Origin of the sequence: Xanthobacter agilis, assembly GCF_021730435.1 — a bacterium.
Taxonomy (GTDB): Bacteria; Pseudomonadota; Alphaproteobacteria; order Rhizobiales; family Xanthobacteraceae; genus Xanthobacter; species Xanthobacter agilis.
Genome location: NZ_JABWGX010000012.1, coordinates 1 through 57671, shown reverse-complemented (window position 1 = coordinate 57671; position 57671 = coordinate 1). Strand labels below are relative to the sequence as shown.

Annotated in this window: 47 protein-coding genes and 1 riboswitch (1 of these 48 running past the window's edge); of the genes, 29 read left to right on the top strand and 18 right to left on the bottom strand. The window is 68.9% G+C overall.

From position 1 onward, the window contains the following. The 6 genes from HUW53_RS10495 to HUW53_RS10470 form a co-directional block, all read left to right on the top strand. On the top strand, positions 1 to 287 hold the end of the coding sequence (locus tag HUW53_RS10495; RefSeq protein WP_237345710.1) for an MFS transporter. Its footprint begins 1699 nt before the window's first position; the window shows 287 of its 1986 coding nt (coding positions 1700-1986); its start codon lies beyond the left edge, outside the window; its stop codon occupies positions 285 to 287. Then, positions 287 to 1297 (top strand): ABC transporter substrate-binding protein, encoded by a 1011-nt coding sequence (locus tag HUW53_RS10490; RefSeq protein ID WP_237345709.1) that lies wholly within the window; start codon positions 287 to 289, stop codon positions 1295 to 1297. Before HUW53_RS10495 ends, HUW53_RS10490 begins: the two co-directional genes overlap by 1 nt. A 2-nt stretch (positions 1298 to 1299) precedes the next feature. Further along, complete coding sequence (locus HUW53_RS10485; RefSeq protein ID WP_237345708.1) at positions 1300 to 1977, top strand: GNAT family N-acetyltransferase; 678 nt, start codon at positions 1300 to 1302, stop codon at positions 1975 to 1977. Positions 1978 to 2243: 266 nt separating this feature from the next. Then, positions 2244 to 2693 (top strand): ATP-binding protein, encoded by a 450-nt coding sequence (locus HUW53_RS10480; RefSeq protein WP_237345707.1) that lies wholly within the window; start codon positions 2244 to 2246, stop codon positions 2691 to 2693. A gap of 353 nt (positions 2694 to 3046) precedes the next feature. Then, positions 3047 to 4675: a Na/Pi symporter gene (locus tag HUW53_RS10475; RefSeq protein WP_237345706.1), complete on the top strand. Its 1629-nt coding sequence runs from the start codon at positions 3047 to 3049 to the stop codon at positions 4673 to 4675. Beyond that, entirely contained in the window at positions 4665 to 4967 is a 303-nt protein-coding gene (locus HUW53_RS10470) for an STAS domain-containing protein (protein ID WP_237345705.1), read from the top strand. Before HUW53_RS10475 ends, HUW53_RS10470 begins: the two co-directional genes overlap by 11 nt. Before the next feature lie 15 nt (positions 4968 to 4982). Here HUW53_RS10470 and epmA read toward each other — a convergent pair whose 3' ends face one another. Beyond that, the gene (gene epmA, locus HUW53_RS10465) at positions 4983 to 6047 is read right to left on the bottom strand and encodes an EF-P lysine aminoacylase EpmA (RefSeq protein WP_237345704.1); all 1065 of its coding nucleotides are present in this window, start codon (positions 6045 to 6047) and stop codon (positions 4983 to 4985) included. 137 nt (positions 6048 to 6184) lie between these two features. Here epmA and efp point away from each other — a divergent pair, with 137 nt between their 5' ends. Both efp and HUW53_RS10455 read left to right on the top strand, forming a co-directional pair. Then, the gene (gene efp, locus HUW53_RS10460) at positions 6185 to 6754 is read left to right on the top strand and encodes an elongation factor P (protein WP_237345703.1); all 570 of its coding nucleotides are present in this window, start codon (positions 6185 to 6187) and stop codon (positions 6752 to 6754) included. Positions 6755 to 7059: 305 nt separating this feature from the next. Beyond that, positions 7060 to 7506: a response regulator gene (locus HUW53_RS10455; protein WP_237345702.1), complete on the top strand. Its 447-nt coding sequence runs from the start codon at positions 7060 to 7062 to the stop codon at positions 7504 to 7506. Positions 7507 to 7589: 83 nt separating this feature from the next. Here HUW53_RS10455 and grpE read toward each other — a convergent pair whose 3' ends face one another. After that, positions 7590 to 8204, bottom strand: coding sequence for a nucleotide exchange factor GrpE (gene grpE, locus HUW53_RS10450; RefSeq protein ID WP_237345701.1), 615 nt, complete (start codon positions 8202 to 8204; stop codon positions 7590 to 7592). Positions 8205 to 8319: 115 nt separating this feature from the next. Further along, positions 8320 to 9450, bottom strand: a complete 1131-nt coding sequence (hrcA, locus tag HUW53_RS10445; protein ID WP_370877831.1) for a heat-inducible transcriptional repressor HrcA — start codon at positions 9448 to 9450, stop codon at positions 8320 to 8322. A gap of 161 nt (positions 9451 to 9611) precedes the next feature. Here hrcA and rph point away from each other — a divergent pair, with 161 nt between their 5' ends. The 3 genes from rph to hemW are packed head-to-tail and all read left to right on the top strand — an operon-like array spanning position 9612 to position 12153. Further along, positions 9612 to 10325, top strand: a complete 714-nt coding sequence (gene rph, locus HUW53_RS10440; protein WP_237345700.1) for a ribonuclease PH — start codon at positions 9612 to 9614, stop codon at positions 10323 to 10325. Beyond that, positions 10325 to 10960 (top strand): RdgB/HAM1 family non-canonical purine NTP pyrophosphatase, encoded by a 636-nt coding sequence (rdgB, locus tag HUW53_RS10435; RefSeq protein ID WP_237345699.1) that lies wholly within the window; start codon positions 10325 to 10327, stop codon positions 10958 to 10960. The genes rph and rdgB overlap by 1 nt, the downstream gene beginning before the upstream one ends. 8 nt (positions 10961 to 10968) lie before the next feature. Continuing rightward, complete coding sequence (gene hemW / locus HUW53_RS10430) at positions 10969 to 12153, top strand: radical SAM family heme chaperone HemW (protein ID WP_237345698.1); 1185 nt, start codon at positions 10969 to 10971, stop codon at positions 12151 to 12153. A gap of 45 nt (positions 12154 to 12198) precedes the next feature. Here hemW and HUW53_RS10425 read toward each other — a convergent pair whose 3' ends face one another. Beyond that, a complete protein-coding gene (locus tag HUW53_RS10425; protein WP_237345697.1) occupies positions 12199 to 15009 on the bottom strand; it encodes a heavy metal translocating P-type ATPase in 2811 nt (936 codons plus the stop codon). 221 nt (positions 15010 to 15230) lie between these two features. Between HUW53_RS10425 and HUW53_RS10420 the strand changes: the two genes are divergently transcribed. Further along, complete coding sequence (locus HUW53_RS10420; RefSeq protein ID WP_237345696.1) at positions 15231 to 15506, top strand: metal-sensitive transcriptional regulator; 276 nt, start codon at positions 15231 to 15233, stop codon at positions 15504 to 15506. Positions 15507 to 15550: 44 nt separating this feature from the next. Here HUW53_RS10420 and HUW53_RS10415 read toward each other — a convergent pair whose 3' ends face one another. The 3 genes from HUW53_RS10415 to HUW53_RS10405 form a co-directional block, all read right to left on the bottom strand. Next, a complete protein-coding gene (locus tag HUW53_RS10415) occupies positions 15551 to 16177 on the bottom strand; it encodes a LysE/ArgO family amino acid transporter (protein WP_237345695.1) in 627 nt (208 codons plus the stop codon). 248 nt (positions 16178 to 16425) lie between these two features. After that, on the bottom strand, positions 16426 to 17004 hold the full coding sequence (gene rsmD, locus HUW53_RS10410) for a 16S rRNA (guanine(966)-N(2))-methyltransferase RsmD (RefSeq protein WP_237345694.1): 579 nt from the start codon (positions 17002 to 17004) through the stop codon (positions 16426 to 16428). Positions 17005 to 17019: 15 nt separating this feature from the next. Continuing rightward, the gene (locus HUW53_RS10405) at positions 17020 to 19212 is read right to left on the bottom strand and encodes a pseudouridine synthase (protein WP_237345693.1); all 2193 of its coding nucleotides are present in this window, start codon (positions 19210 to 19212) and stop codon (positions 17020 to 17022) included. A gap of 294 nt (positions 19213 to 19506) precedes the next feature. Here HUW53_RS10405 and HUW53_RS10400 point away from each other — a divergent pair, with 294 nt between their 5' ends. Beyond that, positions 19507 to 19950, top strand: a complete 444-nt coding sequence (locus HUW53_RS10400; protein WP_237345692.1) for a nucleoside deaminase — start codon at positions 19507 to 19509, stop codon at positions 19948 to 19950. Positions 19951 to 20014: 64 nt separating this feature from the next. Here HUW53_RS10400 and HUW53_RS10395 read toward each other — a convergent pair whose 3' ends face one another. After that, complete coding sequence (locus tag HUW53_RS10395; protein ID WP_237345691.1) at positions 20015 to 21010, bottom strand: NAD(P)H-dependent flavin oxidoreductase; 996 nt, start codon at positions 21008 to 21010, stop codon at positions 20015 to 20017. Positions 21011 to 21402: 392 nt separating this feature from the next. On the opposite strand from HUW53_RS10395, the gene HUW53_RS10390 reads away from it, so the two are divergent. From HUW53_RS10390 to HUW53_RS10370, 5 genes are all read left to right on the top strand, one after another. Further along, positions 21403 to 23139 carry a mechanosensitive ion channel family protein gene (locus HUW53_RS10390; RefSeq protein ID WP_237345690.1) on the top strand — a complete coding sequence of 579 codons (1737 nt, stop codon included), beginning with the start codon at positions 21403 to 21405 and terminating at the stop codon, positions 23137 to 23139. 91 nt (positions 23140 to 23230) lie between these two features. Beyond that, positions 23231 to 24346, top strand: a complete 1116-nt coding sequence (locus tag HUW53_RS10385; RefSeq protein ID WP_237345689.1) for an ImuA family protein — start codon at positions 23231 to 23233, stop codon at positions 24344 to 24346. Then, complete coding sequence (locus HUW53_RS10380; protein ID WP_237345688.1) at positions 24258 to 26252, top strand: Y-family DNA polymerase; 1995 nt, start codon at positions 24258 to 24260, stop codon at positions 26250 to 26252. Before HUW53_RS10385 ends, HUW53_RS10380 begins: the two co-directional genes overlap by 89 nt. Positions 26253 to 26257: 5 nt before the next feature. Next, positions 26258 to 29656: an error-prone DNA polymerase gene (locus tag HUW53_RS10375; protein WP_237345687.1), complete on the top strand. Its 3399-nt coding sequence runs from the start codon at positions 26258 to 26260 to the stop codon at positions 29654 to 29656. A gap of 194 nt (positions 29657 to 29850) precedes the next feature. Further along, positions 29851 to 30180 (top strand): DMT family transporter, encoded by a 330-nt coding sequence (locus HUW53_RS10370; protein ID WP_237345686.1) that lies wholly within the window; start codon positions 29851 to 29853, stop codon positions 30178 to 30180. A 183-nt stretch (positions 30181 to 30363) separates the two neighbouring features. Here the strand turns inward: HUW53_RS10370 and HUW53_RS10365 are convergent, their stop codons facing one another. Both HUW53_RS10365 and HUW53_RS10360 read right to left on the bottom strand, forming a co-directional pair. After that, on the bottom strand, positions 30364 to 30990 hold the full coding sequence (locus tag HUW53_RS10365) for a GNAT family N-acetyltransferase (protein WP_237345685.1): 627 nt from the start codon (positions 30988 to 30990) through the stop codon (positions 30364 to 30366). 235 nt (positions 30991 to 31225) lie between these two features. Continuing rightward, a complete protein-coding gene (locus HUW53_RS10360) occupies positions 31226 to 32503 on the bottom strand; it encodes a glycerate kinase type-2 family protein (protein WP_237345684.1) in 1278 nt (425 codons plus the stop codon). Positions 32504 to 32659: 156 nt separating this feature from the next. Here HUW53_RS10360 and HUW53_RS10355 point away from each other — a divergent pair, with 156 nt between their 5' ends. The 4 genes from HUW53_RS10355 to clcA all read left to right on the top strand — a co-directional run bounded on the left by HUW53_RS10355 (position 32660) and on the right by clcA (position 37865). After that, positions 32660 to 33601, top strand: a complete 942-nt coding sequence (locus HUW53_RS10355; protein ID WP_237345683.1) for a TAXI family TRAP transporter solute-binding subunit — start codon at positions 32660 to 32662, stop codon at positions 33599 to 33601. Between the two features lie 251 nt (positions 33602 to 33852). After that, the gene (locus tag HUW53_RS10350; protein WP_237345682.1) at positions 33853 to 35982 is read left to right on the top strand and encodes a TRAP transporter permease; all 2130 of its coding nucleotides are present in this window, start codon (positions 33853 to 33855) and stop codon (positions 35980 to 35982) included. A 14-nt stretch (positions 35983 to 35996) separates the two neighbouring features. Then, complete coding sequence (locus HUW53_RS10345; protein ID WP_237345681.1) at positions 35997 to 36380, top strand: DUF1850 domain-containing protein; 384 nt, start codon at positions 35997 to 35999, stop codon at positions 36378 to 36380. 108 nt (positions 36381 to 36488) lie between these two features. After that, the gene (gene clcA, locus HUW53_RS10340) at positions 36489 to 37865 is read left to right on the top strand and encodes a H(+)/Cl(-) exchange transporter ClcA (protein ID WP_237345680.1); all 1377 of its coding nucleotides are present in this window, start codon (positions 36489 to 36491) and stop codon (positions 37863 to 37865) included. A gap of 60 nt (positions 37866 to 37925) precedes the next feature. Here the strand turns inward: clcA and HUW53_RS10335 are convergent, their stop codons facing one another. Both HUW53_RS10335 and HUW53_RS10330 read right to left on the bottom strand, forming a co-directional pair. Beyond that, complete coding sequence (locus HUW53_RS10335) at positions 37926 to 38735, bottom strand: ChbG/HpnK family deacetylase (RefSeq protein ID WP_237345679.1); 810 nt, start codon at positions 38733 to 38735, stop codon at positions 37926 to 37928. Further along, positions 38732 to 39754 (bottom strand): glycosyltransferase family 2 protein, encoded by a 1023-nt coding sequence (locus HUW53_RS10330; protein ID WP_237345678.1) that lies wholly within the window; start codon positions 39752 to 39754, stop codon positions 38732 to 38734. The genes HUW53_RS10335 and HUW53_RS10330 overlap by 4 nt, the downstream gene beginning before the upstream one ends. Before the next feature lie 371 nt (positions 39755 to 40125). Here HUW53_RS10330 and HUW53_RS10325 point away from each other — a divergent pair, with 371 nt between their 5' ends. Then, on the top strand, positions 40126 to 40959 hold the full coding sequence (locus tag HUW53_RS10325; protein ID WP_237345677.1) for a universal stress protein: 834 nt from the start codon (positions 40126 to 40128) through the stop codon (positions 40957 to 40959). Between the two features lie 291 nt (positions 40960 to 41250). Here HUW53_RS10325 and HUW53_RS10320 read toward each other — a convergent pair whose 3' ends face one another. From HUW53_RS10320 to tyrS, 5 genes are all read right to left on the bottom strand, one after another. Then, positions 41251 to 42036, bottom strand: coding sequence for an ABC transporter ATP-binding protein (locus HUW53_RS10320; protein ID WP_237345676.1), 786 nt, complete (start codon positions 42034 to 42036; stop codon positions 41251 to 41253). 10 nt (positions 42037 to 42046) lie between these two features. Continuing rightward, a complete protein-coding gene (locus tag HUW53_RS10315; RefSeq protein WP_370877830.1) occupies positions 42047 to 43093 on the bottom strand; it encodes a FecCD family ABC transporter permease in 1047 nt (348 codons plus the stop codon). Beyond that, on the bottom strand, positions 43090 to 44022 hold the full coding sequence (locus HUW53_RS10310; RefSeq protein ID WP_237345675.1) for an ABC transporter substrate-binding protein: 933 nt from the start codon (positions 44020 to 44022) through the stop codon (positions 43090 to 43092). The genes HUW53_RS10315 and HUW53_RS10310 overlap by 4 nt, the downstream gene beginning before the upstream one ends. Before the next feature lie 13 nt (positions 44023 to 44035). Then, a complete protein-coding gene (locus HUW53_RS10305; RefSeq protein ID WP_237345674.1) occupies positions 44036 to 46087 on the bottom strand; it encodes a TonB-dependent receptor plug domain-containing protein in 2052 nt (683 codons plus the stop codon). 123 nt (positions 46088 to 46210) lie between these two features. Then, a riboswitch (cobalamin riboswitch) is annotated at positions 46211 to 46416 on the bottom strand. Positions 46417 to 46535: 119 nt separating this feature from the next. After that, complete coding sequence (gene tyrS / locus HUW53_RS10300) at positions 46536 to 47780, bottom strand: tyrosine--tRNA ligase (RefSeq protein WP_237345673.1); 1245 nt, start codon at positions 47778 to 47780, stop codon at positions 46536 to 46538. A gap of 137 nt (positions 47781 to 47917) precedes the next feature. Between tyrS and HUW53_RS10295 the strand changes: the two genes are divergently transcribed. The 6 genes from HUW53_RS10295 (at position 47918) to HUW53_RS10270 (ending at position 57060) form a co-directional block, all read left to right on the top strand. Continuing rightward, entirely contained in the window at positions 47918 to 49042 is a 1125-nt protein-coding gene (locus HUW53_RS10295) for an anhydro-N-acetylmuramic acid kinase (RefSeq protein ID WP_237345672.1), read from the top strand. 166 nt (positions 49043 to 49208) lie between these two features. Next, on the top strand, positions 49209 to 49925 hold the full coding sequence (locus HUW53_RS10290) for a phosphatidylserine decarboxylase (protein WP_237345671.1): 717 nt from the start codon (positions 49209 to 49211) through the stop codon (positions 49923 to 49925). After that, positions 49925 to 50782 (top strand): CDP-diacylglycerol--serine O-phosphatidyltransferase, encoded by an 858-nt coding sequence (pssA, locus tag HUW53_RS10285; RefSeq protein WP_237345670.1) that lies wholly within the window; start codon positions 49925 to 49927, stop codon positions 50780 to 50782. The genes HUW53_RS10290 and pssA overlap by 1 nt, the downstream gene beginning before the upstream one ends. 76 nt (positions 50783 to 50858) lie before the next feature. Next, a complete protein-coding gene (locus tag HUW53_RS10280) occupies positions 50859 to 51611 on the top strand; it encodes a GntR family transcriptional regulator (RefSeq protein WP_272904192.1) in 753 nt (250 codons plus the stop codon). A 697-nt stretch (positions 51612 to 52308) separates the two neighbouring features. Further along, on the top strand, positions 52309 to 56049 hold the full coding sequence (locus tag HUW53_RS10275) for a vitamin B12-dependent ribonucleotide reductase (protein WP_237345668.1): 3741 nt from the start codon (positions 52309 to 52311) through the stop codon (positions 56047 to 56049). A gap of 420 nt (positions 56050 to 56469) precedes the next feature. Then, positions 56470 to 57060: an ImmA/IrrE family metallo-endopeptidase gene (locus HUW53_RS10270; protein ID WP_237345667.1), complete on the top strand. Its 591-nt coding sequence runs from the start codon at positions 56470 to 56472 to the stop codon at positions 57058 to 57060. A gap of 368 nt (positions 57061 to 57428) precedes the next feature. Here the strand turns inward: HUW53_RS10270 and HUW53_RS10265 are convergent, their stop codons facing one another. Continuing rightward, positions 57429 to 57572, bottom strand: coding sequence for a hypothetical protein (locus tag HUW53_RS10265; protein ID WP_237345666.1), 144 nt, complete (start codon positions 57570 to 57572; stop codon positions 57429 to 57431). Between the last annotated feature and the right edge of the window lie 99 nt (positions 57573 to 57671).

Here is a 57671-nt window from a genome sequence, read left to right as displayed (position 1 = left end):
TCGCCTCGCAATCGGCGCTGGTGGCGGACATGGCGGCGCTTCCGGGCTTCAGCTCCGCCGGGGTGCTCGGCCTGTTCCGGCTGGTGGAGCGGTCCGGCAATGCCGCCGGGCCGGCGGCGGCGGGCATTCTGCTGGCGGCGGTGGGTTTTTCGGTTACAACCGCGGCCATGGGCGTGGTGGTTGTGGCGGGAGCGGTGGCTTTTGCGCTATCCGGACACCGACTTTCCGCGCCGTCTGGTTCACGCCGCGCCACGCGCGCGGCCTCCTCCGAAGGGAGTCCCGTGTGATGGACCGTCGTACGCTTCTTTCCCTCGGGCTCGGAGCCGGAGCCGCAGGCCTGCTCGGGCGCGCGGCGCGCGCCGAGGATCCCGCCCGCCCGTTCCGTGTCCTGATGCTCACCTTCCGCGGCGACACCGACGTGGAACGCGGTTTCCGCGACTATTTCGCCGCCAACGAGATCAACGTCGAGTTCCTGACCCGGGACGTGGAGCGCGATGCCGCGCGGGTGAAGCCCATCCTTGAGGAGGCGCTGCCCAGCTTCAAGCCGGACCTCATCTATACCTACGGCACACCCAACACACTGGCGGTGGTGGGGCCCTATGATGCGCCGCCCGATGCGCCCTTCGTGCGGGACATTCCGGTGGTGTTCGCCCTGGTGGCGGCGCCGGTGCAGGTGAAGATCGCGCCATCGCTGGCCTCATCCGGGCGCAACGTCACCGGTGCCGTGCATGTGGTGCCCACCGACGTGCAGATGCGGGCCATGCAGAGTTATCGCCCGTTCCAGAAGGTGGGGGTGATCTATTCGCCCAATGAAAGCAATTCGCTCGCCATCATCGACGAGATGCGCGCCTTCTGCCAGGGCATCGGGGTCGAGGTGCTGGCCCAGCCGCTGGCCATGCAGGGCACCCGCGCCGTCGGCGACGGGGTGGAAGGCTTCGTGCGCGACCTGAAGGAGAAGGGCGCGGACTGGCTCTATCTGCCGGCCGACACCTTCCTCGCCTCCATCTTCAACCGGGTGGGGCCGACCGCCCTTCAGGTGAAGCTGCCCACCTTCGGGGCCACCGAGTTCTTCCTGCGGGAGGGGCTGGGGCTGGTGGGGCTGGTCAGCCGCTATTACTCGGTCGGCCAGCTCGCCGCCTCCAAGGCGGTCGAGATCCTGGTGGAACATCAGCCGCCCAAGACCATTCCCATCGAGACCCTCAAGCGTTTCGCGCTCATCATCAACATGACGGTGGCGCGGCAGCTGGGCGTTTATCCGCCCATCGCGATGCTCAACTATGCGGAAGTGATCACCTGACCATGGCACTCAGCGCCGCCCATAGGGCCAGCCAGATCCGCACCCGAGAGCTCGGGCCGGATGATCTCGATGCAGTGGAAGCGCTGCACCGCCTCGCCATCGGCCCGGTGGCGAGGCCCGAAGTGGTGAAGCCCGAAAACCGCGCTTATTTTCAGAGCGTTCTGGCCGGGCGGGGGCGCTCGGTGGGGGTGTTCGATGGCGAGAGCCTCGTCGCCTATGGCATCTTACAGCACGATCACACGCCCGAGGACGGGCCGCATCGCCTGCTGAAGCTGCCCGCGGAGACCGCCGTGGGGCGCCTGGCGGGGGCGTCGGTGCATCCCGACTACCGTGGCCTAGGTCTGCAACGCGTGGTGATCGCGGAGCGGGTGGCCCTCGCGCCTCAGCACATGGTGCTGTTCTCCACCGCCGCGCCGGTGAATGCGCCGAGCTGGTCGAATCTCCTGTCGGGTGGATTTCCCATCGTCGGTATCGAGTTCTTCTTCGGCGGCTATGCCCGTTATGTGATGCTGCGCGACGGCTCGACCTACGATCCCGAGGCCGGGGTGGTGGTGGATCCGCGCGACGTGGCCCGCCAGCAGGCCCTGTTCGCCCAGGGCTGGCGCGGCTATGCGCGCACCCGCCTGAAGGGGGGCGAGCCCGGCGTGGTCTTCGCCCCCGCGCTGTTCGCGCGCGGCTGAACGGCCGGGCTGAAGAAGGCGCGGTAAAGCAAGACCCTAGGGCATTTTTGCGATTCAACGCGGCCAGGAAATGCTCTAGATTGACCTTTGAGGGGCGGCGCTACGCCAAGTCATGGCGCGCGTCCAAGCGGGGTGGCCCCAGTCCGAAAGTGCCTCGGAAATGAAGATCGAGACCTTGTCGTCGGCATCGGATACTGCGCCAGATACCGCGCGCCTGGGGCGGGCACAGCGTGCCTGTCGCGGCGCGACCACCTAGCGCCGTGCCCATGATGACGCCCCCCGCCGCCGGTACCCTGATTTCTGCGCTGCGGGTTGGCGCGGACATCGAGTCGATCTCCCAGGTGACATCCTGGCTCGCCGATCTCGCCGAGCGGGAGGAGTGGCCCATGGCCATGCGCTTCGGGCTGGAGCTCAGCGTCGAGGAGGCGCTGACCAATGTCATTTCCTATGGTTTCGACGGCATCGCGCATGACCCGGTGATTCGCCTTGAGGTGCACCGCATGGCGGAAGGGCGGGTGGCGGTGGAGCTGATCGACAACGGCGCGGCTTTCGATCCCACCACCCTTGCGGAGCCGGAGGCGGTGGACACCATCGACGCGGCCAAGGTGGGCGGCCACGGCGTACAATTGATGCGGCATTTCCTGGAAAGCCTCACCTACCGCCGGCAGGGGGAGGAGAACCACCTGACCATGGTCGCCGTGCCCCGGAGCCGCTAGACGCCGCCGGTGGCCGGCGCTCGGCCCGCTCGTCATGGGGCGCTCGACGATGTCCGGTCTCGGGAGGTTTCGTTCTGAGCGGAGATCACGGCGCTGTCGCATCGCATGCGGCGTTGTTACTGCATGGCGCAGGGGGCGGTTTTGCGCGCCGGAGGGGTCACTTCGGCCGTCGCATCACTGACATATGACAGTGCTACGAAGCGCGCCTTCCCATTCCCGGCGCCGCATCGCGCGCCCCGCTCCGAGCGGGTGCTCGCGCCGGCGGGGGTGCCGTCGTGTCCGGGCTGCCGGATGGCCGGTCGCATCCCCGCGCGGGCGCTCTTACAGGGGCCGAGGGTGCCGATGACGCGGTCATGACGATCCTGGCGGAAATCCTGGCGGGACTTGGCCTGCTGTTCGTCGGCCTCAAGCTGTTGTCGTCCCACCTGCAGCAGGCCACCGGCCGGGGGGTGCGGCGGCTGTTGCGGGGGGCGACCCGCTCGCCTTTGACCGGTCTCCTGTCGGGGAGCCTCGCCGGCGCGGCCACCCAATCCAGCAATGCGGTGGCGGTCATCTGCGGCAATCTGGTGCGCGGCGGCGTGCTGAGCGTTCGGGATGCGATCCCGGTGGTGGCGGGCGGCAATGTAGGCACAGCCGCCCTGGTGTTCGTGGCTGCTGTCGATTTCCGCCTCGTGATTTTGTACCTGCTGGCGCTGGTGGGGTTCGGCATTCAGCTCCGGCTGGATCGGCGGCCGGCTTGGCGGGAGTGGATGGGGGTGGGCCTGGGCCTGGCGTTGGCGCTGCTGGGCCTCGATTTCATCAAGCAGGGGCCGCGCGCGATCGATCCGGCGGTGCTGGCGAGCCTGTTTGATGGCGGGCTGACGCCGCTGCTGGGGTTTGCCGCGGGTCTGGCGGCGGCGGCGCTCAGCCAGTCGTCTTCAACACCCACCATTCTTGTGCTCGCGCTGCTTCAGTCCGCGGTGATGGGGCTCGATGACGCGTTCTTCGTGGTGCTCGGGGCAAATCTCGGCTCCGGGCTCGCGACGCTGGTCGCCGCAGGGGGGCTGAAGGGCACCGGGCGACAGCTCTGCTATGTTCACATTCTCGTGAAGGGCGTCGGCTGCACCCTGGTGTTCGCGGTGTGGCTGGCGGCGGGGTGGATGGGAGCGGATCCGGCGCGGGAGCTGGCCGGGCTGGGCGGCGGGCAGGCCGCGCTGTCGCTCTCGCTGCTGTTCCTGGCGCTGCAACTGGCGGGCGCCGTGCCGGTCGCCTTCGGCCGGTCGCTGACGGAGGCCATTGCCCTGCGCCTCAGCCCGCCCACCCTGGAGGATGGCGCTTCCCAGCCGCGCTACATTCACGACCGGGCGGTGGACGCGCCGGCCACCGCCCTCGACCTTTCGGACAAGGAAATCCGCAGGCTGGTGCAGCTCTTGCCCACGCTCTTGCCGGACCTCGACGTCACCGAGGGCGCTGGGGCCAGCGAGCGGCTGGCGCTCTGGCGCGGCGCGGCGGCCATCGCGCGCACGACGGAAGGCTTCCTGACCGAGCTCATCGGCCGCGCGCCGGAGCGGGAGAGCCTCGACATCGCCCTGGAGCAGCAGGGGTGGCTGGAGATGATCTGCCTGTTGCAGGACACGCTGCACGATTTCGCCGAGGTGGTGGAAAGCTACGACGTGCCGCCGCAGCTCGCGTTCAACCTGTCCGAATCGCTGCGGGTGATCGTGCTGTCGCTGGCGGATGCGGAGAGCGCCGACGACTATGATGTGATCGCCGCCCTCACCGCAGACCGCAGCGAACTGCTCAACCGCATCCGCCGCAGCCTGGTGGGGTCGTCCATCGGCAGCGGCGAGGATGCGCGCCGGCTGCTGCTCGCCACCAGCCTCTTCGAGCGCGCCATGTGGCTGATTCGCCGGACCGCGGTGGCGTTGCGCCCCGCCGCGAATGGCGATAAGCCGGAAGATCAAGAAACATCCGTGGAGCGCAATGACGTCCATGCACATTGAGCGTGAACAGGCGAACGGCGAAGTGGTGCTGAAGGTGGCCGGGCGGCTCGACACGCCCCATGCCAAGCCGTTTGAGACCAGCCTGATGGATGTGGTCTCGATGACCGACGGGTCGATCGTCATCAATCTCGCCGGGGTGGACTATGTCTCCTCCTCGGGCCTGCGCGCCCTGCTGGTGGCCGGCAAGGCCATGCGCAATTCCAAGCGCCGGCTGTCGCTGATGTCGCTGCAGCCGCAGATCCGCGAGGTGTTCGACATCTCCGGATTCTCGACCCTGTTCGAGATCTCCTGATCGCGGCGCCGTGGGTCAGGCGGACGCCACCGGCGCCCACAGCACATCCTCGATGCGCCGGGCGCCGGACGCCAGCATGACCAGACGGTCGAAACCCATGGCGCAGCCCACCGCCTCGGGCATGTGCGCGAGCGCGGCGAGGAAATCCTCGTCCAGAGGATAGCACTCGCCATAGAGGCGGTCTTTCATCTCCATCTCGTGGGTAAAGCGCCGCCGTTGCTCGTCCGCATCGGTGAGCTCGCCGAAGGCATTGGCCAGCTCCAGCCCGCAGGCGTAGAGCTCGAACCGCTCCGCGAAACGCGGGTCTTCCGGCTTGGGGCGAGCGAGGGCGGCCTCGCTCAGCGGGTAGTCGCACAGGAGCGTGGGGCGGTCCATGCCGAGATGGGGCTCGACCCGTTCCACCAGCACCTTCGAGAAGATATCGGCCCAGCCATCGTCGTCGGCCACCCGGATGCCGGCGGCGCGGGCTGCCGCCGCCAGTGGCGCCGGGTCCGCCGCGCCGCCGGGCGCGGGCAAAGTGGATGGCAGGTCGATGCCGGCATGGCGCGCGAAGGCCGCGGTGAGGGTGAGGCGTTCCGGCGCCGCGAACGGGTCGCAGGTGGCGCCGCGATAGGAAAAGCCGGACTGCCCGCCGGTGCGGGCCGCGAGCTGAAGCAGCGCGGCGCAATCGTCCATGAGCCCGGCATAGGGCGCTTGCGCCCGGTACCATTCCAGCATGGTGAACTCGGGATGGTGCGCCATGCCCCGCTCCCGGTTGCGGAACACCCGCGCCAGCTCGAAAATCCGCGGCTCGCCGGCCGCCAGCAGCTTCTTGGCGGTGAATTCGGGCGAGGTGCGCAGGTGGAGCGTGTGCCGGGTGCCGTCGGGCGCGATGAGATCGGTGGCGAAGGCGTGCAGGTGGGCCTCGTTGCCGGGGGAGACCTGGAGGATGGGCGTCTCCACCTCCAGGAAGTCCCGCGCCAGGAACCAGGCCCGCACCGCCGCCGTGATCCGGCTGCGCGCCAGGAGGAAGGGGCGGCGATCGGCGTGGACGTCCCGGTCCCACCAGGGGCTTTGGCCGGAACCAGATACCAATTTCACGGGGAAACGTCCTTCACAAGCCGGTTTGGGGGCGCGAAACGCCGCCGCGAGGGTGGCGCGGGGCGCGAAGATAGGTATGGTGCGCGCCGATGAAGATCAGCGGCGTGGCGCCGCCAAAAGTTCAAGGAAGACGCGACGTGGTCAAGGTCATCGCCAGCTCCCTGCGCAAAGGCAATGTGGTCGATATCGACGACAAGCTCTATGTGGTGCTCACTGCGGAGAACATCCATCCCGGCAAGGGCACGCCGGTCACGCAGCTCGACATGCGCCGCATCTCCGATGGGGTGAAGATCTCCGAGCGCTACCGTACCACCGAGCAGGTGGAACGCGCCTTCGTGGAGGACCGTCCCCACACCTTCCTTTACGAGGATTCGGACGGCTACACCTTCATGAATCCCGAGAATTTCGATCAGGTCACGGTGTCCAAGGAGGTGATGGGCGACCTCGCCGTGTATCTCCAGGAAGGCATGGAATGCATGCTCTCCACTCACAATGGCAATCCCATCGCCATCGAGCTGCCGGCGCGCGTGACCCTGGAGATCGTGGACACCGAGCCCACCGTGAAGGGCCAGACCGCGTCCTCCTCCTACAAGCCGGCCGTGCTGTCGAATGGTGTGCGCACCATGGTGCCGCCGCATGTCGCCGCCGGAACCCGCGTGGTCATCATGACCGCCGACGCCTCCTATGTGGAGCGGGCCAAGGACTGAGGGATCGGGGTGCACGGAAGCGTGTGCCCCTTGTCTTCCGCGCGTTTGTCTTCCGCGCCCGCCCGCCATCGCGAGCGTGCCCGGTGGCTGAGCGGGAGGCTGCCGCCTGCGTCTAAAGACCAAGGGAACTTTAGGCGGCTCCGCCCGTTGAGCGGGAAAACGGCCGAACCCAGCCTGATGCCGGCCTCCGGTGCGATCCTGATCGCGGAGGGGAGCGGATCGCTCGGAACTGGGCATGACCGGCCGTGGACAGAGGTCTTTGGCTGCGCCCTGCGTGGCGGAGGCTCCGCAAAAGGCGTCAGGTGATGGACCTTGCAGGATTGCGGGTGCTCGTGGTGGAAGACGAGTTCCTGGTGGGCCTGGGACTTGAGGGCGAGTTGCGCACCCTGGGGTGCGATGTGGTGGGGCCCGTGGCGAGCCTTTCGGCGGCGGTGGACGCCGCCTTGGGTGAAGGACTCGACGCCGCTCTCCTGGATGTGAGTCTTCAGGGCGAAAGCGTGTTTCCCGCCGCGGCGGTGCTGGCGGCGCGGGATGTCCCGTTCGTGTTCTGCTCTGCCTTTACCGGCTCCGAGCCGGTGCCTCGGGCGTTCGCCGATCGGCCGCGTGTGTCCAAGCCGTTCACCGGCACGATGATTGCCGCCGCCCTCGCTGACGTTCTCGCCGGCGCCCGGCAAGATGATGGCGCGACCGGTCTGGCGCCGCGCCGGAGCGGTGGGGGGCCTTCCACCGGAACAGTCTTCAACCGGTCCTGACGGCGCCGTGAGCCATGACGGCGCCCGATGCGGCGGACCGCATCGGGCCGGAGTGTGTGGCCGCCCGCCTGTGCGTGGAGCCGTCAGGCCTCGGTCTGGGGCCTGGCTTCGCCCGCCTCGGCCTTCGGGCCGCCACGGGCGACGCCCACCAGGGCCGGGCGCAGCACGCGCTCGCCGATCACATAGCCGGCCTGCACCACCTGCACCACCGTGCCCGACGGCACGCTCGGGTCCGGAACCTCGAACATGGCCTGATGCAGGTTGGGGTCGAACTTCTCGCCGCGCGGCTCGATCCGGCGGATCTTGTGCTTTTCCAGCGCCTGGCCGAGGCCGCGCTCGGTGATCTCGATGCCTTCGAGCAGCGCCTTCACCGGGCCTTCCGCCTGGGCCTTGGTCTCGTCGTCCACCGCCGACAGGGCGCGGCTGAGGTCGTCCGCCACCGTGAGCATGTCGCGGGCAAAGGAGGCGATGCCGTAGACCTTGGCATCGGCGACTTCCTTGTCGGCGCGGCGACGCACGTTCTCCGCCTCGGCGAAGGCGCGCAGATATTTGTCCTTCAGCGCGGCGATCTCCGCTTCCAGGCGCTCTTTCTCGGCCTGGAGCGAGGGCTGGGCGCCGGCTTCCGTCTCGGCCGCGCCGTTCGCGCCCGTATCCTCAAAACCGTCGCCGGTCTCCGGCGCGCGCGTCTGCTCGCTCATCCGGTCTTTCCTTTTTGGCTGGAGAAGGTCCCCGATGGAACCTGCCGTTGATCCCACGGCATATCGGAGCGTGAGCGGCAAAAATCAAGCCTGCGCGAGCCGATGTCGACGGTCCTCAGGGGGCGTCCACACCGCCCGGCGCGCCCAGCACCCGGCTGACGAGCCGCGCGGTGAAGTCCACCATGGGCACGATGCGCCCATAATTGAGCCGCGTCGGCCCGATCACGCCCAGCACCCCGACCACCCGGCCCTGGCCGTCGCGATAGGGCGCGACGATGGTTGATGAGCCCGACAGCGAGAACAGCCGGTTCTCCGAGCCGATGAAGATGCGCAACGCCTGCGCCTCCTCGGCGCGGCCGAGCAGGTCCACCACCTCACGCTTCGATTCCAGGTCGTCGAACAGCAGGCGGATGCGCTCCAGGTCCTCCAGCGCGTGGAGATCCTCGAGGAGCTTGGCCTGCCCGCGCACGATGAGCTTGCGCTCGGCCGGCTCGTCGCCGGACCAGGAGGCGAGCCCGTCCTCCACCACCCGCGCGGTCAGGGCGTCGAGGTCGCGCCGCAGCTCCGCCAGCAGGTTTTCCATCTCGGCACGGGCCTCGCCGAGGGTGCGCCCGCGAATGTGGGAATTGAGGAAGTTCGAGGCTTCGGTGAGGGCGGCCATGGGCAGGCCCGGCGCCAGCGCCAGCGCCCGGTTTTCCACCTGCCCGTCCTCGGACACCAAGATCACCAGCGCGCGGCCAGGATCGAGGGGCACGAATTCCACATGCTTCAGGCGCGGGTCGGTCTTGGTGGCGGTGACCACGCCGGCGCCGCGCGCGAGGCCCGAGAGCAGGGTGGAGGCTTCCTGGAGCACGCCTTCAACCGTGGTGTTCTTGGCCGCCGCCATCACCTGGGTCTCGATATTGGTGCGGTCGCGCTCGTTGACGTCGCCCACCTCCATCAGCGCATCCACGAAGAAGCGCAGGCCGCGCTCGGTGGGCAGGCGTCCGGCGCTGGTGTGGGGCGCGAAGATGAGGCCGGCGGCTTCAAGGTCCGCCATCACATTGCGCACCGAAGCCGGCGACAGCGTCATGGGGATGAGGCGGGAGAGATTGCGCGAGCCCACCGGTTCGCCGGTGGCAAGATAGCTTTCCACGATCTGGCGGAAGATCTCTCTCGCGCGCGCGTCAATTTGCGCCAGGGCGCCGGAGGACATGGAGAAGAGAGGATCGATCGCCACGGGACAATACGCCTTCCTTGAGGCCATCCCGCGCGGCTGCCGCAGGGGCGGCGACATCCTATATGTGTCGTCTCCGGCCTATCGCTTCAAGCGTGTTCGCGTGCACGCCGCGCCGGTGGCCTTGCGGTTTGGCCTCCACCGCTCCTAAAAGAAGCGCTTGAAACACGAGAGACATGAAGGAACACACCATGCGCCCCAGCAAACGCGCGAGCAACGAAATGCGCGCCGTTTCATTCGAACGGGGCGTGATGCGCCACGCGGAAGGCTCCTGCCTCGTGAAGTTCGGTGATACTCATGTCCTGGTCTCCGCCACCCTGGAGGAGCGCCTGCCGCCGTGGCTGAAGGGCCAGGGCCGGGGGTGGGTCACCGCCGAATATTCCATGCTGCCCCGCGCCACCCATGATCGCACCCGGCGCGAATCCACCACCGGCCGCCCCTCCGGCCGGACCCAGGAGATCCAGCGCCTGATCGGCCGCGCCCTGCGCTCGGTGACCGATCTCGTGGCCATGGGCGAGAAGCAGATCACCATCGATTGCGACGTGATCCAGGCCGATGGCGGCACCCGCACCGCCTCCATCACTGGGGCCTGGATCGCCCTTCACGATTGCCTCAGCTGGATGCGCGCCCGCTCCATGATCCGCGACATGCCGCTCAAGGAGCATCTGGCGGCGGTGTCCTGCGGCATCTACGAGGGCACGCCGGTGCTCGACCTCGATTATGCCGAGGATTCGGTGGCCGAGACCGACGCCAATTTCGTCATGACCGCCTCCGGCGGCATAGTCGAGATCCAGGGCACGGCGGAGAAGACGCCCTTTACCCAGGACGAATTGCTGTCCCTGCTCGGCCTCGCGCGGAGCGGTGTCGATCATCTGGTCGAGCTGCAGAAGAAGGCCATCGCCTGATGGCCCACCGCATCCTCACCGGGCGGCTCGTGGTCGCTACTCACAATCCCGGCAAGCTCATCGAGATGCGCATGCTGCTGGAGCCCCACGGGGTGGATGCGGTGTCGGTCGGCGAACTGGGCCTGCCCGAGCCGGAAGAGACCGCCGACACCTTCGAGGGCAATGCCCGGCTGAAGGCGGAGGCGGCCGCCAGGGCGGCGCAGCTGCCCGCCTTCGCCGACGATTCGGGGCTGGTGATCGACGCCCTGGGCGGCGCGCCCGGCATCCACACCGCCCGCTGGGCGGGGCCGGATCGCGATTTCGAGATGGCCATGGAGAAGGTCGAGGCCGCGCTGGCGAAGGCCGGCGCCACCCAGCCCGAACAGCGTCAGGCGCGGTTCGTGTCGGCTTTGTGCATCGCTTGGCCGGACGGGCACCTGGAGGAATTTCAGGGGGTCGTGGACGGCACCCTGGTATGGCCGCCGCGCGGCGCCAAGGGCTTCGGCTACGACCCCATGTTCGTGCCGGAGGACCACACCCGCACCTTTGCCGAGATGACGGCGGACGAGAAGCATTCCATGCCGCCCAAGGGGTTCGGCCTGTCGCATCGGGCGCGCGCCTTCTTGAAGCTGTCCCAGGCGTGCCTGAAGGGGTGACGGCGGATTTGGCTCACCCCTCACACGCGGATACCGGTGCCGCGGCTTCGGACGGCGGCTTCGGCGTTTACGTCCATTGGCCGTTTTGTCTCGCCAAGTGCCCCTATTGCGACTTCAACTCCCATGTGCGCCGCGAGGCGCCGGACCAGGGACGCTTCCTTGCCGCCTACCGCCGGGAAATCGCGCACATGCGCGCGCTCACGGGGCCGAAGCGGGCGGACACGGTGTTCTTCGGCGGCGGCACGCCCTCGCTGATGGCGCCACGGACGGTCGCCGGCATCCTGGAGGCGATCAACGAGGCCTGGCCGCTGGCGCCCGATGCCGAGATCACCCTGGAGGCCAACCCCACGTCGGTGGAGGCCGCGCGCTTCCACGGCTACCGGGCGGCGGGGGTGAACCGCGTGTCGCTGGGGGTGCAGGCGCTGAATGACGCGGAGCTGAAGAATCTCGGTCGCATGCACACGGTGGACGAGGCGCTGGCCGCCGTCGCCATCGCCCGTTCCGCGTTCGAGCGGGTGTCGTTCGACCTCATCTATGCCCGCCCGCGCCAGACGCCGGAAGCCTGGGCGCGGGAGCTGAGGCGAGCCCTCGAGGAGGGGTGCGAGCACCTCTCGCTTTACCAACTGACCATCGAGCCCGGCACGCCGTTCGAGCGGCTCTATGGTGCCGGCCGGCTGATCCTGCCTGACGACGATCTGTCCCGCGCCCTGTGGGACGTGACCCAGGAGGTGACCACCGCCGCCGGCCTTCCCGCCTACGAGATTTCCAACCACGCGCGGCCCGGCGCGGAGGCCCGCCACAATCTCGTCTATTGGCGCTATGGCACCTATGCCGGCATCGGTCCCGGTGCCCATGGGCGCATCGAGGTTCAGGGCGAGCGCCGCGCCACGTATGTGGAGCGCCTGCCGGATGCGTGGCTCGAAGCGGTGGAGCGGCAGGGCCATGGCATCGTCACCGACGAGCCCTTGAGCCGGCCGGAGCAGGCGGACGAAATGCTGCTCATGGGCCTGCGCCTGAAGGAAGGGGTGGACCTGGAGCGTTATGCCCGCCGCGCGGGCCGGCCGCTGGCGGACGCTCCCATCGCGGCGCTGGCCGAGGCGGGGTTGGTGACGCGCGCCGGCCCCCGGCTCATGGTGACGGCCGAGGGCTTCCCCGTGCTCAACGCGGTGATCGCAGCCTTGGCCGACGATTGACGCCTTCCTCGAGCATGGACGAGGCCGGGGCGAGGGCCTTGTCGTTCATTCCGGCCGCCACGCCCGCAGCAGCAGCGCATTGGTGATGACGCTGACCGAGGAGAGCGCCATCGCCGCCGCTGCCACCATGGGCGACAGCAAAAGCCCGATCACCGGATAGAGGATGCCGGCCGCGATGGGCACGCCCGCCGCATTGTAGACGAAGGCGAACACCAGGTTGCGGCGGATGTTCGACATGGTCGCCTTGGACAGGGCGCGGGCGTGGCAGATGCCCAGCAGATCGCCCTTGAGCAAAGTGATGCCGGCGCTTTCCATGGCGATGTCGGTGCCGGTGCCCATGGCGATGCCCACGTCCGCCACGGCAAGGGCCGGCGCATCGTTGACGCCGTCGCCGGCCATGGCCACCACATGGCCCTCCTTGCGCAGGCGCTCCACCACGGCGGCCTTTTGACCGGGCAGGACCTCGGCTTCCACGTCGTCGATGCCGAGGCGCTTGGCCACGGCCAGCGCCGTGGTGCGGTTGTCGCCGGTCAGCATCACCACGCGCACGCCGTCGTCGGTGAGGCGCTTCAGGGCGGCATCGGTGGTGTCCTTCACCGGATCGGCGACCGCGATCACGCCGGCCGCGTGGCCGTCCACCGCCACCAGCACGGCGGTGGCGCCGTCCTTCTGATAGCGCTCGGCGGCGGCGGTGAGGTGGTCGGTATGTATGCCGTGCTCGCCCAGGAAGGCCGCGTGGCCGATGACCACGTTGTGGCCCTCCACGGTGCCGGTGATGCCCTTGCCGGCGGGGCTCTCCACCTGCGCGGGTTCGGTGAGGGCGAGGTCGCGGGCCTTGGCCTCGGCGATGAGGGCGGTGGCGAGGGGATGCTCGCTCGCCCGTTCCAGGCTGGCGGCAAGGCGCAGCACATCGTTCGCCTCATGGCCGCGCAGGGGCTGGACGGCCACCACCTTGGGCTTGCCCAGGGTGAGGGTGCCGGTCTTGTCCACCACCACCACGTCCACCTTCTCCATGCGCTCCAGCGCCTCGGCATTCTTCACCAGGACGCCGAGCTGGGCGCCGCGCCCGACCCCGACCATGATGGACATGGGGGTGGCGAGCCCGAGCGCGCATGGGCAGGCGATGATGAGCACCGACACCGCCGCCATGAGGGCAAAGGTGAGGCTGGGTTCCGGCCCCACCACCAGCCACACGGCGAATGCGACGGCGGCGGCGGCCACCACCGCCGGCACGAACCAGCCGGAAACCTGATCGGCAAGGCGCTGGATGGGCGCGCGCGAGCGCTGGGCGGCGGCCACCATCTGCACGATCTGCGCGAGCACGGTGTCGCGGCCCACCTTGTCGGCGCGCATCACGAAGGCGCCGGAGGAATTGACCGTGCCGCCGATGACCCGCTCGCCCACGTCCTTGGACACGGGCATGGACTCGCCGGTAACAAGGCTCTCGTCCACCACCGCGCGGCCCTCGGTGACGACGCCGTCCACCGGCACCTTCTCGCCGGGGCGCACGCGCAGGGTGTTGCCGGGGGCGACAAGGTCGAGGGCAATCTCTTCGTCCGCGCCGTCGGCACGGATCCGCAGGGCGGTCTTGGGGGCGAGGGAGAGCAGCGCCTTGATGGCGCCGGAGGTCTGGTCGCGGGCGCGCAATTCCAGGACCTGGCCCAGGGCGACCAGCACGGTGATGACCGCCGCAGCTTCGAAATAGACCGGCACGCCGCCGCCATGGGTGTGGAAGGCGTGCGGAAACAGGCCAGGCAGGAAGGTGGCCACCAGCGAATAGGCATAGGCGACGCCCGTGCCCATGCCGATGAGGGTGAACATGTTGAAATTGCGGGTCTTCAACGAAAGCCATGCGCGCTCGAAGAAGGGCAGGCCCACCCATAGCACCACCGGGGTGGCGAACAGGAACTGCACATAGCTCGAGATCTGCTGCGGCAGTAAATGGAGGCCGAAGGCATGCTCCCCCATGGCCAGCACGAACACCGGCACGGTGAGCGCGAGGCCAACCCAGAACCGGCGGGTCATGTCCGCCAGCTCATGGTTCGGCCCGTCGTCGAGGGTGACGAGTTCCGGCTCCAGGGCCATGCCGCAGATGGGGCAGATGCCGGGGCCGACCTGCCGGATTTCCGGGTCCATGGGGCAAGTGTAGATAGTGCCTTCCGGCACCGCCTCCGGCGGAGGCGGGGCCTTCTCGCCCGTATAGACGGCGGGATCGGCCTTGAACTTGGTCTCGCAGGAGGAGGAGCAGAAGAAATAGGTCTTGCCCGCGTGGCGGGCGGCGTATTTCGCCTTCGCCGGCTCCACGCTCATGCCGCACACGGGGTCGATGACGGGCGCCAGATACTGTTCCGGATTGGCCTCGAACTTGGTCTTGCAGCCGTTGCAGCAGAAATGGAAGGTCTGGCCCTGATAGGTGCTGCTGGGCTTGCCTGCCTCGGGCGAGGGGTCCACATCCATGCCGCAGACCGGATCCTTCACCTTGATGGTGGCAGGTTGGGCTGGCGCCGCTTGGGCGTTGTCCCCATGGTCGTGCCCGCCGCAGCAGGCTCCGGTCTTGGCGGCGGGGGCCGGGGTCGGGAAGACCAGCGGCGGCGGCGCATGGGCGATGGCGCGCGCCGGGTCGGCGTCGAACGTCGTCTTGCAGCCCTCGCAGCAGAAGACATAAGTCTTGCCCTCGAAGGTACTGGAGGGCTGGCCGGCGCTCACGGGCACCTGCATGCCACAGACCGGGTCTATGGCGCTCACCGGCTCGGGCGTCGGGGACGTCTCGGGGGCCGCCGGTGCGGACGCATCCGGTGATGGCGCCTTGCCGCCGCAGCAAGCGGATGTGCCGGTCTGCTCGGAATCGTGGGCCATGGCCGCTATCCTCTCGGCTCCGGAACGCTGGATCCGCTTTATCCCATGGGTCTCTCGCGGCCTGGGGGCGGCGCTCGTCCGGAAATAGTCAAATCGATCTTACACCAAGGCGCGAGGATGCTGGTGCACTCGCACCGCGAAACGCTCAGATGCCACGCGGCATAAACCCCCTAGGGGTATTCTGCTTGTTCAATATACCCGATGGGGGTATATGGCAAGGCATGCGCAGCCCGACGAAGGACCAAGTCTTGAAGCGCCTGAGCCGGATCGAAGGCCAGGTGCGCGGCCTCTCCCGCATGGTGGAGGAGGATCGCTATTGCATTGATGTCATCACGCAGATTTCCGCCGTGCGCGCCGCCTTGAAGCGGGTGGAGGAGGAGGTGTTGCGCGACCACGTGGGCCATTGCGTGGAACATGCCATCCGCTCCGGTGACGCCGAGGACCAGCGCCGCAAGGTGGCCGAGCTGATGGCCGTCATCATGCGCAGCGAGCGGTAGCCTCTTGCCCGCCCACGCCTTGCCCGCCCGAGTCTGGCCCGCGCTTACAGGGACAGGGCGAGGGACAAGGCCATTCCGATCATCGCGATCGCGACGCCCGCGTCCAGCAGGCGCCGCCCCTGGATGGATCGGGCGTGCGGCGCGCCCATGAGCCGGCGCGCGCTCCGGGCGCCCAGCACCCAAAGGGAAAACCAGATCACGGATGCCGTGACGGCACCGGCGGCGAAGCTGAAGCGGAGCGGCGGGATCAGGGTCGCGCCCACGGTGCCGATGACCAGCAGGGTGTCGAGCCACGCGGCCGGATTGAACAAGGACACGACGATCAGACGCCGCAAGCCGGACCCATCCGGGGGCGGCGCCGGCAATGCGTGTTCCGGGCCGTCGTGACGGGCGGCGGCGCAGGCCGCCTGCACGCCATGGGCGGCCAGCAGGGCGATGCCCAGTCCTTGGGCCAGAAGCCGCAAGCCCGGCATCTGCTGGAGCAGGGCCGACAAGCCCAGCATCCCGAGGCCGATGAGGATGACGTCGGTCCCGACGGCGATGGCGATCAGCTTTGCCGGCGATTGGCCGACAAGAGTTTCACGCAGGATCAGGATATCCTTGGGACCGGGGGCGACGAACATCGCCAGCCCGAGCAAGAGGCCATGCGTGAGAGCGGAGATGTCGAGCATGACATGTGCCGACAACCTCTCAAGCTGAACCGGTCCCTGTGTTGGTGCGGCCCATGATGCGGCCCATGACGGCGGTTGCCGGATGGCGTGCGGGGCTTCCGCCCGCTCACCCTATCGCCAGTGTCATGGCGCCGCGATGACACGGCGGCAGGCCGCGTCACGCCGGGACGCCGCTGGAGCATTTTCAGCACAAGCGTGAAGCGGTTTGCGCCGGGAGTTGCGAAAAACAAACGGTTAGAGCGATGGTCTCATGGCGATGCGGGGGCCTCTGCGTCGTCCGCCAGCTCCAGGAAGATCAGCTCGCTCTCGTCATAGGGGCGCCGCTCCAGCTCGCGGAAGCCGTCGGGTGGGGTGAAGGCGCCGGTGCGCTCCTCCACCACCAGCAGTGCCCGAGGCGCCAGCCAGCCGCCGGCGCGGGCCGAGGCCAGGGCCGCTTCGGCCAGCCCCTTGCCATAGGGCGGATCGCAGAACACTAGGCCGTAGGGCTCGCCGGGGCAGAGCGGGCCGAGCCTGGTCGCGTCCCGACGGAAAATCCGGGTCACGCCGGTGAGGCCCAGCGCCTCCACATTGTCGCGGATCACGCCACGGGCGCCGGCTGCCTCGTCCACCATCAGCGCGAAGCGGCTCCCGCGCGAGAGTGCCTCGATGGCGAGCGCTCCCGTGCCGGAGAAAAGGTCCAGCACCCGCGCGCCCGCGCACGGGTCGTCATAGGCATGGGCGAGCACGTTGAACAGGCTCTCCCGCAGCCGGTCCGAGGTGGGCCGGGTGGCGCTGGAGGATGGCCCCTTCAGCACCCGACCCTTCAGTGCGCCGCCGACGATGCGCATGGGAAGGCCCTGGCCTCAGCGCTTGCCGCGCGGGGCCGAGGGACGCCCGCCGCCGGCTCCGCCGCCCTTGCCGAAGGGCTTGCCGCCTTTGGGTCCGCCAGCGGACCGTCCGCCGAAGCCGCCGGGCTTTCCGGCGCCGCGCGGGGCGCCGCCCTTGAAGCCACCCTTGAACCCGTCCTTGGGCGGCCCCTTGCGTTCCGGCCGATCACCATAGGACTTCTCGCCGAAACTCCGGTCCCCGGCATTGCGGTCGCCGAAGCTTCTGCCTGCGGGACCTTTGCCGGCGAAGCCGCGTCCGCCGGGTGCGCGGTCGCTGCGCTCGGGCCGATCACCATGGGACTTCTCGCCGAAACTCCGGTCCCCGGCATTGCGGTCGCCGAAGCTTCTGCCAGCGGGACCTTTGCCGGCGAAGCCGCGGCCGCCGGGCGCGCGGTCGCTGCGCTCGGGCCGATCACCATGGGACTTCTCGCCGAAACTCCGACCCCCGGCATTGCGGTCGCCGAAGCTTTTGCCCGCGGAGCCCTTGCCGGCGAAGCCGCGGCCACCGGGCGCGCGGTCGGCGCGCTCGGGTCGCCCGGCGAAGCCTTCGCCCCGTGGCCGATGTCCTTCAGCCGCGTCCGCGCCACCAAAGCGGCCCGGCCCCTTGGCGGGCCCCTTGGCGTGCGCCGGGCGCTCGCCCCGGCGGAAATCCTCGCGTCCCTCGCCGTCGCGGGGGCGGAAGCTGCGCGGGGCGCGCTCGCCCTCGGCGCGATTGCCGAAGCCCTCCTTGCCACGTATCGGCCGGCGGGCCTCGCGGTCATCGGCCCCGCCGAAGCCGCGCCCCGGCGCCTGGCCGCGGGCGGGCCGGTCCTCGCGCATGCGGAAGTCATCCCGGCTTTCGCCGTCGCGGGGGCGGAAGCTGCGCGGCGCGCGCTCGCCCTCGGTCCGATTGCCGAAGCTCCCTTTGCCGAAGCTCCCTTTGCCGGATCGCGGCCGATCCTCGCCAAACCGCTGCGGCTGGCCATCGCCCCGCGGACGGCGGGGTCGCTCGTCGCCGGTGCGAAATCCGGGACGATCGTCCTGCTCGAAACGCCGTCCGCGTGCGGGCGGACGGCCGAAGTCCTTGCCGCCGGAGCGGGTCGGGCCTTCGTCCGGCCGCGCGGTGAGACGCTCCACCTTCACGGCACGGCCCTTGCGGTCGGCCACGGTGCCTCGGCTTTCCACCGCGCCGTCCTCGGCGATGCGGCGGCGCACCCGGGGACCCATGGTGCGGAACTGGTCCTGGGCCGGGACCTCGGCGGGCCGGGGCTTGGCCGCCGCGCGTTCCGCCCGCTCAAGGGTGAGGCGGGCGGCCAGATGCCGGGCGGCATCAGGCTCCTCCTCGATCTCCCGCTCCAGCAGCGGGCCGTCGAAATCGGCTCCGGCGGCGGCGGAAAGGTCGGTGCCGATCTGCTCGCGCAGCACGCGGGTGCGCACCTCCTCGATGCCGCACTCGGGGATCTCGCCGAGCTGGAACGGCCCGTAGGACACGCGGATCAGCCGGTTCACCTTGAGCCCGAGGGCGCCGAGCACGTTGCGCACCTCGCGGTTCTTGCCCTCGCGCAGGGAAACGGTGATCCAGGCATTGGCGCCCTGGACCCGATCGAGCTCGGCCTCGATGGGGCCATACTCCACGCCGTCCACGGTGATGCCCTTGATGAGGCCGTCGAGCTTGGCCTGGTCGATCTCGCCATTGGCGCGCACGCGGTAGCGGCGCAGCCAGCCGGTCTCGGGCAGCTCCAGCACGCGGGCGAGGCCGCCGTCATTGGTCAGCAGCAAGAGGCCTTCCGAGTTGATATCGAGCCGCCCGATGCTGACGAGGCGCGGCAGGCCCTTGGGCAGGATCTCGAACAGGGTGGCGCGGCCTTCCGGGTCGCGGTTGGTGGTCACCACGCCCTTCGGCTTGTGGTACAGGAAGAGGCGGGTGCGCTCCTTCTCCGGGAGCGGCGCGCCGTCCACGGTGATGGTGTCCTTGGCCGTGACGGTGACGGCGGGGCTGGTGAGCACCGCGCCGTTCACGGCCACGCGGCCTTGGGCGATCCATTCCTCGATCTCGCGGCGCGAGGCGAGGCCGGCGCGGGCGACGACCTTGGCGACGCGCTCGGCCTCCTTCTTCGGGGCGGCGGGCAGCTCGCGCTTGAGGCGCGGAACGTTGTTCTTGTCCTTGCGGGGCGGTGATGTGCGCGGCATTGAATGTATTGAACGTGTCCGTTCGACAGGGCTCGCTTCCAAGCCCTGTCGAACGGACACCCTGCATTTGATGTTTGAGACGGGTGGCGGCTTGTTCCCGGGCCGCGTGCGGCCTGGGACTGGTCGTGCCGGCTCTAGCACACCAAGAGTGGCGGAGCGAGCGTTCGGGCTTCTTTTCGCGTTTCGTTGAAGCACAAGAGTGTGCCAGTTATTTGTTCATCGCATTTTCTGGGCGCGAGACTGGGCCGGCTTCGCGTGGAAATGCTCATCGGGCCGGGGCGCCACAGGACGGATATGTCGGGAACATTCATGCAGATGGCGCTCAACGAGGCGCGGGCGGCGGCCGAGCGGGGCGAGGTGCCGGTGGGCGCGGTCCTGGTGCGGGGCACCGAGGTGCTCGCCCGCGACGGCAATCGCACGCGCGAGCTGAACGATCCGACCGCCCATGCGGAGATGCTGGTGATCCGGGCGGCGGGGGCGCGGCTGAAGTCCGAGCGGCTGGTGAATTGCGATCTTTATGTGACGTTGGAGCCCTGCGCCATGTGCGCGGGCGCGGCCTCCTTCGCGCGGCTGCGGCGCATCTATTTCGGCGCCTCCGATCCCAAGGGCGGGGCGGTGGAGAACGGTCCGCGCTTCTTCTCCCAACCCACCTGCCACCACGCGCCCGAGGTCTATGGCGGCATCGCCGAGCGCCAGGCGGCGGAGGTGCTGCGGAACTTCTTCCAAGACCGGCGCTGACAAGACCGGCGCTGACCGGACCGGCGCCGGCCGCCGATCCGGAGCCTTATGATGGCCGGTTCCGTCAGGACGCCGTGGCCACCATCCGGGGATGGCGCCGCGCGGTGGCGCGGGCCGCGGCGGCGGCGAGGGCGGCGTCATATTCGCGCGCGAGGCGGGCGCACAGCTCGGCGGCCGGCGGAATGTCGGTGATGGCGCCGACCCCGTGCCCGGCGGACCAGACGTCCCGCCACGCCTTGGCCTCGTTGGCCATGTCGAGGCCGCCGTGGGGCTTCAGCTTGGCCGGGTCAAGCCCGGCGCGGATGAGGGACGGCTTCAGGAAATTGGCGTTCACGCCGGAGATGGCGTCGGTATAGAGGACATCGGCGGCGCTGGCGGTGAGCATCATGTCCTTGAACGCCTGAGGGGCGAGGCTCTCCTGCGTGGCGATGAAGCGGCTGCCGAGATAGGCGAGGTCCGCGCCCATCACCTGCGCGGCGGCGATGTGGGCGCCGGTGGAGATGGCGCCCGAGAGCACCAAGGTCCCGCTGAAGACGCGGCGGATCTCGCCGATGAGCGCGAACGGGCTCAAGGTGCCCGCATGGCCGCCGGCCCCCGCGCACACGGCGATGATGCCGTCCACCCCCGCCTCCATGGCCTTCTCGGCGTGGCGGCGGCTGATGACGTCGTGAAACACGAGGCCGCCATAGGCGTGCACCGCCTCCACCACCTCGCGCACCGCCCCGAGGGAGGTGATGACAAGCGGTACCTTCTTCTGCACGGTCACGGCCAGGTCCGCCTGCAGGCGGGTGTTGGTCTTGTGCACGATGAGGTTGACGCCGAACGGCGCGGCCCCGGCGTGAGCGGCAGTGCGGGCCGAGATCTCGTCGATCCAGGCGCCGTAGAGATCGCTTGAGCGCGCGTTGAGGGCGGGAAAGGTGCCGAGAATGCCGCCGCGGCAGGTTTCCGCCACGAGGTCCGGTCCCGACACCAGGAACATGGGCGCGGCGATGGCGGGCACCGCAAGGCGCCCTTCGAGGACGGGGGGGAGGGCCGATATCGGGGGTGTGGTCTGGGTCATGGCGTTCCTCCTGCCGCCGCGCGGCGGTGCATGTGGATCGGAGGCGGCGGTCTCGGCGCCGCTTTGCGCGTGGCCCTGGGAGGGCGTGTCGCGGTCGGGATCATGAGGTTGACCTATAGGTGAAGTCCCTGTCAATTCCGTCCACTTGGCTGGTGCGCCGCAAGGTCTGGGCGCGCCTCGGCTCCCAGCGTTTCTTTCGGCGCGGGCGCAGTTCAAAAGATGCGGATGGGCCTGCATTTTGGTAAGCCCTCGGGCGGGATCGCTCAGGCTGTCGTGGGCGCGCTGGAGGGGATCGAAATGGCTGGAGCGCGCACGTGATTCGAGCCGGAGCATGTTCGGGTGGGTCGCGCGCCGGTTGGCGGGCATGCGCGGCTGGCGGCTGGGCGTGGCTGTTGGGCTTTGCCTGGGTGCTGGTCGCCGGGCTCGCGCTGGCGGGTCCGGCGGTGGCGCAGGCTTCTCCTGAGCCCACAAGCCCCCTCGATCCGCTGGAGACATCGAGCCCGAGCGCGACCTACCAGTCGTTTTTGCGGCAAAGCCATCGCCTCCAGCAGAAATATCTTGAATACGCCGCCCACAAGACGCGCGCGGGAGAGGTGGAGCTGGCCGCCATCATCCTGCGGACCCATCGCCTTTTGGAGCTGGAGCCGCTGCCGCCGGCGATCCGCGACAAGGTCGCGAGCGCGGCCATCACCTATCTCGTGGACATCCTCAACCGCCTGCCCGAGGTGCCTGCGGCCGATATTCCCGGCGCGCCGGGGCGGGACTGGGGAAAGCTGCCGGCGAAATGGAACATCCCAGGAACGGACATCCAGATCGCCCAGGTGGAGAAGGGCCTGCGCGCCGGCGAATATCTGTTCACCGCCGACAGCCTGGAGGATTTGCCGAAAGACTATGCCCTGATCGTCGACCAGCCGCTGCTCCGCCCGGCGGTCTTCGACAGCTGGCACCGGGTGCAGGTGAACTTCACGGGGCCGCTTTTCCCCAACGGCCTCCAGGAGAGGTTGCCGATCGAGGCGTCGTATCTGATCCTCGACACGCCTGTGTGGAAGGTCATGCTCTCGGTGGTGTTGGTGCTGGCGGTGGTCGTCATCGCCGCGTGGTGGGCGCGGCTGGCGCGGCGGGCCGGGCGCGGCGGCAGCCGGGTGCGGCAGTTGGGGTGGCGCCTGTCGTCCCCGCTGCTGTTGATCGTGCTTTATGTCATGGCTGTCGTTTTCATCCGCGCGCAGCTCCACCTTTCAGGGCTCTTTTCGATCGGCGAGAGCTTCTTCTCCAGCATCGTGCTGTATGGCGCTGGGGCATGGCTGGTCTGGAACCTCTGCTTCTTCGTGGCGGAAGCGGTGATCGCCTCCCCGCGTATTCCGGACAACAGCTATGATGCCCATCTGTTGCGCTTGGCCGCGCGTCTGGGCGGCGTGCTGGCGGTGTGCGCGGTTCTGCTCTATGGCGCGAACAATATCGGTATTCCGGCCCTGGGGCTGGTGGCGGGGCTCGGGGTGGGCGGCATCGCCGTCGCCTTGGCGTCCCAATCCACTTTGGAAAACCTGATCGGCGGCCTCTCCATCTTCGCGGATCGGCCGTTCCGGATCGGCGATGCCATCCGCTTCGAGGGCCAGTTGGCCCATGTGGAGGCCATCGGCCCGCGCTCCTGCCGCATCCGTGCCCTGGACGGCACCTTGATTTCGGTGCCCAACGGCGATCTTGCCAAGCGGCACATCATCAATGTGTCGATGCGTCACAAATGCCTGTTCCTGCATGAGATCGGCCTGCGCTACGAGACCTCGCCCGAACAGCTCCAGTGGCTGCTGGGGGAAGTGCGCGGGCTCCTGTCCGCCCATCCGATGATCGAGCAGACCCCCGGCCGGCTGTGGGTGGCGATGACCGGCTTCGGTGACAGCGCCCTCACCGTCGAGATCCGGGCCCATGTCCTGACCTCCGACTTCGCGGAATTCCTGGTCATCCAGGAGCGCTTGCTCATGGATATCATGCGCGTGGTGCATGCCGCGGGAACCGGCTTCGCCTTTCCGAGCCGGACCGCCTACCTCGCCCGCGACACTGGCATCGATATCGAGGTGCAGGAACGGCTCGTCAGGGAGATGGGCGCGGGGACCCAGGAGGCGGAGCGCGCTTGAGGGGAGGCCCTTCCGGTGGAGGGCCTTGACTCATCCCCTCGGTTCCGGAATCTATCTGGAACAAACAGGGAACAAAAGCGGATGAACCGTCATGTCCTCTCCGCATGCACCCCGCACCGCGTCCGATCTCACACGGCTGCGCGACATCATTGCCACCATCGAGAACGGCGGCGCGCCACCTGTCTTCGAGGCCGCGCCGCCCGCTGATGCCGGCCCGGCTCCGTTCTCCGGGGCGCTCGCGGGGGACGGGTCCACCCCGCCCCTCCGATCCCGCGCGGCAGCGGGTGGGCGAGGCACGGGCACGCCCGCAGGAGGGGGCGGCCCCTTTTCCCCCATCGCCGGGGCCGTCGCGGTAGGGGGAACGGTCGAGGCGATGGCACGGGCCTTGGCGCCGGGCGGGGCCGGACAGTCCCCGAATGCCGCCTTCGCTGGCGCCGCCGGGCGGCGCAACTGGGACCGCGGGGCGCGCACGCCGCAGCCTCTCCCGCTCGGCGCGCCGGATGTGGATGCGGCCCTCGGTGGTGGCCTCCGGTGCGGGGCGCTGCATGAGGCGGCGGGCGCGCCGGGGGATGAGGGCGCGCTCAGCGCCTTCGCTTTGGGCCTTGCCGCACGGGCTGCGATACGGCTGCGGCGGCCGGTGCTGCTGGTGCGGCAGGACATGGCGGAATGGGAGGCGGGTCGCCTCCACGGGCCGGGGCTGGCGGCGCTCGGCCTGCCGCCGGAGGCGCTGCTGCTGGTGCGGGTGCGCAAGCCGCAGGATGTGCTGTTCGTGATGGAGGAGGGGTTGAAATGCGCCGGCCTGTCGGTGGTCCTGGGGGAGTTCCTGTCGCCGGTGCCCGAGGTGCTGACCGCCACGCGGCGTCTTGCCCTTGCCGTTCGCGGCTCCGACCGGCTGGGCCTGATGCTGCGCCACAAGGCGGACCCTTCGCCCTCAGCCGCGCTCACCCGCTGGCGGATCTCGACGCTGCCGAGCCCGGCGCTGGACGGGTTCGGCGGCCTCGGCGCGCCGCGTTTCACCGCTCGCCTCACGCGCAACCGTTTGGGTCCCGTCGGCGCGTGGCCGCTGCTGTTCCGCGACGGCCTGTTCCAGCCGGCGCCGGACGGGGAGGACAACACGCATGAACACGACCGCGCCGGACCGGCGCTATCTCAGTCTCGTTCTGCCCTTTCTCGCCACGGATCTCGTCGCCCGGCGGATGTCGCCTGAGGCGCGCGCGCGCCCTCATGCGGTGGTGGCGATGGAAAAGGGGGCCTTGCGGCTCGCCGCCGTCAACGCGGCCGCGCTGGCGCTCGGCCTTGCTCCGGGCCTCGGCATGGCTGATGCGCGGGCGCGCCATCCCGCGTTGGAGGTGAGCGAGGCGGCGCCGGAGGCGGTGGCGCGGATGCTGGCGCAGATCGCCGACGCCTGCGAGCGCTATACGCCCCTCGTCTCCCTCGACGGTCTGGATGGTCTGGTGCTCGATGTCACCGGCTGCGCCCATCTGTTCGGCGGCGAAGCGGGGCTGGTGCGTGATCTCCTGCGCCGGGTGGCGGCCGGGGGCTTTTCGGGACGGGCGGCGCTGGCCGCCACCAGCGGCGCGGCCTTCGCCCTCGCCCGCTTCGCCGCCGGCCGGGGCGGGGCGGTGGTGCCGGCGGAAGAGGATCTGGCCGCGCTCCTCGCACCCCTGCCGCTTGACGCCCTGCGGCTCGACGGGCCGGCGGTGGAGGCGCTGGCGCGGCTCGGCTTCCGGCGGGTGGGGGACCTCTACGGCAAGCCGCGCGCGCCGCTCGCCGCCCGCTTTGGCACGGGGCTGCTGCGGCGGCTCGACGCGGCCCTGGGCCACGCGCCCACGGCGGTGGACTATCGCTTTCCCCCGCCGGTCTTCTGCGCCGAGCGCGCACTGCCCGAGCCGGTGGAGCGGGTGGAGGATGTGCTGGGCCTTATCGCCCATCTCGCGGAAACCCTCGCCGGCGCGCTGGAGCGGCAGGGCATGGGCGCCCGCCGGCTCGATCTGGCCCTGTTCCGGGTGGATGGCCGGGTGACGCGCCTCGCCATCGGCACCAGCCGGCCGCTGCGGGACCCCCAGGTGGTGCGCCGCCTGTTCGCGGAGAAGGTGGCGACCGTGTCGAGCCTTGATCCGGGCTTCGGCTTCGAGCTGGTGCGCCTTGCGGTGCGCGAGGCGGCGCCGTTCGCCCTCGTCCAGGAGGGGCTTGGCGTGGGCGACGACGGGGCGCGCGCCCTCGACGCCCTGGTGGATCGGCTCACCGTTCGTTTCGGCTCGGAGCGGGTGCAGCGTCTCGCGCTGGCGGACCACCACCTGCCGGAAGAGGCCAGTCTCCATGTGCCGGCCCAGGGGGGCTGCGGCTGGGCCGCGGCCGGGCAGGCGCTGGAGACGCAGGCCTCGGAACTGCGGGCCTCGGAACTGCGGGCGGGGATGGGGAGCCCGCCCGGATCGTCCGGGGAATGGTCGGATCCCGCTTCCGCATTCCCGCCGGTGTCCCTCGCGTCCCGTCCCTCTCCTCCCGCTTCGGCGGGGCGTGTCGTGGCGGCGGAATTGGTCGCGGCGGGGCCGTGGGCGCGCCGGGAGCAGCCGGCGCCGGCGTCCACCCCGGACGAGGCCCTTTCCGGCCCGCGGGGGAGGGGGGCGGCCGCCGGGGGCGGGACGGCACACGACGCCGGGTCGGAGAACCGGACGGTGTATCGCCTTTCGTCCGGGCGGCGTGGGCCTGCCGCCACGGGGGACGCCGCCACGGGGGATGTTTCCGCGCGAGGGGAGGGGGGAGAGGCCGGATGGAGCACGTCTCTTCCGCTTGCCGGCGATGCGCCCGATCTCGCCGGTCCGGCCCGGCCGTTGCGCCTTCTGGAGCCTCCCGAGCCGGTGGAGGCGGTGGCCGAGGTTCCCGATGGCCCGCCCATCCGCTTCCGCTGGCGTCGGGTGATCCATACCGTGGTGCGGGCGGAGGGGCCGGAGCGGATCGCCGCCCCCTGGTGGCGCACGGCCGCCGATTTGCCCACCCGTGACTATTTCCGGGTGGAGACCGGCACCGGGCATCGCTTCTGGCTGTTTCGCGCCGGCCTCTACGGCAGCGGGGCGGAGGCGCCGGCCTGGTTCATCCACGGCCTGTTCGGGTGAACGCCATGGACCCGATGCCCACGGCCCCATCCCCGGAAGGCGCAGCGCCTCTGCCCCTGTCGTCGCGGCGGCCCGCCCGCCCGGCGCCGCGCGGACCCGAGCCGCCGCCACCGTTCGTGGAGCTGGCCGTCACCACCAATTTCTCGTTCCTGCGCGGTGGCTCCCATCCGGAGGAATATGTGGCGGCGGCGGAGGCGCTAGGCCATCGCGGCATCGGCATCGCCGATCGCAACACCCTCGCCGGCGTGGTGCGGGCCCATGCCAAGGCCCGGGCCCAGGGCTTCCCGCTGGCGGTGGGGGCGCGGCTCGCCTTCGCCGACGGCACCCCCGACATCCTGGCCTATCCCCAGGACCGCGCCGCCTATGGCCGCCTGTGCCGCCTGCTCACCACCGGCAATATGCGGGCTGAGAAGGGCGATTGCATCCTCACCCGCGACGACCTTCTGGACTGGGCGGAGGGCCTGAGCCTGGCGGTGATGCCGCCGCGTCGCCTGCCGGCGGGGTTCCTGCCCTTCCTCGCCGGCCTGAAGGAGGCGGCGCCCGGCCACTTGTGGCTCGCCGCGCCGCTCACCTTCCAGGGTGACGACGCCCGCCGTATCGCCCGGCTGAAGGCGGCGGGCGCGGCGGCGGGCATTCCGCTGCTCGCCACCCTGGATGTGCTCTACCACGATGCGGATCGGCGTCCCGTGCAGGACGTGCTCACCGCCATCCGCGCCCATGTGAGTCTCGATGCGGCGGGCACGCGCCTTGCCGCCAATGCGGAGCGGCATTTGAAGCCGGCGGCGGAAATGGCCCGTCTCTACCGCGCCCTGCCGGATGCGGTGGAGGAGACCCACGCCTTCTTTTCCGGCCTCGCCTTTTCGCTGGACCACCTGACGCCCAGCTATCCGCGCGAGACGCGCGACGGCTTCGCGAGCCCCCAGGCCGCGCTCGAGGCCCTCGCCTGGGCAGGCGCGCGGCGCCATTATCCGAATGGGGTGCCGGACAAGGTGATCCAGGCCCTCGACCACGAGCTGGACCTCATCGGAAAGCTGGCCTACGCGCCGTATTTCCTGACCGTGCATGACATCGTCGGCTTCGCGCGCGGCGCCGGCATCCTGTGCCAGGGGCGCGGGTCGGCGGCCAATTCGGCGGTCTGCTTCTGCCTCGGCATCACCGATGTGGACCCCATGAAGACCGAGCTTTTGTTCGAGCGCTTCATCTCGGAGGAACGCGGCGAGCCGCCGGACATCGATATCGATTTCGAGCACGAGCGGCGCGGCGAGGTCCTCGCCTTCATCTATCGCCGTTATGGCGCCGCCCATGCCGGGCTCACCGCCACCACCACCACCTATCGCTCGCGCTCGGCGGTGCGGGAGGTGGGCAAGGCGCTGGGCCTCTCGGAGGATCTGGTGGGGGCGCTCGCCGGCTCGGTCTGGGGCTGGTCCTCGGGCGGGGTAAAGGGGGAGGAGGCGCGCCGGCTCGGCCTCGACCCCGACGAGCCCCGGCTCGCCCGCGTGCTGGAGTTGACGAAGGCCCTCATCGGCTTTCCGCGCCATCTCTCCCAGCATGTGGGCGGCATGGTGGTGACCCATGATCGGCTCGACGAGATCGTGCCGCTCACCCGCTCCGCCATGGCGGAGCGGCCCATCATCGAATGGAACAAGGACGACCTCGAAACCATCGGCCTGCTCAAGGTGGACATCCTCGCGCTCGGCATGCTGACCGCGCTGAAGAGGTGCTTCGGCCTGCTCAAGGCGCATTACGGGCTGGAGCTGACGCGCATCGGCGACGTGCCGTCCGATGATGGGCGGGTCTACGCCATGCTGAAGCGGGCGGATTCCATCGGCGTGTTCCAGGTGGAGAGCCGGGCCCAGCAGACCATGCTGCCCCGCCTCAGGCCCGAGCGCTTCGAGGATCTGGTGGTGGAGGTGGCGATCGTGCGGCCCGGTCCCATCCAGGGCGGCATGGTGCATCCCTACCTGCGGCGGCGGCAGGGGATCGAGCCGGTGGCCTATCCCTCCAAGGCCTTGGAGGAGGTTTTGAAATCCACCCTGGGCGTGCCCTTGTTCCAGGAGCAGGCGATGCGGATCGCCATGGTCGGCGCCGGCTTCTCGCCGGGGGAGGCGGATGCGCTGCGGCGCGCCATGGCCACCTTCAAGCGGGTGGGCACGATCCAGACCTTCCACGCCAAGCTCATCGCCGGCATGCTGGGAAACGGCTACACGCGCGACTTTGCCGAGAGCCTGTGGAAGCAGATCGAGGGGTTCGGCTCCTATGGCTTCCCGCGCTCCCATGCGGAGAGCTTCGCCCTGATCGTGTCCTGCTCGGCCTGGCTGAAGTGCCATTATCCGGATGTGTTCGCGGCCGGGCTCATGAATGCATGGCCCATGGGCTTTTATGCCCCCGCCCAATTGGTGCGCGATGCGCGCGAGCATGGGGTGGAGGTGCGCGAAGTGGACGTGAACGCCTCATCCTGGGACCACACGCTGGAACAGGAGGCGGCGCCATCGGAGGCCGGGGACGGGGCCCCCGCCGCCGTGCGCCGCCTCGATCCGCGCCATCGCGACATGGCCGGGGACATCCGCTCCACCCATGCCCTGCGGCTGGGGTTCCGCCAGGTGGAGGGGCTGCGGCGGGAGGAGATGGAGCGCCTCGTGTCGCGGCGCGGGACGGGCTACGATTCCGTGCGCGACGTGTGGCTGCGCACCGGCTTGCCCGTCGCGAGCCTGGAAAAGCTTGCCGACGCGGATGTCTTCCGGTCCCTGGGGTTCGACCGGCGCGCCGCGCTCTGGGCGGTGAAGGGGCTGCGCCGGTCCGGCGACAAGGACGACCTGCCCTTGTTCCGGGCGCCGTCGGTGGCGGACGCGTCGGGCGCGGCGCGGGAGCCCGATGTGGATTTGCCGGTGCTGCCGCCGGGCGCCCAGGTGGTGGCCGATTATCGCCACATGAAGCTGTCCCTGAAGGCCCACCCGCTCGCCTTCCTGCGCGACGTGCTCAAGCAGCGGGGGGTAACGCCCGCCGCCGACCTGCCGCGCCTGCCGAGCGGCCGACGGCTGACCCTCGCGGGGCTGGTGCTGGTGCGCCAGCGGCCGGGTACGGCGAGCGGCGTCATCTTCATGACCGTGGAGGACGAAGCGGCCTGGGCAAATGTCATCGTCTGGCCGCGGGTGTTCGAGACGTTCCGGCCGGAGGTCCTGGGGGCGCGGCTGGTGATGGTGCGCGGCCGGCTCCAGAACGAGCAAAGCGTGATCCATGTGGTGGCCGAGCAGGTGGAGGATTGGAGTTCCCTCCTGGAGCGCCTGGGCGAGGGGGCGCCCCCCGCCGGGGGCCGTACTCTCGGGCTGCCGTCCGCGCCGGTCCGTCCTTCCGCGCCCGGCGACGACCCCGGTTCCGCCATGCCCAGGGGCCGCAATTTTCATTGAGGCCCGCCGGCTCTCCGGAGGTGCGGCCTGAATTTTTCAGGATGGGGATATCTTTTTCGCGGAAAGAAAAATACGCTGAAGCTTCAGATGGACGGGCTGGGGGCTGCTGCGGCGCAGGGGGGCGCCAACGCCGTCTTTCCACCCCTTACGCCGCCCCATGTGCCGCCCCTTAGGCCACCAACAGCCGCACTGCCATGAGCTATCTTTATCTCGCCGTCGCCATCGTGGCCGAAGTGATCGCCACGTCGGCCCTCAAATCCACCGATGGCTTCACCCGGCTCGTGCCCTCCCTGGTGGTGGGTTTCGGCTATGTGGTGGCCTTCTATTGCCTGTCGGTCACCGTGCGGGAGCTGCCGGTGGGGGTGGTCTATGCCATCTGGTCGGCGGTGGGCATCGTGCTGGTGGCCGCCTTCGCGTGGATCTATCTCGGGCAGGCCCTGGATTGGCCCGCGATCGTCGGCCTAGGCCTCATCGTCGTCGGGGTGGTGGTGGTGAACCTGTTTTCCAAGACCGTCGCGCATTGAACCTCGCCGGTTCGCGCTTCGGTCGCCCCCCGCATCGCGCAGGTGCCGCGCGGGCTTGAACACGCTTGCGGCGGCACGCGCCACGGCGGTGGCCCGGTTCCGTTGCGCCGGGCGGTGCGTGAAAAAGGCGGCGCCCGATGGACGCCGCCTTCCGATGATCTTCGACTTGAGGGGGCTCCGGCCTCAGGAGCCGGTGGCCTCCAGCGCGCGCTCGTCATTGGCCGGCATGAACATGTCGAACAGCCGTCCGGTGGCTAGGCGGTGAGCCTGAAGCATGGCGCCCGCCACGCCCTGCGCATCGGCCGCCGCTTCCCGCGCCAGCGACAAGGCGGTGGGGAAGGGCGCCTTCAGTTCCGCCATCACCTCGTCGGTGTCGAAGCTGAGGTCGGCGTCGAACTTGCGGGCGATCTGCTGCATTCGCCGGTTCTGCGCCAGGCAGTTGAGGCACAGGGTGCGGATGCCGCGATTGCGCGCAGCGAGAATGACGCGCTCCAGCAGCAGGGTGCCGAGCCCGTGGTTTTGGAACTCCCGTTCCACGCTGAAGGCGGCCTCGGCCTCTCCGGGCAGAACGTCGCCCATGGGATAAAGCTCCGCCGCGGCCCTGAGCGTGCCGTCAACGAAATAGCCGTGAACGATCGCGCCGGTGCGGAATGCCCGCGCCGCGTATCGCTCGATGAACTCGGCAGACACCGCTGAGCCGAATCTGAAACGCCGGCTCTCCACATCGAGCCTGAGGAGGTGATCCTTGAAGATCTCGGCTTCCCCGGCCCAAAGCTTGCGGATAATCCCCGGTGTGACCTGATCGGTCATGTTGGTCTCCAGACTTGGCGTCTTGAAGCCCCCCGGTTCCTCCAGCTCCGAAACTTAGGTGCAATGCAGCAAAGGTCAAGGGTGCTGACGTTAACCGTCTGGTAAGAACCCGCTTCCCGGTCCCGCCGATGCGGTGCAAACCCTTGGGATTGCTGGTGTCGCTCGCGCCATGCGCTTTGCGCAAGCCCGTTACGATCTGATGACAGGCAAACGCCCATATTCGGCCGTGATCATGTCACGGCCGAAAGCCCCTGTTTCTCTCCTGTACCAATATGGCCCTGAAATCATTGACATTGGTCAATGTGGGGCCGGTCGTCACCAATTGACCCAGGGCGGCGAAGACGCCATGGGCGTCGTGGCGCGCCAAAGCGGCGGCGACGTCCTGTCCCGCGGCGCGCGCCCGCTCCAGGGTCCGCGAATCGCTCCACGCGCCCGCATTGTCCTCGGTTCCGTCGATGCCGTCGGTATCGCAGGCCAGGGCACAGATACCGGGGGCGCCGCCGAGCGCCGCAGTGAGCGCCAGCAGGAATTCCGTGTTGCGCCCGCCGCGCCCGCCGCCCTGTTCGCCGCCCTTGACCGTGACGGTGGTCTCGCCACCGGACAGGAGCACGCATGGCGGGCGGGCCGGCATGCCGTGGGTCGCCGCCGCGCGGGCGATGCCGGCGAAGGCGATGCCCACGTCCCGCGCTTCGCCCTCGATGGCGTCGCCCAGGATCAGCGGGGTGAGGCCCATCGCCCGTGCCCGCGTCGCCGCCGTTTCCAGCGCCATGAGCGGGGTGGCGATGACGTGGACCTCGGACCGGGGCAGCGCCTGGGGCATCCGGTTGGCGCGGATGGCCGCGGCGAGCGCGGGGCTCACGGGGATGAAGTAACGCGCCAGTTCGGCCAGCACGGAATCCGGATCGGTCGCATCCGCCACGGTGGGGCCGGAACCGATGACGGCGGGGTCATCTCCGGGCACATCCGAGATGAGATAGGTCACCACCCGCGCCGGATGGATGGCCGCCGCGAGCCGCCCGCCCTTCACCGCCGACACCGCCTTGCGCACCTTGTTCATGATCGAGATGGGCGCGCCCGAGGTGAGCAGCGCGGCATTGAGGGCTTGCTTGTCGGCCAGGTCGAGCCCCTGCGCCGGTGCCGTCAGCAGCGCCGAGGCGCCGCCCGAGATGAGGCACACCACCAGGTCGTCCGGCCCCGCTTCGCGCGCCAGCTCCAGGATGCGCCGGGTGGCGTCGCGCCCGGCCGCGTCCGGCACCGGATGGGCCGCCTCCACCACCTCGACGAAACGGGTGGGGCAGGCGTGGCCGTAACGGGTGATAACGAGGCCAGCGCACGGGCCCGCCCACGCCTCTTCGAAGGCCCGCGCCATGCGGGCCGCCGCCTTGCCGGCGCCGAGCACCAGGGTACGCCCCTTGGGCGGCGGCGGCAGCCGACCCGCGAACTTGCCGTCCGGCAGGGCTGCGGCCAGCGCCGCTTCGAACAGGGCGAGAAGAATGTCCTTTTCTGCCGTCATAGGATCCTCCCGCCGGGGGCAGATGAGGAGTACCCCACCCCGGCACCGCGTATAAGACTTTAGTTTCAGGTGGGTAAAAGGGGCTGGCCTTTACGGAAAGAGGCGCTAGCCTCACTCTTAATAAAAAATGACCAAGAGTCTGAAGGGAGAACGCTCATGCTCCGTGTCCTCACGGCGGCGCTCGCGTCCGCGCTTATTCTGGCGCCGGTCGCGGCCAAGGCTGAATTCGTCAACGTCCTCACCGGCGGCACCTCCGGGGTCTATTACCCGCTCGGCGTCGCGGTCTCCAAGCTGATCGGCGAGAAGGTGCCCGGCGCGCGCCCCTCGGTGCAGGCCACCAAGGCATCGGTGGAGAATCTCAACCTCATCCAGCAGGGCAAGGGCGAAGTGGCCTTCACCCTGGCCGACAGCCTCGCCGACGGCGCGGCCGGCAAGGAGGAGGCGGGCTTCAAGGCGCCCCTGACCAAGGTGCGGGCGCTCGGCGGCATCTATCCCAACTACATCCAGATCGTGGCCGCCAAGGATTCCGGCATCAAGACCATCGCCGATCTGAAGGGCAAGCGGATCTCGGTGGGTGCTCCGCGCTCCGGCACCGAGCTCAACGCCCGCGCCGTCCTGGGGGCGGCGGGGCTGAAGTATGAAGATCTCGGCAAGATCGAATATCTGCCGTTCGCCGAATCCGTGGAACTAATGAAGAACCGCCAGCTCGATGCCACCTTGCAGTCGGCGGGCCTGGGCGTCGCTTCCATCAAGGACTTGGCCAATTCGGTGCCGATCGTGGTGGTCGAGGTGCCGGCGAGCGTGGTCGGCAAGATCGGCGCGCCTTACCTCTCCACCACCATTCCGGCCGGCACCTACGAGGGCCAGACGGCCGACGTCGCCACCGCGGCGGTGCCCAACTTCCTGGTGACCCGCGCCGACCTCAAGGATGACGAGGTCTACGCCATCACCAAGGCCATCTACGACAATCTGCCGGAACTGGCCGCGGCCCATTCTGCGGCCAAGGGCATCAAGCTGGAAAATGCCATGAAGGGCTCGCCGGTGCCGTTCCATCCGGGCGCCGCGAAATACTTCCAGGAAAAGGGCGTCACGCCCTGAGCCTCGCAGCCGGCGCGGGGACCGAGCCCGTCGCCGGCCGCTGACGTGGGGCGCCGGCCGCGCGCGGCGGCAAGGCGGGTGTGGACCGGCGCCCGATGCGCCGGTTCGCCGCGCCGGATGCCGCGCTTGCGCGAAGCCCGCCAAGCGGTGCCCGCGAAACCGTGCCTGCGGCTCACCCCGGCGCGCTCTTCCGCGCCGGTGCCGACATCTTCCGCATTTCATCGCGCCTGACGCTGCGAGCCTGATCCGCCATGACGCAATCGCTCCATACCCCTGCCACCACCCCGCCGGTGAGCCACGACCTCAAGGACCCCGATCACGGCGCGGCGGTCGTCGTGGATGATGCCTTGCTCGACCTCACATGGGGGCGCGCGGGCTGGGGGCGGGCGGTGTTCTGGATCGCCGTGGCCTTTTCCACCTTCCAGATCATCACCGCCGCCTGGAGCCCGCTGCCGAGCCAGATCGTGCGCTCGGTGCATGTGGGCTTCCTGCTGCTGGTGGTGTTTGCCATTGCCGGAAACCACAAGAGCGGCCTCGGCCAGATGGCGCTTTGGGGGCTCGGAATCCTTTCGTTCGTGGTCGGCCTCTATCACTGGGTGTTCTACTCGGACCTCATCGCCCGCGCCGGAGATCCCTCCACGCTGGACATCGTGGTGGGCACGGTGGCGGTGGCGCTGGTGTTCGAGGGCTCGCGCCGGCTGATGGGCCTGTCGCTGCCCATCATCTGCGCCGGCTTCATTCTCTACGGCCTGTTTGGCCAATATCTGCCGCCGCCGCTCGACCACCGGCCGTTCGACTATGTGCAGGTGGTGGACCAGATGTTCCTTGGCACCGAGGGCATCTACGGCACGCCCACCTATGTGTCGTCATCCTACATCTTCCTGTTCATCCTGTTCGGCGCGTTCCTGGAACGGGCGGGAATGATCCAGCTCTTCAATGATGTGGCCATGGGCACGGTGGGCCATGCGCGCGGCGGGCCGGCCAAGGTGGCGGTCTTCTCCTCGGCGCTCATGGGCACCATCAACGGTTCGGGGGTGGCGAACGTGGTCACTACGGGCCAGTTCACCATTCCGCTCATGAAGAACTTCGGCTATCGCCCGGCGTTTGCCGGCGCGGTGGAGGCCACCGCCTCCATGGGCGGGCAGATCATGCCGCCGGTGATGGGCGCGGTCGCCTTCATCATGGCCGAGACCATCGACGTGCCCTACGCCACCATCGCCACCGCGGCGGTGATCCCGGCCTTCCTCTATTTCTTCACCGTGTTCGCCATGGTCCACCTGGAGGCGGGCAAATACGGCCTCTCCGGCCTGCCCAAGGCGCAGTGCCCCAATGCCTGGCAGGCGCTGAAGAAGCGCTGGTATCTGCTGGCGCCGCTGGCGGTGCTGGTGTGGCTGCTGTTCTCCGGCTACACGCCCCTGTTCGCCGGCACGGTGGGCCTGGCGCTGACCGCCCTCATCGTGTTGGGCACGCCGGTGGCCCGGGTCATCGGCCCCTACGGCTTGCGGGTGCTGTTCTGGATCGTGCTCGGCGTTGCCGCCGCGAGCTTCGTCGAATACGGCATCAACGGCGTGGCGGCGGCGGTCGGGGTGCTGGTCCTGGTGCTGCTGGTCGTGAAGGGCGGACGCGAGACGCTGGCCATCTCCATCGAAAGCATGGCCGACGGCGCCCGCAACGCGCTGCCGGTGGGCATCGCCTGCGCCCTGGTGGGCACCATGATCGGCGTGTTCACCCTGACCGGGGTGGCCACCACCTTCGCCACCTTCGTGGTGGAGGTGGGCAAGAACTCGCTGTTCCTGTCCCTCATCCTGACCATGATCGCCTGCCTTATCCTGGGCATGGGACTGCCGACCATCCCGAACTACATCATCACCGCCTCCATCGCCGGGCCGGCGCTGCTGGCGCTCGGGGTGCCGCTTATCGTCTCGCATATGTTCGTCTTCTATTTCGGCATCATGGCGGACCTGACGCCGCCGGTGGCGCTGGCGGCGTTCGCGGCCGCGCCCATCGCCGGCGCCTCGGGGCAGGCCATCGGCTGGATCGCCACCCGCATCGCCCTCGCCGGCTATGTGGTGCCGTTCATGGCAGTCTATTCGCCGGCCCTGATGCTCCAGGACGGCGACCCCATGGCGGGGGTCATCGGCTTCTGGCCCGCCGTGGTCTATGTGTTCGTCAAGGCGGTGGTCGCGATCCTGCTTTGGGCCGGCACCGCCACCGGCTATCTGCTCTCGCCGCTCAGCGTGCTGGAGCGCATCGCGGCCTTCGCCGCCGCCGCGTTGCTGATCCTTTCCCTGCCGTGGACCGACGAGGCAGGCTTTGCTGCCACGGCGGCCTTCATCGCCTGGCACGTCTGGCGCACCCGCGCCCGGCAGGCGGCGGCCTGAGGGGCGCCGGCGCCATGGGGCTGGTGGCCTGCCTCGCCGCCGGTTCGCACCTGGTGCGGCTTGCCGCCGTCTTCACCCTGGCCTGGACCCATTCGGTGCAGAAAAGCGAGTGGCGCGAGACCTGGCGGGCGACTCCCGCCGGCCTCGTGCTCGACGCGGTCCGCGTGGAAGGCTCCGGCGCCGGCATGGAACCGCCGGACGGGGCGGTGCTGGAGGGCGGCTTCTATGTGGCCCATCCGACCTTGCCGCCACAGGCACAGGTGCTGCTGCGCCGGTCCGGGGCCACCACGGATTGGCGGGTATGCATGGAGGGGCACTGCCGGCCCATGAGAGAACTGCTTCCGACGGATCTTGAACCCGCCGACCTCGACCCGGTGCGCCTCACCACCTGTGAATGACGCTCGGGTACCCTGGTCCATCTTCGTATTCCAATGACCTGCAAAAATGCTCTAAGGGAAGAGAGCGTCCCCCTTTCGGCGGCGCGTCAGCATCACAGATGAGCCGTCATGGGTGAACCCGTCGTCGAAACGCCGCGCGCCATGAGCGATGCCGCTTATTACTTCCTTGCCGTGCTGGTGGGCACGCTGGCGGGGGCGGTCGGCGGGCTGTTCCACATGTTGTCCAGCATGGCGTTGGTGTGGCCGGTGCTGGTCCTGTCCTATTTCGATGGGCCGGAGCGGCTGGGCGTCCTTGCCGCGGTTTCGGCGGTCATGGTGCTGGTGTCGGTGGCGTTGGTGCGGGCCTTCGCACCGGAAGCGGCGGGTTCGGGCGTGCAGGAAATCGAAGGCGCGCTCGAAGGCCAGCGGGAGGTGCGCTGGAAGCGGATACTGCCGGTGAAGTTCGTCGCGGGCGTGCTGTCCCTGGGGTCCGGCCTGGTGCTGGGCCGCGAGGGGCCGACCATCCATATGGGCGCCTCTCTGGCCAAGGCGGTGGGCGACGGCTTCGTGCTCGGCATCCGCGACGGGCGCGGCCTGCTGGCGGCGGGCGGCGCGGCGGGCCTCGCCGCGGCTTTCAACGCGCCGCTGGCGGCGATCCTGTTCGTGATCGAGGAGACGCGCCGGCAGTTTCCCTATGGCCTGCGGACCTATAGCGCGGTCATCATCGCCTCGGTCATGAGCGCCATCGTCACCGAGATCATCGGCGGCAACGGCCCCATGATGGGCCTGGCGACGGAAGAGATGCCGTTCTGGCTGATGCCGGCCTTCGCCGGCCTCGGGGTGGTGCTCGGGGCGCTGGGGGTGGTGTTCAACTGGGCGGTGGTGGCCGGGCTCGAGCTGTCGCGCAAGATCGGCCTCAAGACGTCGCCCTACCTGGTGCCGCTGGTGGTGGGCGCGGCCATCGGCCCGCTCCTGTTCCTGCGCCCGGAGGCGACCACCGGCGGCGAGGCGCTGGCGGTGTCGCTCGCCACCCACCCCTTGCCGCTCCTCACCATGGCGGTGATCGTGGTCACCCGCTTCGTCATGACCATGGCGAGCTATTCCACCGGCGTGCCGGGCGGCATCTTCGCCCCCATCCTGGCCCTTGCCACTTCGGTGGGCGTGCTGTTCGCCATGCTGCTCGATCTGGCCCTGCCGCTGCCTCCCGGGGCGATGGCGGCGTTCGGCGTGGCGGCCATGGGCGGGCTGTTCTCCTCCACCATCCGCGCGCCCTTGGTGGGCATGGTGCTGGTGGCCGAGCTCACGGGCGCCTATGACCTGATGGTCCCGGTCATCATCACCTGCGTCACCGCCAACGTGGTGGCCGAGGGGCTGGGCGGCAAACCCATCTACGAGGTGCTGCTGGAGCGCACCCTGCGCCTCGCCGGCAAGACCCCATCCCCGACGCCGGAAGACGAGCCGATCGGCGGTTGGGACGAGCGCGAGCGCCGCACACCCGACGCCTGATCCCTCCGGTCCCGGTTTCGGCCGGCGCCTTGGAACACGCGGCCGGTCGGGCCCGTATGTTCAGAACAGGCGAACGTCCGTTTCGGCGAGAATCGCGGGCATCAGCGGGCCGTGCAGCACCTCGAATTCCACCTCCCGCTGGTGGGTCACGGGGTCACGCGCGGTCAGCGGGTCGTCCACATGGCCCGGATGGACCATCACCACCGCGCCATCGGGCACCCCTTTCAGGAAGTGGGTGAGCAGCGGCGCGAAATCATGGTCGGCGCCGAAATCGTAGGCCCCGGCGAAGCCGGTGTTGGTGGCAAGGCCGATGCGCGCGGCATCTTGGGCGAAGCCGTGGCCGAAAGCGCCGATGAGGCGCCCCTTCAGGTCCAAGCCGATCAGGGCCGCCGTCGCCGGCTTCACATTGCGCAGCCAGGCACCGGGGGCGTGGCGGCGTGTCGCCTTCAGCACCGCGCCTCGAATGCCGGGCAGCACATGGACATGCTGATGCCCGTCCACATGATCCGGCGGCCGGCCGAAGGCGTCCGCGAAGGCGGTGAACTGGGCGTCGATCTCGGCGGCGATGGCGCGCGCGTCCAGGCGGCCGGTGAAGGCCCTCAGCACAAGTTCGCCCAAGGGCGGCAGGTTGGCGCCGTCGATCCAGGGGGTGAGCGGCGCGGTGCCGCCGGTCAGGGTGATGTGCAGGCCGACGCTGACCTCCTTGTCCGCGACCACGCTTTTCAATTGCCGGGCCTCGTCCGGCAGGCCGGGGAAGATCGTCATCACCGAGGTGGCGTTGATGCGCCGCCCGGCGATCAGCCGGCGGATGGCGGTCGAGACGCCGGGGGCGATGGCATAATCGTCGGCGCAGAGGATGATGTGCTTCACGACGGCGCTCCGGCGACCTTCAAGGGGGGCGCGACCGCTTGCGTTGCCGCATCGGGCGCGGTCTGCGCGTCATGGGCCGTGAGCACATGATCGGCCACGAAATAGACCGGCCGCGCCTTGATCTCGGAGAGGATGCGGGCAACGTACTCGCCCATCAGGCCCATGACGAGAAGCTGGGCGCCGCCCATCACCATGATGCCCACCACCAGCGAGGGATAGCCCGGCAGCGGAATGCCCCAGATGAGCCGTTCCAGCACGATCCAGGCGCCATAGAACAGGGCCAGCCCGGCCAGCCCCGCGCCGCACAGGGCGGCGAGCCGCAGCGGCGCCGGCGAAAACGAGGTGAGCGCCTCCATGGACAAGCCCAGCAGGCGCAGGAAGTTGAACGAGGTGGTGCCGTGGGTGCGGGCGTCCGGCTGGTAGGGCACCGCGATCTGGCGGAAGCCGATCCAGCTCGACAGGCCCTTGAAGAAGCGATTGCGCTCGGGCATCCGGCGCAGGGCGGCGGTGGCGCGGGGCGAGAGGATGCGGAAGTCGGCCGCGTCTTCCGGAATGGTGCTGGACGAGCCGAAATTGAGCAGCCAGTAAAAGCCGCGCACGAAGCTGCGGCGGGCCAGCGGCTCATCGAGGCGGTTCGACTTGACGGCGTAGGCCACGTCATAGCCCTCGTCCTTCCACAGGCGGACGAAGGTGGGGATCATCTCCGGCGGGTGCTGGCCGTCGCCGTCCATGAACAGGAGCGCGTCGCCGCGGGCATGGTCGAGCCCGGCCATGAGCGCCGCCTCCTTGCCGAAGTTGCGCGAGAGCGCCACCACCTGGATGTCGAGCCCGAGCGGTGGGAGCGCGGCGGCGATGTTCGCGCTGCCGTCGCGGCTGCCGTCGTCCACATAGACGACTTCCACGCGCAGCCCGCGCGCCTCGGCCTCGGCTCGCGCGTTGCGGCACAGCCGCTCGTGGAAGACGGGAAGGCCCGCGGCTTCATTGTACACGGGGACGACAATGCTGAGGTCTGGGGTCATGGCTCGGCCAGGGTCGGCGGATGCAACGGGATGAAGAGATCTAATTCCCGCGACGGGGGATGGATACGGATTTTTTCGCATGATGGTGGAACCTGTCTTCCCACCCGGCGTTTTCTTGCCAGCGCGGTCGCGCCCCCCAACAAGACCGCGTAATGGCGCGGCTGTCTTTCCCCCCGAAGGCAGCCGCGCCGCCGCTTCTCTCCCATGACCGACCACTGACGGACCACAGGCGGAACGGCTCGGCGCTGCCGGAAGGAAGCGGCAGCCGGGCCCCTGGGGGCGCCGCGCTTGCGCTATATCAAGACCCGAGACTTTGGGCGAGTTTAGGGTAATGTCGCGACGCTTAAACGGCTGAACGAGGGCCTTCGGTCATGATTCGCGACATATTGGTCAATCTGGCGCAGGGCGTCGAGCGGGACGCGGCCGCGGAATATGCGGCGAGTCTCGCCGTCGAGTTCGGGGCCCATCTTACCGGTCTGTCGGTGGCCTACGAGATCGACGTGCCGCCGTTCTACATGGGGGCCCTGCCCACCGATTTCATCGACGCCCAGGTGCTCGAGAACCAGTCCTCCGCCGAAAAGGCCGCCGCCCGCCTGGAGGACATCGCCAAGTCCGCGGGCGTGCCCCATCAGATCCGCACCCTGTCGGCCTCGCTCGGCGTGGCGGCGAACAGCTTCGCCCACATGGCGCGCCTGTTCGACCTGACGGTGGTGGCCCAGCCCGATCCCGACAAGCCGGGGCCGGAGGAGGTGCTGGCGGAGACCGTCCTGCTCGAATCCGGGCGGGGGGTGCTGATCGTTCCCTATATCCAGGAGAAGCCGTTCTCCGCCGAGCGTGCCGTGGTGGCCTGGGATGGCGGGCGCGCCTCGGCCCGCGCGCTTGCGGAGGCTCTGCCGCTCCTGCACCGCACCAAGGTGGTGGAAGTGTTCCGCGTGGTCTCCGATGGCGCCGATGCCGCCGACGAGGAAGGCCAGGACGTGGCGCGGCACCTGGCCCGTCACAATCTCGACGCCCAGATCCGCCGTCTCCCGGTCAAGAGCGGGGACTCCATCTCCGCCGCCATCCTCAACGAAGTGTCCGACCAGGGCGCCGATCTCGTGGTGATGGGCGGCTATAGCCATTCGCGGCTCCGGGAAATGGTGCTGGGCGGTGTCACCCGTGACATTCTCTCCAGCATGACCGTGCCGGTGCTGATGGCCCATTGATCCTATCGGCGCCGGTCCTTGGCCGGCGCCGCGCCGGGTTGCCCAAGCGCCACCTGTGGATATGACCGAAGGCCCGTGAGTCGAACTCTCGGGCCTTCGGCATGAGTTGCGCGGCCGACGTTCCGTGGCCGGTGTGCTGCAACGGTGGATGGCGCGCCGCCTCGCGGACCGTTTTTCGTTTCCTGCGCTGGTGTGCGTCCTGAGGTCCGGGGCGCAGCGTCGGCTCCGGGTCGCATGTGGGCGCGGAGAGGAACCGGCGCCGACGGCATGGGGCGGGCCAGCGCAATGGCTTCAGTCGCGGGGCGGGATGTCCGGAGCGGCGCGGCGCGTCCAGGGCAGGATAAAGCGCTCGCCGTGGCGTTCGCCGCTCTCCACATGGACGCCATAGGCTGCTTCCAGGCGCGCGGGGGTCATCACCTGCGCCACGGTCCCCGACGCCATGAGGCGCCCGGCGTTGAGCAGGGCCACCCGGTCGCAGAAGCGGGCCGCCAGCGTCAGGTCGTGCAGCACCACGATCACCGTGAGGCCGGCGCGGGCCTGACGGCGCATGAGTTCCATCACATGGAGCTGGTGATAGGGATCGAGCGCCGCCACCGGCTCGTCGGCGAGCAGGGCGCGGCCTTCCACCGCCAGCGCCCGCGCCAGCAGCACCCGCATCTTCTCGCCGCCGGACAGGCTGCCGGCGGGCCGCCCGGCGAAGGCGGCGATATCCGCCGCCGCCATGGCGCGGGCGACCGCGGCGGCGTCCTCGGCCGGGCTGGTGCCGTGGGGCAGGCGGCCAAGGGCGACCACATGCTCGACCTGCATGGGCCAGTGGATGCGCCCGCTTTGGGCCAGATAGGCCAGGCTGCGACCGAGGGCGCGGCGCCCGATCCCGGCGGCGGGCATCCCGTCATAGAGGACGGTCCCGGCGGTGGTCTCCTGCAAGTGGGCGAGCACGCGCAGCAGGGTGGTCTTGCCCGCGCCATTGGGGCCGAGCAGGCCCAGGAGCTCGCCGGGGCGGGCGGTGATGTCCACGCCGTGGAGCACGGTGCGGGCGCCGCGCTCAACCGAAATGCCGCTGGCGGAGATCATCATGGCGCCGCCCTCATTCGGTTTCGGTGCCGAGCCGGCGCAGCAGCACCAGGAAGAAGGGCGCGCCGATGAGCGCCGTCACCACGCCGAGCTTCAGCTCGGGCCGGGTGGGGATGAGGCGCACCAGCACGTCGGCGCCGAGCGTCAGGGCCGCCCCCGCGAGCGCGCTCGCCAGCAGCAGGCGGCCGGGCCGATGGCCCACCAGGGGCCGCAGCAGATGCGGCACCACCAGCCCCACGAAGCCGATGGCCCCCGACACTGCCACCGAGGCCCCGATCATGGCCGCCGTTCCGGCGATGGCGACAAGGCGCAGCCGGGGCAGGGAGAAGCCGAGGCTTTCGGCGGTTTCCTCGCCCAGGGTCAGGGCATCGAGCCCGCGCGCTGTGGAGAGCACCAGCACCGCGCCCACCATGATGAAAGGCAGGGCGAGCAGCACATGCTGCAGGCTGCGATCGGACAGCGAGCCCATGAGCCAGAACACGATTTCGAGCGTGGCATAGGGGCTCGGCGAGAGGTTGAGCGCCAGCGCGGTCAGCGCGCCGGCGAAGCTGTTGAGGGCGACGCCGGCGAGGATGAGGGCGGTGGTGGAAGCGCCCCTGCGGGCGAGGCCCAGCAGCACCGCCGTGGCGAGCGCCGCCCCGGCCAGCCCGCCCAGCGGCAGGGCCAGCGAGAACAGCGCCGCCGCGCCGAAATAGAAGGCGGTGACGGCGCCCAGCGCCGCCGCCCCCGAAACGCCGACCACGCCGGGATCGGCCAGCGGGTTGCGCATGAGCCCCTGCAAGGCGGCGCCGGTCAGGCCCAGGCTGAACCCCACCAGCACCCCCAGCAGGGCACGCGGCAGCCGCAGCTCCACCAATACCAGGGCATCGAGCCCGTGCCGGCCCGACAGGATGTCGTGCAGGGCCGCGCCCCAGTCGATGGGCGCGTAGCCGATGGCGAGCGAGAGGGCGAACAGGGCCAGGGTGAGGGCCCCGAGCAGGCCCAGGAGGACCGGCTGCGACAGATGGCGAAGGCGGGCGGGGCCGGTTCCGCCGTGATCGGCCGCGCCACCGCCCATCATGGGGTTCGCGTCGGGGCCGGCGCGGCGGCGATCGCGCCGGGGCCGGCGTGGGCGGCCCGCGACAGGCGGGAGAAAGCCTCGCCGAGCCGGGGCCCGACGCACGCCCACAGCCGGGTCGGCACGCTTGCCGTGCGCCCGCCGGCCATGGCGTCCTTGATCGCGGGATGCTGCATCATCTCGCGGGCGAGGGAGGGCGGGGCATCGGGCTCGTCATCCACCACCAGCACCTCGGGGCGGGCGGTGACGATCTCTTCCAGGGAAAGCTGGCCGAGCTTGTCCGGCGAGAGGCGGGCGGCCACATTGTCGAGACCGGCCCGGCGCATGAGGTCGTCGGCTAGGCTGGCGCGGCCGGCGGTGAAGCCGTTGGGGCGCAGCACCACCGCGCGCGGAGCGGGATGGGGCGGCGGCGGGGCCGCGGCGATGGCATCCTCGATCTCGCGCACCATGGCCTCGCCCTTTTCCGGCGCGCCCAGGCGTGCGGCCACGGCGCGGATCTGCCGGTAGCCCTCTTCCAGGTTGGCCGGACTGGACAGCTCCATCACCGGAATGCCGAAGCGCCGCAGCAGCGCCACCGTGCTGCGGGTGGTGAAGGCCCCGGCGATGACGAGGTCTGGTCCCAGCGGCACCACCTCTTCCGCCAGCCCCCGGTTGACCGGAATGCCGGCGGCGAGGTCGGTCACGGTGGAACTTACCGGGTCCGTCGCGAGGCTGGTGACGGACAGGACGCTGCCCTTTGGGGCGAGGCGCAGCACCAGCTCATCGGCGCACAGGTTGAGTGAGACGATGCGGCGGGGCGGCGCCGGCGGTTCGTCGGCCATGGCGGACGAGGACAGGATCACGATGCCGAGCGCCAGGGCGATCCGGCGCCGCACGCCCCCCCGGCCGGCGGTGCCGGTGGCGCGCGGTGCGGGGGGGCGGGCGTGCGTCAAGGGGGCGGCTTTCTCAATAGGTCAGCTTGAGACCGGCATAGGCGGACATGCCGGGCGCGAGCCAACCGTTTGGATTTTCGTAGGTCTCATCGAACAGATTGTCGATGCGCCCGAACACGGTGACGTTGGGATTGACGGTGTAGTTCGCCGCCACGTTGAAGAGGGTATAGCCGGGCTGGCGCACCACGGCATAGGTGGTGCGGTCCACGTCCCACCAGTCGGACAGGTAGACGAGGGTGGCGGTGAGGGTGAGCGGGTCCACCGGCTGCCAGTTGAGCGCCACCGACACCTTGTTGCTGGGCCGGCGCAGGGGATAGCAGGATGTCGCGGTGCGCGGCTCGCAGCTCACGCCGAACGAGGCGCCAGCGGGAAAATGGCCGATGGTGCTCGTATAGGTATAGTCGGTGCGTACCGCGAGGCGTTCCGTGACCTTGAGCGCGAGGAAGGCTTCCACGCCTTGGCTGGTGGCGCTGGAGAGGTTTTCGTAACTATAAGTATAGGTGGCCGAGTTGTAGGTGGTCACGATCAGGTTTGTGATGTCGTTGTGGAAGTAGGTGGCGCCGAAGCTCACGCGATCCTTCCACAGGGCCTGTTCGAAACCGGCATCCCAACCGGTGCTTTCCTCCGGCTCCAGGTCGGGATTGCCATAAGTGGGCGCGTAAAGTTCATAAAGGGTCGGTGCCTTGAAGGCGGTGCCGTAGGTCACCTTCAGCTTGGTGCCGGTTTCCGGGAACAGCAGGGCGGGTGCGATGCGCCAGGTGGTGTGGTCGCCGAAATTGTCGTTGCTGTCGTAGCGCACATTGGCGGCCACGAAGAGACGCTCGAAGAAGGAACTCTGGAGCTGGAGATAGCCGGCCGTGTCGCCGGTGCTCGCGTCCATGGAGGACCATGCGCTTTCGCTGGTCATGCTCTCATTGTAGCGCTCCAGGCCAAAGAGCAGGCTCTGTCCCGGCAGGAAGGTGTAGTTCGACCGCAAGTAATAGGTCTGGCGGTCGCCGTCATAGGCGCTGACATTGTCGGGATAGGGGCTGGCGTTGTCGCGGGTGTAGTCGGTGGCGGCAATGCCGAACGTGCTCACCAGCTTGTCGTCGAGCGCGGACCACTGGCCTTCCGCCTTGCCGATAAAGAACTTGCCGTAGGCCGTATCCTGCAACGGGGCCGGATAGCCGGTATAGGTCGCGTAATTGTAGAGGTCGGAGGTGTAGGCGAGCCGGGTCTCGATGTAGCGGGCGACAAGGTTCACCGAAAAGGTGTCGCTGACGTCCGCGTCCAGGCGGCCGGAATAGGTCCAGTTGTCGCTGGCATTGTCGTTCGCCTGCTCGCCCGGCGGCAGGATGTCGGACGGCGTGACGGGGACGGAGGTCGAGGCGAAGTGCCCGACATTGAGCGCATAGCCGATGTTGTTATAGCCGCCGGACAGGCTGGCCACCTGGTTGAAGGTGCCGAGCGATCCGGCTTCCAGATAGCCGCTGGCCTTGGCCGGGCCCGAACCGCGCGCGGTGGTCATGGAGATGACGCCGCCGATGGCGTCGGAGCCGTAAAGGCCGCTCTGCGGACCGCGCAGCACTTCCATGCGGGCGAAGTCGTTGGTGTAGAGGGCGCTGAGGTCGAAGGCGCCATTGGAACTTGACGGGTCGCCGAGGTCGACGCCGTCGAGCAGGATCTTGGTGTGGTTGGAATTGGTGCCGCGCATGAAGACCGAGGTGGCGCCACCGGGGCCGCCGGTCTGCACCACATTGAGGCCGGGCACCGATTCCAGCACGTCCGGCACGTCGCGCCGCTGGGTCTCCTCGATCTCCTGGCCGGTGATGACGGTGACGGAGCTCGCCACCTCGCTGGCCGGGGTGGGAATGGTGGTGGCGCTCACCACCACGTCGGGCAGCGCGAACTGGCTGCTGTCGGCCGTGGTATCGGCCTGGGCGTCGCCGGCCGCAGTGGTGACGGCCGATTGAGCGAGCGCGGGGGTCGCGGTGAGGAGGGCCAGCAAGCTGACCGAAAAGGAAAATGGAGCGGCGCGCCGCAGGACACGGGCCGCGGCGAGAGCGGGAGAGGGGACGGCGGACATTCGGACCTCGGGCGGGACGCCTGTGGCACGTCACCGCGAACGAGGGAGCCTGCGCCGCATGGCCGGAAAGCCGAGCGCCGCAAACCATCCCGCCACCGGAACACCCCGCCCGATGAGCCCGCGTGTGACCACGGATCGACGGCAGGTCTCCTGGCTCACGGGTCGTCGCCCTTCGCCGCCTTCCCAGGCCCCGAGTGCCCAGTGGCGTTGTGGCGAAGGGCTCGCCGCTTACAGTTGCGGGGGCAGCCGCGGCATGAGGCGCACCAGGCGCCCGCACCGCATTCCCTTTTCATTCCTCTGGGAGGAATACCGTCGCGGGCAAACTAGGCGCGCACGCGTCGCCACGTCAATGCCTCGTTCCCGTTCCGCTTCCGCCACAATACCTTATGCGCCGCGACTGTTGCGTTGCGGCATCACCGCCGGCCCTGGTGGAGGCTGGCGGCTGCGATTACGCTGGTTTCAGAAGCACATGCTTCTTCTTGCCCAGGGAGAGCTTGATGACGCCCTCGGCGGTGAGGGCGGCCGGGGTGAGGGTGGCCTTCTCATCGGTCACGGCGGCATCGTTCACCTTGAGCCCGCCGCCCTTGATCTGGCGCCGCGCCTCGCTGGTGGAGGCGACAAGGCCCGCCAGCACGAACGCATTGGCGACGCCGAGCCCGGCCGCAAGCTGCGCCGTTTCCACCTTCACCGTGGGCAGGTTCACGGCCAGCGCGCCCTCTTCGAAGGTGGTGCGCGCCGTCGCCTTGGCGTCTTCGGCGGCCGCGCGGCCGTGCAGCAGGGCGGTGGCCTCGGTGGCGAGCACCTCCTTTGCGAAATTGATCTCCTGGTCCTTCAGGGTGGCAAGGCGCGCGATCTCGTCGAGCGGCAGCTCGGTGAACAGCTTCAGGAAGCGTTCCACGTCGGCGTCGCCGGCGTTGCGCCAATATTGCCAGTATTCATAAGGCGAGAGCAGCTCGGCATCGAGCCACACGGCGCCGCCGGCGGTCTTGCCCATCTTGGCGCCGGAGGAGGTGGTGAGCAGCGGGGTGGTGAGGGCGAACAGGTCGGAGCCATTCAGTCGCCGGCCCAGCTCCATGCCGTTGACGATGTTGCCCCACTGATCGGAGCCGCCCATCTGCAGGATGCAGCCGTAGCGCTTGTTGAGCTCCACGAAGTCGTAGGCTTGCAGGATCATGTAGTTGAATTCGAGGAAGGTGAGCGGCTGCTCGCGCTCCAGGCGCAGCTTCACCGAATCGAAGGTGAGCATGCGGTTGATGGTGAAATGCGGCCCCACCTCGCGCAGCAGCGCGATGTACTTCAATTCGTCCAGCCACTCCGCATTGTTGGCCAGGATCGCGCCACCCTCGAAATCGAGGAAGCGGGCGAACACCTTGCGGATGGAGGTGATGTTGGCATCGATCTGCGCATCGGTGAGCATCCGGCGTGCCTCGTCCTTGCCGGACGGGTCGCCGATCTTGGTGGTGCCGCCGCCCATGAGCGCGATCGGCTTGTGCCCGGTGCGCTGCAGTGTGCGCAGCATCATGATGGAGAGCAGGTGGCCCGCGTGGAGGCTCGAAGCGGTGGCGTCGAAGCCGATATAGGCGGTGATGGGTCCTTCCGCGGCCTTGGCGTCGAGGCGCTCCAGGTCCGAGCACTGGTGGATGTAGCCGCGCGCGTGGAGCGTGCGCAGGAAATCGGAACGGAAGGTGGTCATCGCGATCTGTCGGTTCGTGCGTTGCGGACGGGGGAGGAGAGGTGGTGTATCAGGTCCGGCGCCAGATTGCATGGGGGGAGGGCGCCGATCGGGCGATGCCCCGCGCGCGATTGGGATCGGGGTGGGAGAACAAGCGGATGCGCGTCGTCGGCCTCATGAGCGGAACGTCCATGGACGGCATCGATGCCGCCCTCATCGACACCGATGGCGAAGCCGTGTGGTGGCTCGGACCCGAGCTCACCATTCCTTATGACGCATCCACCCGCGCCCTGCTGGAGCAGGCCATGGCGGATGCGCGCGGTGTCAATGCCCGCACCGACCGGCCCGGCGTGCTGGCGCAGGCGGAACGGCGCATCACCGATCTCCATGCCGAGGCGGTCCGCGCGCTGCTGGTGCCGCTGCGTCTTGAGGCCTCGGACATCGACCTCATCGGCTTCCACGGCCAGACGGTGCTGCACCGCCCCGACGCCCGCCTGACCGTGCAGATCGGGGAGGGGGCGCGGCTGGCCAGCGCCCTCGGCGTGCCGGTAGTGGCCGATTTCCGCGCCGCGGACGTGGCGGCGGGCGGGGAGGGGGCGCCGCTGGTGCCGGTGTTCCATGCCGCCCTCGCCGCCGGTCTCGGAGGGCCGCGCCCGCTGGCGGTGCTGAATGTGGGCGGGGTCTCCAACGTGACCGTGATCGGCGGGGCAATGGTCGATGGCGCGATGGCGCCGATCGCCTGCGACACCGGGCCGGGCAACGCCCTCCTTGACGATTTCATGATGACCCGCACCGGGCGGCCCTTCGATGCCGACGGCGCCGCCGCCGCGCGTGGCACGGTGGACGAATCCGCGGTGGCGGCGGTGCTGGAGCACCCCTTCTTCCGCCAGAAGCCGCCCAAGTCCCTCGATCGCAACGCGTTTCGGACGCATGTGGCGGCGCGGCTCGACCTGTCGGGCGTGCGCCTGGAGGATGGTGCGGCGACCCTCACGGCCGTGACGGCGGCGAGCATCGCGGCGGTGGTGGCCCATCTTCCGGTTCCGCCCCGGCGCTGGATCGTGGCCGGCGGCGGCGCGCGCAATCCGACACTCCTGGCCATGCTCGAAGCCCGGCTCGGGGTGGAGGTGGTGACCGCCGCGGCGGTGGGCTGGTCGGGCGATGCGCTGGAGGCCCATGCCTTCGGCTTTCTGGCGGCACGGGCGGCGCGGGGCCTGCCGCTCACCTTTCCCACCACTACCGGAGTGCCGTACCCGTTGACGGGTGGTGTCCTGTTCCGGCCCTGAGCGCTGTTGCGGCACAAGCGACCCGCGCGCCACGCTGCCCCCCTTGCGGGCCGAGGAGAGGGGCCCCGCGCGGAGCGCTCCACATCCCCCATTTGACGGGAGGCCTCGCGCTCTCTACCTCTGCGTGGCGTGCCTGCACCTGGCGCGGTGTCCTTCGGAGGCCCCATTGTCCCTCGTCGCCACCCTTCGCAAGTCGCTGGTGCCCATCCACCGCGAGGGCTACCCCTTCATCGCCATCGCGGTGGTGATCGCCCTGCTGCTGCTGTCGGTGAACACCTTTCTGGGCATGATCGGCGTCGCGCTCGCCATCTGGACCGCCTTGTTCTTCCGCGATCCGCCGCGGGTGACACCAGTGCGCGAGGGGCTCATCGTCGCGCCGGCGGACGGGCAGGTGTCCTTCGTCGGCCTCGCCAAGCCCCCCCGCGAGCTGGACCTGTCGGACGAGCCGCTGCTGCGCGTGTCCATTTTCATGAACGTGTTCAACGTGCACGTGAACCGCGCGCCGATCACGGGCCGCATCATCCGGGTGGCCTACAAGCCGGGCATCTTCCTCAATGCCGACCTTGACAAGGCGAGCGAGGACAACGAGCGCAACGGCCTTGTCCTCACCGCCGCCACCGGGCTCGGCGACACCATTCAGGTGGGCGTGGTGCAGATCGCCGGCCTCGTGGCTCGGCGCATCGTCTGCTTCGTGCGCGAGGGGGAGGAGATCGGCGCCGGGGATCGCTTCGGCCTCATCCGCTTCGGCTCGCGGGTGGATATCTACCTGCCGCGCGGCACCAGGGTGCAGGTGGCGGAAGGCCAGCTCGCCACCGCCGGTGAAACCGTCATCTGCGATCTTGCCGGCGCCGCGCCGCGCGAGACCGCCTATCGGGTGAGCTGATGGCCGAGCCCTTCGCCCCGTTCGATCCGGAACGCCGCTTCCGGCCGCGCTTCGGCCGCATCGGCAAGGTGCCGGTGCGGGTGCTCATCCCCAATCTGGTCACGCTGCTCGCCCTGTGTTCGGGCCTCACGGCGGTGCGGCTCGCCATCGAATCGCGTATCGAGCTGGCGCTCGCCGCCATCGTGTTCGCGGCCCTGCTCGACGGCATCGACGGGCGCCTCGCCCGCGCGCTCAAGGGCACCTCGCGCTTTGGCGCCGAGCTGGACAGCCTCGCGGACTTCGTGAATTTCGGCTGCGTGCCGGCGCTGATTCTCTATTTCTGGGGCCTCAACGAGGCCGGTTCCTTCGGCTGGATCGCCGCGCTCATCTACGCCATCTGCGCGGCGCTGCGCCTCGCGCGCTTCAACGTGATGCTGGACGATCCCGACAAGCCCGCGTTCGCGGCGGACTTCTTCACCGGCATCCCCGCGCCGGCGGGGGCCATCACCGTGCTGTTGCCGGTCTATCTGGAGCTGATCGGGGTGCCCCATGGCGGGGTGTCCGCGCCGATCGCGCTCCTGTATTGCCTCGCCATCGGGTTTCTCATGATCTCCACGGTGCCGGCCTGGTCGGGCAAGACCATCGGCCGGCGCATCCGGCGCGACATGGTGCTGCCGCTGTTCGTGCTGGTGGCGCTCTATTTCGCGCTGCTCGCCAGCTATCCATGGATCGTGCTGTCCGTGTGCTCGATCATCTATCTGGCTTTGCTACCCATTTCGACGCTGCGCTATCGCCGGCTCCTGGCCCTCGATCGCGCCGGGCGGGCGGCGGCAGGGCCGGCGGGGGAACTCCCGGCGCCGCCGCCTCCCCACGCGTGAGGGTGCGGCAGATCGCCGGCATACGGACTATCCCGGATTCCGGCGGGGGTGCCATTTGCATTAGCCTCGCGCCACCATGTGGAACGCCGTCGACATTGAAAATGATGCCGCGTCCGGCCGGGTTCGAGCCCGTCGCCGGTCCAGCGCCGTGCGTGCCGTAACCCGCACGGAAGAACTCCGGCTGCAGATTGCCGACGAGATCACGAGCGGACGTCTGGCGCCGGGCACGGCGCTGGAGGAGGTCGAGATCGCCAAGCGCTATGGCGTCTCCCGCACGCCGGTCCGCGAGGCCATCCGCGACCTCGCCGCGTCCGGACTGGTGGAAGCCCGCCCGCATCGCAGCGCTTTGGTGGCCCGCCCCTCCATGGAGCGGTTGCGAGGCATGTTCGAGGTGATGGCCGAGCTTGAATGCATGTGCGCGGTCCAAGCGGCGGTGCACATGACGGCAGCGGAGCGGGCCGGGCTGGAGCGGCTGCATGCCGAGCTTGCGATCGCCATCCATGCCGGCGAGGAGACCCAATGCGGTCTTTTGGACGAGCGTTTCCATGCGGCGGTCAACGCGGGCTGCCACAATGACTATCTGGCCGAGCTGGCGGTCGGCACCCGCATCAAGCTGAGGCCCTTCCTGAAGGATAAGTATCGGGGATTGGAGCGTCTGGCCCAGTCCTATGCCGAGCACGACCGGGTGCTCACTGCCATCCAGCGCGGAGACCGGGCGGAAGCGGGCGAGGCCATGCGCGCCCATGTGTTCACCACGCCGGTGCTCGACGGGGCGGCGGTCGCGCCGGCGGCGTCGGAGCCCTTTCCGGTCAGCCTCGCCACCGCCTGATCCCGTTCATCCCGCGCGGCTCCGCCCGGCGCGGTGTTGGGCGGCATGTGATCCGTGGACCGCGAGAGCGTGTTCCTTCGACACCTGTGACCCAGCATTGTGAGAGCCGTCGGGCGCCACGGGCGTTCCGCCGTCCGTGGCGGATGCCGCGCCCGGTGGGGATGTGCGCTGTCGCATGCCCCGACCCTTGGCGCATGCCTGGAGAGCCCCCCGCGACCGGGAAGGCGCGTGTGCTCCTGGTCGCCCCCATATGTAGTGGTCAGGAGGCCGTTCGCCACCGCGCCGAGGGGGCCATGTCCTGTGTGACCTGTGGATGACGGTGACGACGCGGGTTCAGATCCGCAGCGGCCCTCCAGCTCCCGCCAAGGGGGCGAAACCCGCGCCAGCACTGGCATCTTAGGACTTTGTTAAGGGTCGGTGACGTACTATATTTAGTAGAGGTGAGGCGGCGAAGCACACCAGATCGAGGTCGGGCGGGGTTTGACGCGAGGCGGGGACTCGCCTAGCGTCCGTCCCCTGAGCGGCGGACGTACCTTTCGATCATGGGATCGGAGGGCAGGTTTCGCGCGTTTCTCGAACATGCAGCAGATGGTGCGGGCCGGCGTGCGAGCGTTGGGCCCCCGGCTGAGTCACGCCTGCTACATTTAGCTGGTATAATGTACGGCCCTGGTGGGGCCGATCGGAAGGAGCACCGGTCATGCGCGTTGAACGTCGCTACACGCAGGAGGGCCGTTCCCCTTACGCGGACATCCCGTTCCGCGCGACCGTGAGCGAGATCCGCAATCCGGACGGATCGGTTGTGTTCCGTCAGGAGGGGATCGAGGTTCCCACGCAATTCTCCCAGGTCGCGAGCGACATCCTCGCTCAGAAATACTTCCGCAAGGCGGGAGTTCCGGCGCGCCTGAAGAAGGTGGAGGAGAATACCGTTCCCGCCTTCCTGTGGCGCTCGGTACCCGACGAAGCCGCGCTCGCGGCGCTGCCCGAAAAGGAACGCATCGTCGGCGAGACCTCCGCCCGCCAGGTGTTCGACCGCCTGGCCGGCACTTGGACCTATTGGGGCTGGAAGGGGCGCTACTTTGATACCGAGGCCGACGCCCAGGCCTTCTTCGATGAGCTGCGCTACATGCTGGCCATGCAGATGGCGGCGCCCAACTCGCCCCAGTGGTTCAACACCGGCCTCAACTGGGCCTACGGCATCGACGGGCCGGGCCAGGGCCACTTCTATGTGGACCACGAGACCGGCGAGGCGAAGGCCTCCACCTCCGCTTACGAGCATCCGCAGCCCCATGCCTGCTTCATCCAGTCGGTGGGCGACGATCTGGTGAACGAGGGCGGCATCATGGACCTGTGGGTGCGCGAGGCGCGCCTGTTCAAGTACGGCTCCGGCACCGGCACCAATTTTTCCTCGCTCCGCGGCGAGGGCGAGCGCCTGTCCGGCGGCGGACGGTCCTCCGGCCTCATGAGCTTCCTGAAGATCGGTGACCGCGCGGCGGGCGCCATCAAGTCCGGCGGCACCACCCGCCGCGCCGCCAAGATGGTGGTGGTGGACGCCGACCATCCGGACATCGAGAACTATGTGGATTGGAAGGTGATCGAGGAGCAGAAGGTGGCGGCTCTCGTCACCGGCTCCAAGCTCAACGCCAAGCACCTGAAGGCGATCCTGAAGGCCTGCGTGAATTGCGAGGGCCAGGGGGATTCCTGCTTCGACCCGGAGAAGAACCCGGCCCTGAAGCGCGAAATCAAGGCCGCCCGCAAGGCCGCCATCGCCGACGCCGCCATCCGCCGGGTGATCCAGTTTGGCCGCCAGGGCTACAAGGACATCGACGTCGCCATCTACGACACGGACTGGGACGGCGAGGCCTATCTGACGGTCGCCGGCCAGAACTCCAACAATTCCGTGCGCGTCACCGATGGGTTCCTGCGCGCGGTCGAGACCGATGCCGACTGGAATCTCATCCGCCGCACCGACGGCAAGGTGGCCAAGACCATCAAGGCCCGCGAGCTGTGGGAGAAGATCGGCGCGGCGGCTTGGCACTGCGCCGATCCCGGCATCCAGTTCCACACCACCATCAACGATTGGCACACCTGCCCGGCGGGCGGCGACATCCGCGCCTCCAATCCGTGCTCGGAATACATGTTCCTGGACGATACGGCGTGCAATCTCGCCTCGCTGAACCTGCTCCAGTTCCGCGACGCCGCGAAGCAGTTCGACGTGGCGAGCTACGAGCATGCGGCGCGCCTTTGGACCATCGTACTCGAAATTTCGGTGCTGATGGCGCAGTTCCCGTCGCGCCGGATCGCCGAATTGTCCTACGAATACCGCACCTTGGGCCTCGGCTACGCCAATATTGGCGGCCTGCTCATGTCGAGCGGCATCCCGTACGATTCGGCCGAGGGCCGGGCCATCTGCGGCGCGCTCACCGCCATCATGACCGGCGTGTGCTATGCCACCTCCGCCGAGATGGCGCGCGAACTTGGTCCATTCCCTGCCCACGGTGCCAATGCGGATGCCATGCTGCGGGTGATCCGCAACCATCGCCGCGCCGCTTATGGCGAGGCAGAGGGGTATGAAGGCCTCGCCGTTTCCCCCGTTCCGCTCGATCGCGCCTCATGTCCCGATGCGCGCCTCGTGGTGCACGCCGCCGCGGCCTGGGACAAGGCGTTGGAGCTGGGCGAGCGCCACGGCTTCCGCAATGCCCAGGTCTCGGTCATCGCGCCCACCGGCACCATCGGCCTGGTGATGGATTGCGACACCACCGGCATCGAGCCCGACTTCGCCCTGGTGAAGTTCAAGAAGCTGGCTGGCGGCGGCTATTTCAAGATCATCAACCGCGCGGTGCCGGAGGCGCTGCGCGCGCTCGGCTATGGCGAGGCGGAAATCGCCGAGATCGAGGCCTATGCGGTGGGCCACGGCTCGCTTGCCCAGGCGCCCGCCATCAATCACTCGACCCTGCGCACCAAGGGCTTCACCGACGCGGCCATTCAAAAGGCCGAGGCGGCGGTGAAGACCGCGTTCGACATCAAGTTCGCCTTCAACCGCTGGACCTTCGGGGAGGAATTCCTGAAGGAGACGCTGAAGGTGCCGGCCGCGCAGCTTGCCGATCCGAAGTTCGACCTGCTCGCCTTCCTGGGCTTCTCCAAGGCGGACATCGACGTGGCCAACGTCCATGTGTGCGGCGCCATGACCCTGGAGGGCGCGCCTCACCTGAAGGCCCAGCACCTGGCGGTGTTCGACTGCGCTTCCCCCTGCGGCCGGCTCGGCACGCGCTATCTGTCGGTGGAAAGCCACATCCGCATGATGGCGGCGGCTCAGCCCTTCATTTCCGGCGCCATCTCCAAGACCATCAACATGCCCAATGATGCGAGCGTGGAGGATTGCAAGGCGGCCTACCTGCTCTCCTGGCGGCTGGCGCTGAAGGCCAACGCGCTTTATCGCGACGGCTCAAAGCTCTCCCAGCCGCTCAACGCCCAACTGGTGGCGGACGACGAGGACGAGGACGACGCGGTGGAAGCCGTGCTTGCCCAGCCGAATGCGGCGCGGGCCGCCGCCGTTACCGAGAAGATCGTGGAACGGGTGGTGGAGCGCATCGTCGAGCATCGGGTGCGCGAGCGCGAGAAGATGCCCGACCGCCGCAAGGGCTACACCCAGAAGGCGCTGGTGGGCGGCCACAAGGTCTATCTGCGCACCGGCGAGTATGACGATGGCCGCCTGGGCGAGATCTTCATCGACATGCACAAGGAGGGCGCGGCCCTTCGCTCGCTGTTGAACAACTTCGCCATTGCCATCTCGCTTGGCCTGCAATACGGCGTGCCGCTCGACGAATATGTGGACGCCTTCACCTTCACCCGGTTCGAGCCGGCCGGCCCGGTGCAGGGCAACGACACCATCAAGTACGCCACCTCGATGCTGGATTATGTGTTCCGCGAGCTGGCGGTGTCGTACCTCGGCCGCAACGACCTTGGTCATGTGGATCCCCATGACACCGGCTTCGATGCCCTCGGCAAGGGGGCGGATGAAGGCAAGGCTCCCGCCAGTTCCGCGGCGCGCATCGTCTCCAAGGGGCTGGTGCGCGGCAAGACGGTCAATCTGCTCGCGACCGCACCGGCGCCGGTGACCGGCGGCGAGCCGCGTGGTGCCACCGGCGACAACGTGACGGTGCTGAGGGCCCGCACCGAAGGCGCCATGGCGCTGAAGTCGGACGTGGCGGAGCTGAAGGCCCCCGAGACCGTGACCCAGGAGGAGGCGTCCACGATCGAGATCGGCTTTGAAACCACGCTCTCGTGGAGCCCAACCGCCCGCAAGGCGGAAGCGCGCGCGGAAGCGCGAGCAAAGGGCTATGAGGGCGAGGCATGTCCGGAGTGCATGAATTTCACGCTGGTGCGCAACGGCACCTGCCTGAAGTGCGACACCTGCGGCGCCACCACAGGTTGTAGCTGAGGGGCGGTCGGCCACCTTGACGCGTCACTGAATCTCGCTCAACGGCGCAAAAGTTCGCTCAAACGTCGCACGAAGTTCGCTCACCCCCTTTCGAGGGGGAGAGCTTGGTCCGAAGCGAAGGTTGCGTGAAGTGTGCCATCTGCGGTTTCACGACCGGGTGACAACGCCACTTTCGCGGCGCTTGTTGTCGTGCCACCCGAAGGTTGAGCGTTTTGCGCTTTAGTTTGGCGCAATGGCAGCCAAAAGTTGGCGCAGCCGCCGAGGTAAGGAAAGGAAGCCTGTGAGGGCAGGGTGTCCTCACAGGTCTGCATCTAAGCGTTGTGGTTAGTGTTCCGGCGTACTGAGGCCCGAGGTAAACGGGGCCAACCTTCCCTGGCGGGTCCAATCGCCAGGGTCTAGCTTCGATTGAGGAGCATCGCCGTGGCGTTTCTGTCTGATGATGAGATCGACAAGCGCGCGCTTGGATTGCGCAAAGCGCTCGGCATCGAGACTCAGGAGAATCCAGACCTCATCACCTGCATCTTCAAGGCGAAGCGTCAGTGCCTCATCAAAGGATATCTGAGGGTCCCTGATCTCGAGGAAGAAGCTTCATTCGATCCAGAAACCGGCATCCTCGCCGTGCGCGAAGTGGTGTTCCGTTCGGCAAACCTCGGGGTACCCCGTTCTCGCTTCACGGTGGCGCATGAACTGGGGCACGCGGCACTCGGGCATTCTCGGAAGCGCCTTCGTGGCCCTCTCGCTCATCGAAAAGACGAGATGGTCTCCAACGTCCGGGTTGATGAGTTCCAAGCGGACAAATTCGCCGGCGCGTTCCTCATGCCGTACGCTCTGGCCAACATGTCTACGGATACGACGAGCATCGAATTAGCTGAGCGCTTCAACGTGAGCGTTGGGGCCGCGCAAGCGCGCCTCGATCAGTTGCTCAGGACGTATCGCATCCGAAACGGGATCAAGCGTCCGTTGCCTGAGGCGGTGGTTCAATTCCTGAACTCAACGAAGCCCTTGCGGTAAATCTGTCTCCATTCGCCGATCATTCTCATCGACAAGGAACGTAGCGCTCCGCTGGTTCCGGCAGAAAGTCCCGCTCAATCTCTCGCCCGGCGCCTTCGACCAGAGATCTCGCCATTGAAGGCAGTTCGTCCCTCACGCGGGTCCAGTCATCGAGCGCGATGGGGGGCGGGCTCTCCGGTGCATCTAGACGTGCTATCCCGACCGATGAGCAGGGCTGCCTGCCCCAGGGCGTTCAAAGACTGCGCTCGCATCGCCGCCGGGATCACGCCCCTCCACTGAAACATGCCGCCTTTCGCTTTGGCTTCGTCTACCTTGAAGGATGTCTCTCCGCAGCCGAGGGAGAGAATGCGAACCTGGGTGCGATCGAGTTAGAAGAACGCCAGCACGTCTAGCAGCGCATTCATTACGGGGTTGTTCGTCCACAGACCGCCGTCGACCATGACGTAGCCGTTATTGGGCAGGGCTTCGAAGTAGGTCGGGGCGGCGGCCGTGGAAAGACCGACCTTCACCATTGACGTGACCCCCGTTTCTCATCCAGCCATAACGAGAGTCCTGGGTTGATTTGAGCCTTGGTGGTGGTGGGTGGCAAGAGGCGTCCGCGCGGAGCCTCC

Coding starts and splice junctions, on each gene's coding strand:
- HUW53_RS10490 (WP_237345709.1), top strand. CDS start 287: ATGGACCGTCGTACGCTTCTTTCCCTCGGGCTCGGAGCCGGAGCCGCA.
- HUW53_RS10485 (WP_237345708.1), top strand. CDS start 1,300: ATGGCACTCAGCGCCGCCCATAGGGCCAGCCAGATCCGCACCCGAGAG.
- HUW53_RS10480 (WP_237345707.1), top strand. CDS start 2,244: ATGATGACGCCCCCCGCCGCCGGTACCCTGATTTCTGCGCTGCGGGTT.
- HUW53_RS10475 (WP_237345706.1), top strand. CDS start 3,047: ATGACGATCCTGGCGGAAATCCTGGCGGGACTTGGCCTGCTGTTCGTC.
- HUW53_RS10470 (WP_237345705.1), top strand. CDS start 4,665: ATGCACATTGAGCGTGAACAGGCGAACGGCGAAGTGGTGCTGAAGGTG.
- HUW53_RS10455 (WP_237345702.1), top strand. CDS start 7,060: ATGGACCTTGCAGGATTGCGGGTGCTCGTGGTGGAAGACGAGTTCCTG.
- grpE (WP_237345701.1), bottom strand. CDS start 8,204: ATGAGCGAGCAGACGCGCGCGCCGGAGACCGGCGACGGTTTTGAGGAT.
- hrcA (WP_370877831.1), bottom strand. CDS start 9,450: ATGGCCTCAAGGAAGGCGTATTGTCCCGTGGCGATCGATCCTCTCTTC.
- rph (WP_237345700.1), top strand. CDS start 9,612: ATGCGCCCCAGCAAACGCGCGAGCAACGAAATGCGCGCCGTTTCATTC.
- rdgB (WP_237345699.1), top strand. CDS start 10,325: ATGGCCCACCGCATCCTCACCGGGCGGCTCGTGGTCGCTACTCACAAT.
- HUW53_RS10425 (WP_237345697.1), bottom strand. CDS start 15,009: ATGGCCCACGATTCCGAGCAGACCGGCACATCCGCTTGCTGCGGCGGC.
- HUW53_RS10420 (WP_237345696.1), top strand. CDS start 15,231: ATGCGCAGCCCGACGAAGGACCAAGTCTTGAAGCGCCTGAGCCGGATC.
- HUW53_RS10415 (WP_237345695.1), bottom strand. CDS start 16,177: ATGCTCGACATCTCCGCTCTCACGCATGGCCTCTTGCTCGGGCTGGCG.
- rsmD (WP_237345694.1), bottom strand. CDS start 17,004: ATGCGCATCGTCGGCGGCGCACTGAAGGGTCGGGTGCTGAAGGGGCCA.
- HUW53_RS10405 (WP_237345693.1), bottom strand. CDS start 19,212: ATGCCGCGCACATCACCGCCCCGCAAGGACAAGAACAACGTTCCGCGC.
- HUW53_RS10400 (WP_237345692.1), top strand. CDS start 19,507: ATGTCGGGAACATTCATGCAGATGGCGCTCAACGAGGCGCGGGCGGCG.
- HUW53_RS10395 (WP_237345691.1), bottom strand. CDS start 21,010: ATGACCCAGACCACACCCCCGATATCGGCCCTCCCCCCCGTCCTCGAA.
- HUW53_RS10385 (WP_237345689.1), top strand. CDS start 23,231: ATGTCCTCTCCGCATGCACCCCGCACCGCGTCCGATCTCACACGGCTG.
- HUW53_RS10380 (WP_237345688.1), top strand. CDS start 24,258: ATGAACACGACCGCGCCGGACCGGCGCTATCTCAGTCTCGTTCTGCCC.
- HUW53_RS10375 (WP_237345687.1), top strand. CDS start 26,258: ATGGACCCGATGCCCACGGCCCCATCCCCGGAAGGCGCAGCGCCTCTG.
- HUW53_RS10370 (WP_237345686.1), top strand. CDS start 29,851: ATGAGCTATCTTTATCTCGCCGTCGCCATCGTGGCCGAAGTGATCGCC.
- HUW53_RS10365 (WP_237345685.1), bottom strand. CDS start 30,990: ATGACCGATCAGGTCACACCGGGGATTATCCGCAAGCTTTGGGCCGGG.
- HUW53_RS10360 (WP_237345684.1), bottom strand. CDS start 32,503: ATGACGGCAGAAAAGGACATTCTTCTCGCCCTGTTCGAAGCGGCGCTG.
- HUW53_RS10355 (WP_237345683.1), top strand. CDS start 32,660: ATGCTCCGTGTCCTCACGGCGGCGCTCGCGTCCGCGCTTATTCTGGCG.
- HUW53_RS10350 (WP_237345682.1), top strand. CDS start 33,853: ATGACGCAATCGCTCCATACCCCTGCCACCACCCCGCCGGTGAGCCAC.
- HUW53_RS10345 (WP_237345681.1), top strand. CDS start 35,997: ATGGGGCTGGTGGCCTGCCTCGCCGCCGGTTCGCACCTGGTGCGGCTT.
- clcA (WP_237345680.1), top strand. CDS start 36,489: ATGGGTGAACCCGTCGTCGAAACGCCGCGCGCCATGAGCGATGCCGCT.
- HUW53_RS10330 (WP_237345678.1), bottom strand. CDS start 39,754: ATGACCCCAGACCTCAGCATTGTCGTCCCCGTGTACAATGAAGCCGCG.
- HUW53_RS10325 (WP_237345677.1), top strand. CDS start 40,126: ATGATTCGCGACATATTGGTCAATCTGGCGCAGGGCGTCGAGCGGGAC.
- HUW53_RS10320 (WP_237345676.1), bottom strand. CDS start 42,036: ATGATGATCTCCGCCAGCGGCATTTCGGTTGAGCGCGGCGCCCGCACC.
- HUW53_RS10315 (WP_370877830.1), bottom strand. CDS start 43,093: ATGATGGGCGGTGGCGCGGCCGATCACGGCGGAACCGGCCCCGCCCGC.
- HUW53_RS10305 (WP_237345674.1), bottom strand. CDS start 46,087: ATGTCCGCCGTCCCCTCTCCCGCTCTCGCCGCGGCCCGTGTCCTGCGG.
- tyrS (WP_237345673.1), bottom strand. CDS start 47,780: ATGACCACCTTCCGTTCCGATTTCCTGCGCACGCTCCACGCGCGCGGC.
- HUW53_RS10295 (WP_237345672.1), top strand. CDS start 47,918: ATGCGCGTCGTCGGCCTCATGAGCGGAACGTCCATGGACGGCATCGAT.
- pssA (WP_237345670.1), top strand. CDS start 49,925: ATGGCCGAGCCCTTCGCCCCGTTCGATCCGGAACGCCGCTTCCGGCCG.
- HUW53_RS10280 (WP_272904192.1), top strand. CDS start 50,859: ATGTGGAACGCCGTCGACATTGAAAATGATGCCGCGTCCGGCCGGGTT.
- HUW53_RS10275 (WP_237345668.1), top strand. CDS start 52,309: ATGCGCGTTGAACGTCGCTACACGCAGGAGGGCCGTTCCCCTTACGCG.
- HUW53_RS10265 (WP_237345666.1), bottom strand. CDS start 57,572: ATGGTGAAGGTCGGTCTTTCCACGGCCGCCGCCCCGACCTACTTCGAA.